Here is a 55783-nt window from a genome sequence, read left to right on the forward strand (position 1 = left end):
CCCCCCGCGGGGGGGGGGGGGGGGGGGGGGGCCCCCCCCCCCCGGGGGGGGGCGGGGCCGCCCCCCCCCCCCCCCCCCCCCCCGCGCCGGGGGGTCAGCCGCGCAGGAGGCGGGTGGCCTCCTCGCGCAGGTCGCGTCGCAGCTCCTTGGGCAGGGAGAAGGTGATGGACTCCTCGGCCGCCTTGACGATCTCCACGTCCTCGAAGCCGCGCCGGGAGAGCCATTCCAGGACGCCCTCGACCAGCACCTCGGGCACGGAGGCACCGGAGGTGACGCCGACCGTGGAGACGCCGTCCAGCCACGCCTCGTCGATCTCCTCGGCGAAGTCCACCAGGTGCGCGTCGCCCGCACCGGCGCCGAGGGCGACCTCGACCAGGCGGACGGAGTTGGAGGAGTTCCTGGAGCCGACGACGATCACCAGGTCGGCCTCGGCGCCCATCTGCTTGACGGCGATCTGGCGGTTCTGGGTGGCGTAGCAGATGTCGTCGCTCGGCGGGGAGACCAGGCCCGGGAACTTGGTCTTCAGGGCGTCGACGGTCTCCATCGTCTCGTCGACGGAGAGCGTGGTCTGGGACAGCCAGACGACCTTCTCGGGGTCGCGGACCTCGACCTTGGCGACGTCCTCGGGGCCGTCGACGAGGGTGATGTGCTCCGGGGCCTCGCCGGAGGTGCCGATGACCTCCTCGTGGCCCTCGTGGCCGATCAGGAGGATGTCGTAGTCCTCCTTGGCGAAGCGCACGGCCTCCTTGTGGACCTTGGTGACCAGCGGGCAGGTCGCGTCGATGGTGGCGAGCTTGCGCTCGGCGGCCTCGGCGTGCACGGTCGGCGCGACGCCGTGCGCGGAGAACATCACGATCGAGCCCTCGGGGACCTCGGCGGTCTCCTCGACGAAGATCGCGCCCTTCTTCTCCAGGGTCTGCACGACGTACTTGTTGTGGACGATCTCGTGGCGGACGTAGACGGGCGCCCCGTACTGCTCCAGGGCCTTCTCCACGGCGATCACGGCACGGTCGACGCCCGCGCAGTAGCCACGGGGAGCGGCGAGGAGGACGCGTCGGGCAGGCGGCACAGCAGTCATGCCCCCCATCGTAAGGCCGCCCAGAACAGGCACCCGGCCGCCCGCCGGCCGCACACTGGGCGTGACCCACCGCTGGGAGGACGCGATGAGGCGATCGCCGGGGGCCCGCAGCGGCCGCGGTCCCGGGCAGGGCGGGCTGCACCGGGAGCTCGGCTTCCGCGACCTGGTGGTCTACGGCCTGCTGTTCATCGCCCCGATGGCCCCGGTCGGGGTGTTCGGCACGCTGGACGCCAGGTCGGGCGGCGCGGTGGCGCTGGTCTACGCGGTGGCGACGGTGGCCATGGCGTTCACCGCTTCGAGCTACGCGCAAATGGTCCGGGTGGCGCCCCGGGCGGGCTCGGTCTTCACCTATGCCCGCAAGGGGCTGGGAGAGGCTCCGGGCTTCGTCGCGGGGTGGATGGCGATGCTGGACTACCTGCTGATCCCGGCGGTGGCCTATCTGTTCTCCGGGATCGCGATGGAGGCGCTGGTCCCGGAGGTGGACCGCTGGGTGTGGACCGCGCTCGCGGTGGTGGTGACCACGGCGCTGAACCTGTGGGGTGTGCGGGCGGCGGCCCGGGTGGGCTTCGCGGTGCTCGTGATGGAGATCGTGGTGCTGCTCGTCTTCGTGGTGGCCGCGGTCGCGGTGCTGGCGCGCGAGGGTGCGCGGCGGGACTGGCTGACACCGCTGACCGGGGACACGGGCTTCTCGACGGCGGCGGTGCTGGGCGCGGTGTCGGTGGCGGTGCTGTCGTACCTGGGCTTCGACGCCGTCGCCTCCTTCGCCGAGGAGGCCACGGGCGGCTCGCGCCGGGTGGCCCGGGCGGTGCTGTTCTGCCTCGGGGTGGCGGGTGTGCTGTTCGTGGTGCAGACGTACCTGGCGGCACTGCTGATGCCGGTGGCCTCGGCGGAGCTCCGTGCGGAGCCGGCGGGGCAGGGGACGGCGTTCTACGACGCCGTGGACGCCTCGGTCGGGACCTGGCTGCACGACCTGGTGGCGGTCAGCAAGGCGGTCGGCGCGGCCTTCGCGGCCCTGGCGGCGCAGGCGGCCGCCGGGCGGCTGCTGTTCGCGATGGCGAGGGAGCAGCGGCTGCCCCGGCCGCTGGCCCGGACGGACGCGGGGGTGCCGCGGGTGGCGCTGCTGGCGGCGGCGGCCGTGACGCTGGTGGCCGCGGTCGCGGCGGCCCAGCTGGACGACGGGCTGGAGCATCTGGTGTCGATCGTGGACGTCGGGGCGCTGTCCGCCTTCATCCTGCTGCACGCCAGCGTGGTGGGCTGGTTCGTGGTGCGGCGGATGGGGGGCCCGCCGCAGTGGGGGCGCCATCTGGTGGTGCCCGTCCTGGGGGTGGTGGTGCTGGGCGCGGTGGTGCTGGAGGCGGCGCGGTCGGCCCAGCTGGTGGGTCTGGTGTGGCTGGGGGCGGGGCTGGTGGTGCTGTCGCTGCAGTGGGGGCGGCGGGAGTGGTGAGGGCGGGCCCGCGGTGTCGTATCCGGCCGCTACGCTCGCGGTCATGGCTCTCAACACGTCCGCGGAGGCGCCCCTGCCGGTCGGCGAGGTGTCGCGGCTCATCGGCGGCTGGATCGACCGGCTCGGGTCCGTGTGGGTCGAGGGGCAGATCACCCAGCTGTCGCGCCGCCCCGGCGCCGGGGTCGTCTTCCTGACCCTGCGCGACCCGTCGTACGACATCTCCGTCGGCGTCACCTGCTACCGGAAGGTCTTCGACGCGGTGGCGGACGTGGTGTCGGAGGGGGCGCGGGTGGTGGTGCTCGCCAAGCCGGAGTGGTACGCGCCCCGCGGCCAGCTGTCGCTGCGGGCCGCGGAGATACGGCCGGTGGGCATCGGGGAACTGCTGGCCAGGCTGGAGCAGTTGAAGCGGTCCCTGGGGGCCGAGGGGCTGTTCGCCGCCGACCGCAAGCGGCCGCTCCCCTTCCTGCCCCACCGGGTGGGTCTGGTGTGCGGGCGGGCCTCGGCCGCGGAGCGGGACGTCCTGGAGAACGCCCGCCGCCGCTGGCCGCAGGTGCGCTTCGAGGTGCGCAACGTGGCGGTGCAGGGCGTGCACGCGGTTTCCCAGGTGGTCGGGGCGGTGAAGGAGTTGGACGCCCATCCGGAGGTGGACGTGATCATCGTGGCGCGCGGCGGCGGCAGCGTGGAGGATCTGCTGCCGTTCTCCGACGAGCAGCTGGTGCGCGCCGTGGCGGAGTGCACCACCCCGGTGGTGTCGGCGATCGGCCACGAGCCGGACGCACCGCTGCTGGACCTGGTCGCCGACGTGCGCGCCTCGACACCGACGGACGCCGCCAAGAAGACGGTTCCGGACGTGGGCGAGGAGCTCCGGCGGGTGGACCAGCTGCGGGAGCGGGCGCTGCGTTCGGTGCGGGGGCTGCTGGAGCGCGAGGAGCGCGGTCTGGCGCACACGCTGGCCCGCCCCTGCATGGAGCATCCGCAGCGGATGGTGGAGCAGCGCGAGGAGGAGGTGCGGGCGGTGCGGGCACGCGGCCGCCGGGTCCTGGGGCATCTGCTGGACCGCGCGGAGTCCGAGCTCGCGCACACCCGGGCCCGGGTGGTGTCGCTGTCGCCCGCGGCGACCATGGAGCGCGGCTACGCGGTGCTCCAGCGGGAGGACGGGGCGGTGGTGCGCTCACCCCACGGGGCTCCGGCCGGGGAGCGGCTGCGGGCCCGGGTCGCCGAGGGGGAGTTCGCCGTGCGCGTCGAGGACTGAGGGCAGGGGAGGCCGGGCGGGCGGACAGGACCGGCGTGGACAGGGCCGGCGTCGTGTGGACGGCGGCCGGAAGGCAGGAGGAGGACGGAGCGAGCATGGGCGGCAGGACGGAAGAGGCCGCGATCGGCTACGAGCAGGCACGGGACGAGCTGATCGAGGTGGTGCGCCGGCTGGAGGCGGGCGGGACCACGCTGGAGGAGTCGCTGGCGCTGTGGGAGCGCGGCGAGGAGCTGGCCAAGGTGTGCCGGCACTGGCTGGAGGGGGCCCGGGCCCGGCTGGACGCCGCGCTGGCGGAGGAGGAGGCGCAGGAGGGAGAGGTGTCCTCGTAGGACCGCACCGCGGACGGGGCGGCATGTGAGTGGAGTCACCACACATTTTAGTTGAAGGTTAATCTATTCGAGGTACGGTGAAGAGGTACTTGGCTGACCCATGAAAGGCCCCCCATGCCCCTCGTCCTCGACCCCGCCGCACAGGACCTGCTGTTCCGCGAGGCCCGTACCGCGAACAGCTTCACCGACGAGCCGGTGACCGACGAGCAGGTCCAGGCCATCTACGACCTGGTCAAGTACGGCCCCACCGCCTTCAACCAGACGCCCCTGCGCATCGTGCTCATCCGCAGCGACGAGGCCCGGGCCCGCCTGCTGCCGCACCTGGCCGAGGGCAACCGGGCGAAGACCGCGGCCGCGCCGCTGGTCGCCGTCCTGGCCGCGGACAACGAGTTCCACACCGAGCTGCCGACGCTCTTCCCGCACTTCCCGCAGGCCAAGGACGTCTTCTTCAGCGAGCGCCCGGTGCGCGAGGCGACGGCGACGGTCAACGCCGCGCTCCAGGCCGCGTACTTCATCGTCGGCGTGCGCGCCGCGGGGCTCGCGGCCGGCCCGATGACCGGCTACGACGCCGTCGGCATCCAGAAGGAGTTCCTGGACGGCGACCACACCCCGCTGATGGTCGTCAACATCGGCAGGCCCGGACCGGACGCCTGGTTCCCGCGCTCCCCTCGGCTGGACTACGGCAAGGTCGTCACCAGCGTCTGAGCCCCGCCCACGGCAGCCGAAGGCCGCCGCGCCCGGTTCCCCGGCCGCGGCGGCCTTCGCCTGTCCGCGGGGCGCCCCGCACGGGCCGGCGGGCACCGCACCGGAGCGCCCCGCGAACCGGGCGAGCAGCCGGACGGGCCCCGGCGACCGGGGGCGCGGCGGCTATCCCGCCGCCGGGGACGGGGAGGCCGGGGACGGGGACGGACCCCGCTCCGCCACCAGGGCCTCGGCCATCTCGACCAGGCGCCCGGTCGCGGCCGTGCCCATGACCACCGTCGTCACCTCGTCGGAGGCCAGCACCAGGGCGTCGTACTTCGGGCCCTCCCAGTACTGCCAGGTCTCGCCGTCGACCTGCTCGGTCCGCTCGGTCCTGCGTGCCTGACGGGTGACCTCGCGCACGTACTTCTCGTCCGGCCGGGCGGTGGACTGCTCCACGGCGACGTACTGGCGGTCCGGGTCGAGGAAGCCGAGGTGCCAGGCGTGGCCGTCGGCGCCGTCGAAGGTCACGCTCGTGGCGCGCCAGCCCTCACCCAGCCCGACGGGGGCCGCCACCGGGTACGGTGCCGCGCGCCGCGCCGTCAGCAGCTCCACACGGTAGTCCTGCTCCTGCACCGGGTCCGCGTTCTCGTCATGCGGGACCAGCGTGTAGATGCCCGCCACGACGATGCCGATCACCGCCATGGACTGGAACATCCCGCGGATCGTCTGTCTGCCTCGCATACCTGCCACGCCCCCCATGGTCGCATCCGGCATCCGTGCTCAAACGTGGCCCCCTCTGCTCAATTTGTCGATGTACCGATAGAGTCGCAGGACCCTCCCAATACGGCCGTCGCGTCGTACAGAAAGGTGCGCTCCCGATGACCGAGCATCATCTGCCGCCCCCGCTCGAGGTCTCCCCCGAGGCCCCGGACCGCAACCTCGCCCTGGAGCTGGTCCGGGTCACCGAGGCCGCCGCCATGGCCGCCGGCCGCTGGGTCGGCCGCGGCGAGAAGAACGGCGCCGACGGCGCGGCCGTGAAGGCCATGCGCACCCTCGTGTCCACCGTCTCGATGAACGGCGTGGTCGTCATCGGCGAAGGCGAGAAGGACGAGGCGCCGATGCTGTACAACGGCGAGCGCATCGGCGACGGCACCGGCGCCGAGTGCGACATCGCCGTGGACCCGATCGACGGCACCACGCTGACCGCCAAGGGCATGCCGAACGCCATCGCGGTGCTCGCGGCCGCCGACCGCGGCACCATGTTCGACCCCTCGGCCGTGTTCTACATGGACAAGCTGGCCACCGGCCCCGAGGCGGCCGACTACGTCGACATCAACGCCCCGGTGTCGGTGAACATCCGCCGGGTCGCCAAGGCCAAGAAGTCGACCCCCGAGGACGTCACCGTCGTCATCCTGGACCGCCCCCGCCACGAGGGGATCGTCAAGGAGATCCGGGAGACCGGCGCCCGGATCAAGTTCATCTCCGACGGGGACGTGGCCGGGTCGATCATGGCCGTGAGGGAGGGCACCGGCGTCGACCTGCTGCTCGGCATCGGCGGCACCCCCGAGGGCATCATCTCGGCCTGCGCCATCAAGTGCCTGGGCGGTGTGATCCAGGGCAAGCTGTGGCCCAAGGACGACGAGGAGCGGCAGCGGGCCGTCGACGCCGGCCACGACCTCGACCGGGTGCTGTCCACCAACGACCTGGTCAGCGGCGACAACGTGTTCTTCGTGGCCACCGGGATCACCGACGGCGAGTTGCTGCGGGGGGTCCGCTACCGGGCCGAGACGGCGACCACGCAGTCCCTGGTGATGCGGTCCAAGTCCGGCACGATCCGCCAGATCGACTCGACCCACCGCCTGTCGAAGCTCCGGGCGTACAGCGCGATCGACTTCGACCGCGCGCAGTAGCGGGCCCGGCCCGGCGTCGGCCGGAACGGCGGGAGGCGCCCTCGTGTCGAGGGCGCCTCCCGCGCCGGGTCGTGCGGCCGGGGTGCGCGTCTCCCCCTCGTACGCGGCTGCGCCGAACCGGCCGGGACCGGGAGGCCCGGGAGCGGTTCAGGCCGCGGAGGCCGGGTTCTTCAGCTCGACCTCGCGCCGGCGGCGGCGGGCGAGGACCACCCGGCGCTCGGCGGCGGTGAGCCCGCCCCAGACGCCGTAGGGCTCGGGCTGGAGCAGGGCGTGCTCCCGGCACTCGATCATCACCGGGCAGCGGGCGCAGACCCGCTTGGCCGCCTCCTCGCGGGCGAGCCTGGCGGCGGTCGGCTCCTTGGAGGGCGCGAAGAACAGCCCGGCTTCGTCGCGGCGGCACACCGCCTCCGCATGCCAGGGACCGGCCTCGTCGTCCCGGGCCGGGACGCGCTGACGCGGAACGGCGGCGACCTGCGGGGCCACCGGCAGTGAATGAGGCGGCAGTTGCAGCACGGTCTACTCCTGACGACGGATTCGCGAGCGAGAGACGATGCAGCAGTCCCTACCCGCTGTGCGTACGCCTATGCACTGAGTGGCCCGCGCAGCGGCGGCGCCCCGGGGCGCCCCGGCGCCGCGGCAGCGTGAACGCTGCGCTCGCACGCCCTCGTCAGCCGAGGCGTTTGCGCAGGCGGGCGTGGAGGTCGGCGACCCGGCGGCCACGCCTGGGCTTGGCCTCGACATTGCCGAAAACCGTGTACCCGTTGACGACCACGACCGGAGCCTCCGGGTCCGCCGCCTCCAGGGTGACCACCTCGAAGTTGCCGAACACGCCCGTGCCGCTGCCGCGCAGGGTGATGTTCTCCGGGACCCGGATCTCGACGCTGCCGAAGATCGAGGTCGCGTTGACGGTGGTCAGCCGCTGGCGGAAGAGCGCCTCGGTGAGGTCGATCTCGACGCTGCCGAAGAGCGAGAAGGCGTTGGTGCGGCGACCGACCCGCCAGCGGCCCTTGCGGACCGAGGCGGAGAAGACGGCGACGACGTTCTCCGCCGGGGCCCCGTCCGCCTCCTCGCCCCCGGGAGCGGCCGCATCGCGGGCCCGCGATGCGGGCAGGTCCCGCACCAGCGGCTCCAGTTCGCCCATGGTCTTGGCGCGGTAGACGGCGTCGATCCGCTCCGCGTGCTCCTCCGCGTCCAGCCTGCCCTCGGCCAGGGCCGCCCCGAGGACGTCCGCGGTCCGGTCCCGGTCGGCGTCGGAGGCGCGCAGGGCCGGCGCCGCGGCCTCGGCCCGGGCGGTGCCGGCCGGCTGCTGGGGGTGCTTCTCGAGGTCCACGGCCTCAGCGTAGCGAAACGCGATAGATCGCGACCAGTGCACCGGGGGGATGCACCCGGACGCGCGCAGGGCACCCACCGCGGCGCCAAGTGAGCCTTACCTCACAAGCCCGGCGCGGCGGGCGCGCCCTACCCTGGAGGGCGCTGCCAACGGAGGCACGCCGCTGTCTGTGAAGTGAGGAATGGGCGAAATGCCGGAGTTCGCGTATACGGATCTGCTCCCGCTGGGCGAGGACACCACGCCGTACCGGCTGGTGACCTCGGAGGGCGTCTCCACATTCGAGGCCGACGGGCGCACCTTCCTGAAGGTGGAGCCGGAGGCCCTGCGCACCCTCGCGGCCGAGGCGATCCACGACATCCAGCACTACCTCCGCCCCGCGCACCTCGCGCAGCTGCGGCGCATCGTCGACGACCCCGAGGCGTCCTCCAACGACAAGTTCGTCGCGCTGGACCTGCTGAAGAACGCCAACATCGCCGCCGCGGGCGTGCTGCCGATGTGCCAGGACACCGGCACCGCGATCGTCATGGGCAAGCGCGGCCAGAACGTGCTCACCGCCGGGGGCGACGAGGAGGCCCTCTCCCGGGGCATCCACGACGCCTACACCAGGCTGAACCTGCGCTACTCGCAGATGGCCCCCCTCACCATGTGGGAGGAGAGGAACACCGGCTCCAACCTGCCCGCGCAGATCGAGCTCTACGCCACCGACGGCGGCGCGTACAAGTTCCTCTTCATGGCCAAGGGCGGCGGCAGCGCCAACAAGTCCTTCCTCTACCAGGAGACCAAGGCCGTCCTCAACGAGGCGAGCATGATGCGCTTCCTGGAGGAGAAGATCCGCTCGCTCGGCACCGCGGCCTGCCCGCCCTACCACCTGGCGATCGTCGTCGGCGGCACCTCCGCCGAGTTCGCGCTCAAGACCGCGAAGTACGCCTCGGCGCACTACCTGGACGCACTGCCCGGCGAGGGCTCGGAACTCGGCCACGGCTTCCGCGACGAGGAGCTGGAGAAGAAGGTCTTCGAGCTCACCCAGAAGATCGGCATCGGCGCCCAGTTCGGCGGCAAGTACTTCTGCCACGACGTCCGCGTGGTGCGCCTGCCCCGCCACGGGGCCTCGCTGCCCGTGGCCCTCGCCGTCTCCTGCTCCGCCGACCGCCAGGCCGTCGCCAAGATCACCGCGGAGGGCGTCTTCCTGGAGCAGCTGGAGACGGACCCGGCGCGCTTCCTGCCGGACACCACGGACGAGCAGCTCGCCGAGGACGCCGACGTGGTGCGGATCGACCTCAACCGGCCGATGGACGAGATGCTCGCCGAGCTGACCAAGTACCCGGTCAAGACCCGGCTGTCGCTCACCGGCCCGCTCGTGGTGGCGCGCGACATCGCGCACGCCAAGATCAAGGAGCGGCTGGACGCGGGCGAGGAGATGCCGCAGTACCTCAAGGACCACCCGGTCTACTACGCGGGTCCGGCCAAGACGCCCGAGGGCTACGCCTCCGGCTCCTTCGGTCCGACCACCGCCGGGCGCATGGACTCCTACGTGGAGCAGTTCCAGGCGGCGGGCGGCTCGAAGATCATGCTCGCCAAGGGGAACCGCAGCCGGCAGGTCACGGACGCCTGCGGCGCGCACGGCGGCTTCTACCTGGGCTCGATCGGCGGCCCCGCGGCCCGCCTGGCGCAGGACTGCATCAAGAAGGTCGAGGTCCTGGAGTACGAGGAGCTCGGCATGGAGGCGGTCTGGAAGATCGAGGTCGAGGACTTCCCCGCCTTCGTCGTGGTCGACGACAAGGGCAACGACTTCTTCACCGAGCCCGCTCCGGCGCCCACCTTCACCTCCATCCCGGTGCGCGGGCCCGGCCTCGCCTGATCCTCCGCGTTCCGGCCGTCCGGGCCGGCCGTTCCCGAAGGGGAGCGGCCGGCCCGGACGTGTGCCGGGGGACCGGGCGGGGCCGGAGGCGGCAGTCGGCCGCACCGGCCCGGCCCGTGCGCCGGGAGCCCGGCGCACAGGCCCCGGCGTGCCGGAGCACCGGCGCACGGGCACGACGCCGGCTCCCGGCTCCCGGCTCCCGGCTCCCGGCTCAGGCGAAGCGCTGCCCGGCGGAGCCGTCGCAGGCCCGCAGGCGGAGTGCCTCGCCCGCCGCTCCGGCGGTGGCGCACAGGGACTGCGCGGAGGAGGGGCGCAGCGTGTCGCCGACGCGCGCGAAGCGCTGGTTGGCGCCGCCGTGGCAGTTCCACACGATCAGGGCCGTCCCCGCCCGGGCGTCGCCGCCCGGGACGTCCAGGCAGCGGTCCTGGCTGAGCTCGGTGTGCAGCGACCCGCGGTCGGGGTCGTACCACCAGCCCTGGTTGCGGCCGCCGTGGCAGTCCCAGCCGAGCACGCGGGTGCCGTTGCGGCTCACCGCGCCCTCCACGTCCAGGCACGGGCCGGAGGCCGCCTTCAGCGGCCGGTAGGCGTCGTCCCAGGCGAACGGGAACAGCTCCGGACGGCCCGAGGAGGCGACGTCGGCGCAGCCGGCCTCGCGCAGGCCCGACGCGTACAGCTGGGTGAGGCACGAGGCGAAGGCGGCGTGGCCGCGGGCGTTGGGGTGGAAGGACTGGCGGACGGAGTTGGAGTCCGGCGGGAAGTGGGACAGGTCGATGTACAGACCGCGGGCCCAGGCGTCCTGGTGGCAGACCTCGTGGCCGTGGAAGAGCCGGGAGTTGTCCAGGTAGACGGCTCCGGTGGCCCGGGCGACCTCGCGCATGCCGCGCTGGAAGGCGGGCACGGCGGTGTTGCGGCCCCACACGGTGTCGGAGTCGTAGCCCATCCCGCCGCAGATCAGCTTGCCGGGGAAGTCGGGGTTGTCGCGGAAGTCGGGGCCGATGGGGCTGGGGTAGCCCATGACCACGAGGCGGTAGTCGGCGTCCGCGTAGCCGGCCTCGCGCATCACCGTGCGCAGGTCCCGCACGGTCTGCGTGACCTTGGGCACGAGGGCGTCGACACGGGCCTGCCAGCCGGGCGCGTACGTCGGCGCGCAGGGCCCCTGGAGGAGGATGTAGCGGGTGACGCAGTCGGTCATGACCGGTCCGAAGCGGAGGTCGTCGTTGGCGCCGGCGACCAGGAGGACCATCTTGACGCGGGTGTTGCGGGCCTTGATCGCGAGGTTGTCGCTCTGCACGAGCTCGTCGGCGTACTGGGGGCTGCCGCCGATGCGGATGTTGCCGGTGTAGGCGCCCGAGCAGGAGACGTTGTAGGTGACGTCGGCCTCGATGCCGGTGCGGTGGATGGCGGCCTCGGGCGAGCGGTGGCACCAGTTGTCGGGGCCGTCGGTGCCGGGCTCGTAGCGGCCGACGCCCTCGCCGGAGATCTCGCTGTCGCCGAGGGAGACCAGGCCGGTCTTGCGCTCCTCGGGAGGGCGCTGGTCCGGGCTGCCGTAGAGCGCGGTGGCCTCGGCAGCCCGGACGGCCTCCAGTTCGGGCGGTAGGGGGACGGCCGCTGCCCCCGCCGGGGCGGGGGCAGGAGCGGGAGCGGGAGCTGCGGCGGCGCTCGTGGCACCGGCCGCGGTGGCGAGGACGGCGGTCGCCGCCACCGCTCTGAGGAGCATGCGAAGTCTTGGGCCTGAACGCGTCATTGCGCCTCCCCGGGTTGTGGTTACCCGGGGTATTTACTGGCGGGTAAGGCAGTTGGGAATACACAGAACAAGACAACTGCTCACCTTTTCGGCGGCAGGCGGAGAAAGGACAGTGCGATGAGCGGCAGCGAGGCGGACGGCTCCCGGGCCCGGGACGTGGAAGGCCCCCGGGCCGGGGAGGCGGCCGGGTTCCGGACGGAGCGCGACTCCATGGGCGAGGTCCGGGTGCCCGCCGGCGCCCGGTGGCGGGCCCAGACCCAGCGGGCGGTCGAGAACTTCCCCGTCTCCGGGCAGCGGCTGGAGCGGGCCCACATCGAGGCCCTGGCCCGGATCAAGGGCGCGGCCGCCCTGGTCAACGCCCGGCTGGGCGTGCTGGAGCAGGACGTCGCCGAGGCGATCGCCGACGCCGCGGCCGAGGTGGCGGAGGGCCGCTGGGACGGCCACTTCCCCGTCGACGTCTTCCAGACCGGCTCGGGCACCTCCTCGAACATGAACGCCAACGAGGTGCTGGCGTCGCTCGCGAGCGAGCGCCTGGGCCGGGACGTCCACGCCAACGACCAGGTGAACGCCTCGCAGTCCTCCAACGACGTCTTCCCCTCCTCCATCCACATCGCCGCGGCGGCCGCCGTGACCGGCGACCTCGTCCCGGCCCTGGAGCACCTGGCGGGCTCCCTGGAGCGCAAGGCGGCGGAGTTCGCCGCGGTGGTGAAGTCCGGCCGCACCCACCTGATGGACGCCACTCCCGTCACCCTCGGCCAGGAGTTCGGCGGCTACGCGGCCCAGGTCCGCTACGGCGTCGAGCGGCTGCGCTCCGCCCTGCCCCGCCTCGCCGAACTCCCGCTCGGCGGTACGGCGGTGGGCACCGGCATCAACACCCCGCCCGGCTTCGCGGCCGCGGTGATCGCCGAGGTCGCCCGGGCGACCGGGCTGCCGCTGACCGAGGCCCGGGACCACTTCGAGGCCCAGGGGGCGCGGGACGCCCTGGTGGAGACCTCCGGGCAGCTGCGCACCGTCGCCGTGTCGCTGACGAAGGTCTGCAACGACCTGCGCTGGATGGCCTCCGGGCCGCGCACGGGGCTCGCCGAGATCAACCTGCCCGACCTCCAGCCCGGCTCCTCGATCATGCCGGGCAAGGTCAACCCGGTGGTGCCGGAGGCCGTGCTGATGGTCGCCGCCCAGGTCACGGGCAACGACACCACCGTCGCGGTGGCCGGGGCCGCGGGCAACTTCGAACTCAACGTGATGCTGCCGGTGATCGCCAAGAACCTGCTGGAGTCGATCCGGCTCCTCGCCAACGCCTCCCGCCTGCTGGCGGACCGGACCGTGGACGGCATCACGGCCAACGCGGGCCGGGCGCGCGAGTACGCCGAGTCCTCGCCGTCCGTGGTGACCCCGCTCAACCGGTACCTCGGCTACGAGGAGGCGGCGAGGGTCGCCAAGAGGTCGCTCGCCGAGCGCAGGACGATCCGCGAGGTCGTCCTGGAGGGAGGCTACCTGGAGCGCGGGCTGCTGACCCTGGAGCAGCTGGACGAGGCCCTGGACGTGCTCCGCATGACCCACCCGTGAGGGGCCCCGCCGCGGGCGGCCGCGTCCGGCGGGGCACCGGCGCGCGTCCGCGGCGGCCCGACCCGCCCCTCGGCGGACGGCACCGCATCCGGGCCGGACCTTAGGATCTGCTCATGCCAGGGACGGAAGACATCGCACGCTGGGCGCCGGGGGACCACATCCTGTGGCGCTACTTCGGCCGCGCACCGCACCCCGGCGGCCGCGCGGTGCACATCTGCCGGCCGGTCACGGTCGTCCGGGACACCGAGGAGCTGCTCGCGGTCTGGATGGCTCCGGGCACACGCTGCGTCAAACCGGTCCTCGCGGACGGCACTCCGGTGCACCTGGAGCCGCTCGCCACCCGCTACACGGCCCCGCGCACCCTCACCACCGGCCGCTGGTCCGGTACGGGGGTGCTCAAGCTCGCCCGTCCGGGGGACCCCTGGTCGGTCTGGCTCTTCTGGGACGCGGGATGGCAGTTCAGGAGCTGGTACGTGAACCTGGAGGAGCCGCACACCCGTTGGCCGGGAGGCGTCGACTCCGAGGACCACTACCTCGACATCTCCGTCTACCCGGACCGCAGTTGGCTCTGGCGGGACGAGGACGAGTTCGAACAGGCCCAGCGGGCAGGGCTGATGGACGCGGCGACGGCGGAGCGGGTGCGTGCGGCGGGGCGGGCCGCGGTGGCCGCGATCACCGCCTGGGAGGCCCCGTTCTCCTCCGGTTGGCAGGACTGGCGGCCGGACCCCGGCTGGCCGCTGCCGGAGCTGCCCGCGGACTGGGACCGCTCCCCCGGGCGCACCCTGGCGTCCTGAGGGGAGCACTCCCGGGGTTGACGCGGACCGAACCTGGCCGAAAATTTGCGTTTCACCGTCACCGCGCCCCTTCTTTCCGCTCCGTGGCCGTTCCGGCAGCTCCTTGTCTGTCCGATTCCGGTCCGGAAACGCGCTCCCGGGTGCACGACCTCGTGAGACTCTTGATGCGCCCCCTCGGGGCAAACGTAGGATCGTCCTCCGCGGTGCAGCCGGCACCCGCGGCACGGGCGCCACAGGGGTTCCGAGGGAGTGTTCGGAGGAACACTGCACGTCAGCACCAGTCACCGAAGTCAGCATGCGTCGCACAGAGGGGGTCGAGCCGTGCCGGATGCGCGCCGTCCCGTGCCGGCCGGACCCGGAGCGGGTGCCGCGCCCCAGGGGGCGCACCCCGTCGCGACCGCAGCGCACCACCGGCCCGGACGGACGGAATCCCAGGCGTGACGGAGCATCCCACCTCCCATGACGGCCGGCAGCCGCTCGCTGCCCGGTCCCAGGAACGCACCCGGCCGCGGGCCGAGGGCGCCGCGTCCCCGCCCGCCGACCCGCCGCCGCGGCGGGCCCCGGCCGCCGGGCCACCGGCGCAGCCGCTGCCGCCCGCCCCGGCCGTGCCCGCGCCGCCGCACGCCCCCGAGGCCGCGTCGACCGACCTCGCGGGCACCGCACGCCGCGAGGGCGACCGGCTCCGCTTCGTCGGCGCCGCGACCCGGCGGATCGCCCGCGGCCTGGACCTGGACGAGATCGTCCTGGGCCTGTGCCGCGCGACGGTGCCGACCTTCTCGGACGCGATCCTCGTCTACCTCCGCGACCCGCTGCCCGTGGGCGACGAGCGGCCCGTCTCGCCCTTCGTGCTCCGCCTGCGCCGTACCGACCGGCTGCGCTCGACCGGCGAGGAGGGCGAGACCTCCGGCGGCCTGCTGCCGGCCGCCGACCGCCTCCTGGACCCGGCACCCGCCGCGGAGCTGTGCGAGGTGCGCTCCGGGGGAGCGCTGTCGGAGGTGCTGCGGGGCGTGCGGCCGGTGTTCGGCGACTCCGCGGCCGCCCGGGCCGCCCTGCCGGAGCTGCTCGGCGAGGGCCGCGGCGTACCGGGCGGCCACCGGGCCATCCTCGCCCCGCTCCGCGGCCGGCGCCGGGTCATCGGCGCCGCGGTGTTCCTGCGGCGCCCGGACCGTCCCGCCTTCGAGCCGAACGACCTGCTGGTCGCGGCCCAGCTCGCCACCCACACCGCCCTGGGCATCGACAAGGCGGTGCTCTACGGGCGGGAGGCGTACATCGCCGACGAGCTCCAGCGCACCATGCTCCCGGACTCCCTCCCGCAGCCCACCGGGGTGCGCCTGGCCTCCCGCTATCTGCCGGCCGCCGAGACCGCCCGGGTCGGCGGCGACTGGTACGACGCGATCCCGCTGCCCGGCAGCAGGGTGGCGCTGGTCGTCGGCGACGTGATGGGGCACTCCATGACCTCGGCCGCGATCATGGGCCAGTTGCGCACCACGGCGCAGACCCTGGCCGGGCTGGACCTGCCGCCGCAGGAGGTGCTGCACCACCTCGACGAGCAGGCGCAGCGCCTCGGCACCGACCGCATGGCCACCTGCCTGTACGCCGTCTACGACCCGGTCTCGCACCGGATCACCATCGCCAACGCGGGGCACCCGCCGCCGGTGCTGCTGCACCTGGGCGGGCGGGCGGAGGTGCTGCGCCTGCCGCCGGGCGCCCCGATCGGGGTCGGCGGCGTGGACTTCGAGGCGGTGGAGCTGGACGCCCCGGCGGGCGCGACGCTCCTGCTCTACACGGACGGGCTGGTGGAGTCCCGGCTGCGGGACGTGTGGACGGGCATCGAGCAGCTGCGGGAGCGGCTGGCCGCGACCGCCCAGCTGACCGGGCCGGACCACTCGCCCCCGCTGGAGGCCCTCTGCGACGACGTCCTCGACATGCTCGGCCCCGGGGACCGCGACGACGACATCGCGCTGCTGGCGGCCCGCTTCGACGGCATCGCCCCGAGCGATGTCGCCTACTGGTTCCTGGAGCCGGAGGACGCGGCACCGGGCCGCGCCCGGCGGCTGGCCCGCCGGGCGCTGGAGCGCTGGGGTCTGACCGAGCTGTCCGACTCGGTGGAGCTGCTGGTCAGCGAGGTGGTCACCAACGCCGTGCGCTATGCGGAGCGACCGGTGATGCTGCGCCTGCTGCGCACCGATGTGCTGCGCTGCGAGGTCGGGGACGACTCCCCCCAGCTTCCGCGGCAGCGCCGGGCCCGGGACACCGACGAGGGCGGCCGCGGTCTGTTCCTGGTCAACCGGATGGCCCGGCGGTGGGGTGCGACACGGCTGTCGACCGGCAAGGTGGTCTGGTTCGAGCTGCCCGCCCGCGGCTGACACCCCGGGACGGCACGGTCCACCGGAACGCGGTCCACCGGAACGCCGTCCGGGACCGGACCGGGACCGCTTCCGTACCGGGAAGAAGTCCGGATTGCGTCTATATGTTGCCGGAGGGGTGTCGTAGGCGTTGACTGGGGCACACGGCCGAAGCGACCACCTAGACCCCAGACCGACGGGAGGACGCTCGTGTCCGAGTCGACCCCCAGGGCCCCCTACACCACGAACAACGCCGGCATCCCGGTGGAGAGCGACGAGCACTCGCTGACCGTGGGGCCGGACGGCCCGATCCTGCTCCAGGACCACTACCTGATCGAGAAGATGGCCCAGTTCAACCGCGAACGGGTTCCCGAGCGGGTGGTCCACGCCAAGGGCTCCGGCGCCTACGGCTTCTTCGAAGTGACCAACGACGTGTCCCAGTTCACCAGGGCGGACCTCTTCCAGCCCGGCAGGCGCACCGAGATGCTGGCCCGGTTCTCCACCGTCGCCGGGGAGCAGGGCTCCCCCGACACCTGGCGCGACCCCCGCGGGTTCGCGCTGAAGTTCTACACCGAGCAGGGCAACTACGACCTGGTCGGCAACAACACCCCGATCTTCTTCGTCCGCGACACGATCAAGTTCCAGGACTTCATCCGGTCGCAGAAGCGCCACCCCGCCACGGGACTGCGCAGCAACGACATGCAGTGGGACTTCTGGACGCTCTCGCCGGAGTCGGCCCACCAGGTCACCTGGCTGATGGGCGACCGGGGCATCCCGAGGACCTACCGGCACATGAACGGCTACGGCTCGCACACCTACATGTGGGTCAACGGCGCCGGCGAGCGCTTCTGGGTGAAGTACCACTTCAAGACCGACCAGGGCATCGGCTTCCTGACCCAGGCCGAGGCGGACGAGCTCACGGGCGAGGACGCCGACCGGCACCGCCGCGACCTGTACGAGTCGATCGCCTCGGGCGACGCGCCCTCCTGGACGCTGAAGGTGCAGATCATGCCCTTCGAGGACGCGGCCGACTACCGCTTCAACCCCTTCGACCTGACGAAGGTGTGGCCGCACGGCGACTACCCCCTGATCGACGTCGGCCGGATGGTGCTGGACCGGAACCCGGAGGACTACTTCGTCCATATCGAGCAGGCGGCCTTCGAGCCGTCGAACATGGTGCCCGGTATCGGGCCCTCACCGGACAAGATGCTGCTCGGGCGGCTCTTCTCGTACCCGGACACGCACCGCTACCGGATCGGCCCGAACTACGCCCAGCTGCCGCCGAACCGGCCTCATGCGGCGGTCGGCTCGTACGCCAAGGACGGCCCGATGCGCTACGAGCCCGCGAAGACCTCGCGGCCGTACGCACCGAACTCCTACGGCGGTCCCGCGGCCGACGTCGGGCGCTTCGGCGACCCGGCCGGCTGGGCGACGGCGGGCGAGATGGTCCGCGAGGCGACCGTGAAGCACCGCGAGGACGACGACTTCGGCCAGGCGGGCACCATGGTCCGCGAGGTGCTGGACGACGCGGCGCGGGAGCGGCTGGCCTCCAACATCAGCGGCCATCTTCTCGACGGGGTCACCCGGCCCGTGCTGGAGCGCGCACTGCAGTACTGGCGCCAGGTGGACAAGGACCTCGGCGACACCGTCGCCGCGAAGGTGGACGGCGGCTGAGGGCCCGGGCACGGCGACGGCGGCGCCCCGCGGGCTGCGGGGCGCCGCCGTCGCGGTCGCGGGGAGTGGCGGGCCTCAGCCGCCGCCGTCGCTCCGGGGGCGCTCGGCGCCCTCCTCCGGCTCCACCGGCGGGGTGAACGTCGGCTCGCCCGTGGGGGTCGGGTCGGGGATCAGCGTCGGGGTGTCGGAGGGGGTCGGCGTGGGCTCCTGCGTCGGGGTGTCGGAGGGGGTCGGCGTGGGCTCCTCCGTCGGGGTGTCGGAGGGCGTCGGCGTGGGCTCCGGCTCCTCGGACTCCGTCTGCGAGGGCCCCGGGTCGGGCCGGGGCCGTGCGGGCTCCGCCACGTCGAGGTCGAAACGGGCGTCGGAGCCGCCGCCGAGGGCGTCCAGGGTGTAGGCGGCCCAGATCCGGGCCGGGAAGCCACCGCCGTTGGCCCGCCCGGAGTCCGCGGTGCCGGTGAGGCTCTTCTGCCCGCCGCCGTCCGCGGTGGACTCGCCGAACAGGGCGACCACGGTGGTCAGTTCGGGGGTGTAGCCGGCGAACCAGGCCGAGCGGTTCTTCTCGGAGGTGCCGGTCTTCCCGGCCGCCTGGTACGCCGGGGACGCGGCCGCGACGCCGGAGCCGGACCGGACCACGCCGGTGAGGCCGGCGGTGACGGTGTCGGCGGTCTCGCGGCTGATCACCTGGCGGCCGGCCGCCTCGGGCATCTCGATGGTGCGGTCGTTGTGCTCGGCCCTGGCCACGATGGAGGGGGTGACCTTCTTCCCGTGGTTGTCCAGGGTCGCGTAGACACCGGCCATGTCCCAGGTGGAGGCGTACATGGTGCCCAGCGAGATGGCCGGGACCTCGGGGAAGTTGAGGTCCTGCATACCGAGGTCGAGGGCCGTCTTCTTCACCCGGTCCAGGCCGACGTCGACGGCCATCTGCGCGAAGGAGGAGTTGATCGACCGTTCGAGCGAGGTCTGGACGCTGACCGGCCCGTAGCTGCGCCCGAGGTCGTTCTGCGGGTCGAAGGGGACGTCGCTGCCGACCACGGGGCGGCGGCTGGTGCCGTCGTAGACCGTGTTCAGGCCGATGGGCCGGCCGTCCTGGGTCTCGGAGCCGTTCTCCAGGGCGGAGGCGAAGACCACGGGCTTGAAGGTGGAGGCCGGCTGGTAGTCGCGGCGGGTGGCGTTGGAGAGCCAGTGCTGCGTGGCGTCCACGCCGCCGTAGAGGGCGACGACCTTGCCGGTCTTCGGGTCGACGGAGGTGGCGCCCGCCTGCACGGTGGCGTCGACCTCGCTCCCCTCGCGGTCGAGCTTGGACTCCAGCTGCTCCTCGACCGCCTTCTCCAGGGCCTTCTGGCGCTTGGAGTCGATGTTGAGGGTGATCGTCCAGCCGCCGGCGTCGAGGTCCTCCTCGTCGAGGCCCTCCCGCGCCAGTTCCTTCTTGGCGGCGTCGACCAGGTAGCCGGTCTGCCCCTCCATACCGGGTGCGGGCCGCGGGTCCTCGGGCACCGGGAAGGTCAGCCCGGCCCGCTTGCCCGCGTCCAGCCAGCCCTCCTCGACCATGTTGTCGAGGACGTACTCCCAGCGCGCCTCGACCAGCTTCTTGCCCTTGCCGGAGGCGGCGGTCCAGTCGTACTGGCTGGGCGCCTGGAGCAGGGCGGCGAGGTAGGCCCCCTGGGCGACGTCCAGCCGGTCGGCGTCCACCCGGTAGTAGGCCTGGGCGGCCGCCTGGATGCCGTAGGCGTTGCGCCCGTAGTAGCTGGTGTTGATGTAGCCGGCGAGGATCTCCGACTTGGTCTTCTCCTGGTCCACCTTGAGCGAGATCACCAGCTCCTTGAGCTTGCGGGTGACCGTCTGGTCCTGGTCCAGGTAGTAGTTCTTGACGTACTGCTGGGTGATCGTCGACCCGCCCTGCTTGCCCTGGCCGGTGAGCGTGTTCTTGAGGCCGCGGAGCGTGCCCTTGACGTCCACGCCGGAGTCCTCGAAGAAGCTCTTGTTCTCCGCGGCGACGAAGGTGTACTGCACGTCGCGGGGGATCTCCTCCAGGCCGACGATCTCGCGGTTGACCTCGCCCGTGCGGGCCAGCACCGTGCCGTCGCTGTACTTGTAGATGTTGGACTGCATCTCGGCCTCGGCGTTGGCGGCCGGGACCGGGACCATCAGGTAGACGACGAGGAACGCGCCCATCCCCAGCAGGCACAGGGCGAAGAACGTCCCCACCAGCTTCCGCCAGGTGAAGAGCCGGCGTATCCCGGATGCCCCCGTCCGGCGCGCATCGCGCTGCCCCGGGGCCTGTTGCCCGTCCGCTCGGCCCATCGCTTCGCAGCCCCGCTCTCTTGTCGTCGCATCCGTGGTCGGCGGCCGCCCCCCACCGGTGTCGGGCGGTCCGGAATCAGCTCAGAAAGGTAACACCGGCGAGTGCGACAAAGGCGCCGCGATCCGCTCTTTTCATGACGTGACAATCAGCACCTCTCCCGAGGGAACCGACTCACCACGGGGCCGAAGGGTTGCCACCCGGGATTATGTGCTATCACTTTGCTAGAGGTCCCGGGGCGCCGGGACGCGCCGCGCACACGACGACAGGACGGGGAGAGGCCATGGCGGGAACAGGGATCGGCACGGGCAGGGACGGCGCCGCGGAGGAGGCCGCGCGGGCGGTCGTCCACCCGGACGGACTGCCGGAGGGACCGGCCGAGGGACCGGCCGAGGAGCCCCGGAGCGGGCCCCGGATGCCCGCCCCGCGGGTGCGGGAGTTCCCCGCCCACAGCATCGGGGGCGGACTCGCCCTGCTGCTCGGGCTGCTGGGGCTCGCGGTCGGCGCGCTGCTGGTGTTCTCCGCGATCCCCGTGGAGTCCGCGGGCGGCAAGGCGGCGCTGATCGTCACCGGCCTCCTGGTCGGCCTTGCGGCCCTGCTCGCGATGGCCGGGCTCAACATGGTCGCCCCCGGCGAGGCCCGCGTGGTCCAGCTCTTCGGCCGCTACCGGGGCACCATCCGCACCGACGGGCTGCGCTGGGTCAACCCGCTCACCTCGCGCGCCAAGATCTCCACCCGGGTGCGCAACCACGAGACCGCGGTGCTGAAGGTCAACGACGCCTACGGCAACCCGATCGAGCTGGCGGCCGTGGTGGTGTGGAAGGTCGACGACACCGCGCAGGCCGTGTTCGAGGTCGACGACTTCCTGGAGTTCGTCTCCACCCAGACCGAGGCGGCCGTGCGCCACATCGCCATCGAGTACCCCTACGACGCCCACGAGGAGGACGGCCTCTCCCTGCGCGGCAACGCCGAGGAGATCACCGAGAAGCTGGCGGTCGAACTGCGGGCGCGGGTGGAGGCGGCCGGTGTCGCCATCATCGAGTCCCGCTTCACTCACCTCGCCTACGCCCCCGAGATCGCCTCCGCGATGCTCCAGCGCCAGCAGGCGGGTGCCGTGGTCGCCGCCCGGCGCCAGATCGTCGACGGTGCGGTGGGCATGGTGGAGGCGGCCCTCAACAAGCTCACCGAGCAGGACATCGTGGAGCTGGATCCCGAGCGCAAGGCGGCCATGGTCTCCAACCTGCTGGTCGTCCTGTGCGGCGACCGCGCCGCACAGCCGGTCGTCAACACGGGCACCCTGTACCAGTGACCCCGCCTCCCCCGCCCCCGCCCGGAGGGCGCAAGCAGATCCTGCTCCGCCTCGACCCCGCGGTCCACGAGGCCCTGGCCCGCTGGGCCGGCGAGGAGCTGCGCAGCGCCAACGCCCAGATCGAGTACCTGCTGCGGCGGGCCCTGGCGGAGGCCGGGAGGCTGCCGGGGAACGTCGCCCCGCAGGCCCGCCGCGGGCGGCCGCCGCGCAACCCGGCCCCCGGGGACGGCGGCCCGGGGGCCTGAGGCGGCGGGTGCCGACCGGAGCGGCCGGCCCGCTCAGTCCGCGACCCGCACGGGCAGGGAGCCCAGGGCCTCCCGGAGCGCCTGCGCGAACTCGGCGAACTCGCCCCCGCGAGCGGCCCCCGTGCGCATCGCGAGGGCGATCCGGCGGGACGGCGCGGGCGCGGCGAACCACCCGGTCCGCAGGTCGCCGCGCCCCGCCTCGACGGCCACCGCCGTCCGGGGCAGCAGGGTCACGCCCATGCCCCCGGCGACCAGCTGGACCAGGGTGGCCAGCCCGGCGGCCGTGGTGGTGACGGGCGCCCCCTCGGTCCGGCCCGCCTCCCGGCAGACGTCCAGGGCCTGGTCGCGCAGGCAGTGCCCCTCGTCCAGAAGGAGCAGGGGGAGTTCCCGCAGCGCCTCCCGGGGGATGCCCTCGCGCCCGCCGAGCGGATGCCCGGTCGGCGTCACCAGGACGAAGTCCTCGTCGAACAGGGGCAGTTCCGTCACCCCCGGCACACCGAGCGGAACGGCGAGCAGCAGCAGGTCCAGACGGCCGGCGGTGAGCCCGTCGAGCAGCGAGGAGGTCTGCTCCTCGTGGACCTGGAGGTCCAGCTCGGGGTAGCGCCTGCGCACCAGGCGCAGCACCGTGGGCAGCAGGTACGGCGCGACGGTGGGGATCACGCCGAGCCGCAGCACGCCGGTGAACGGCGCACGCACGGCCTCCGCCTCCTCCATCAGCTCGCCGACCGCGTCGAGCACCGCCTTGGCCCGCACCGCCAGCCGCTCCCCGGCCGGGGAGAGCAGCACCTTGCGGGTGGTGCGCTCCAGCAGCTGCACACCCAGCCCCTCCTCCAGGGCCGAGACCGCACCGGAGAGCGCGGGCTGGCTCATCCCGATCGCCGCCGCGGCGTCGCGGAAGTGGAGGTACTCGGCCACCGCCGCGAAGGCCCGCAGTTGCGCGAGGCTCGGCTGTTTGCCCCGATTCGCCACCACCACTGATAACCACCTCCGATCGCGATGACCGAGTCTAGCTATTTCCGTGATCAATGCACCCTGTGCCACCATCAAGACCTGTCCAACCCCCATGGAAGACCTCAAAAGGGACCTTCCTGTATGCAAGGAGAGCGCGTGCTCACTGTCGGTGACCAGTTCCCCACGTTCGAGCTGACCGCCTGCGTCTCGCTGGAGAGCGGCAAGGAGTTCGAGACGATCACCCACAAGTCCTACGAGGGCAAGTGGAAGGTCGTCTTCGCGTGGCCGAAGGACTTCACCTTCGTCTGCCCGACCGAGATCGCCGCCTTCGGCAAGCTGAACGAGGAGTTCGCCGACCGCGACGCCCAGGTTCTCGGCTTCTCCGGCGACTCCGAGTTCGTCCACCACGCCTGGCGCAAGGACCACGACGACCTGCGCGACCTGCCCTTCCCCATGATGGCGGACTCCAGGCACGAGCTGATGCGCGACCTCGGCATCGAGGGCGAGGACGGCTTCGCGCAGCGCGCCGTCTTCATCGTCGACCCGAACAACGAGATCCAGTTCACCATGGTGACGGCCGGCTCCGTGGGCCGTAACCCCAAGGAGGTCCTGCGGGTCCTGGACGCGCTCCAGACCGACGAGCTGTGCCCCTGCAACTGGACCAAGGGCGAGACCACCCTGGACCCGGTCGCCCTCCTGGCCGGTGAGTGACGATGGCCCTCGCCGAGCTGAAGTCCGCCCTGCCGGACTACGCGAAGGACCTGCGCCTCAACCTCGGATCCGTCATCGGCAACAGCGAGCTGCCGCAGCAGCAGCTGTGGGGCACCGTGCTGGCCTGCGCCATCGCCGCGCGCTCGCCGCGGGTGCTGCGTGAGCTGGAGCCCGAGGCCAAGGCCAACCTGAAGCCGGAGGCGTACACCGCCGCCAAGTCCGCCGCCGCGGTCATGGCGATGAACAACGTCTTCTACCGGACCCGGCACCTGCTGTCGGACCCGGAGTACGGCACCCTGCGCGCGGGCCTGCGGATGAACGTCATCGGCAACCCGGGCGTGGAGAAGGTCGACTTCGAGCTGTGGTCGCTCGCCGTCTCGGCGGTCAACGGCTGCGGCCAGTGCCTCGACTCGCACGAGCAGGTGCTGCGCAAGGCCGGAGTGGACCGGGAGACCGTCCAGGAGGCCTTCAAGATCGCCGCGGTGATCCAGGCCGTGGCCACCACGCTGGACGCCGAGGCGGTCATCGCCGAGTAGGCGCGCCGCCCCCGGGACGACGGGCCCCGCCGGATCGGACGATCCGGCGGGGCCCGCGCGTTTCCCGGCGGCGCCCCGGACCGGTCAGCCGTCCGCCTTCAGCCGGCCGAGCAGGGCGCGCATGTCCTCGACCAGGACATCCTCCAGCCCGGAGACGTCCAGCGAGGACTCGCCCGTGCGGTAGTCGACGTTGCCGGAGAGGACGAGGCGGACCTCCGCCTGGCCGTCCAGCACGTCCAGGGTGATGTCCGAGTCCCCCCGCACCACGAAGGCCCGCTCGCCCGGGCCGTCGAGCTCGCGCACCTCCGTACCCGGTTCCCACATCTCGTGCCGGGCGCGGACCGTCGCCTCGAACTCCGGTTCGGGGTCCAGGCCCTTGTGGAGGATGTAGGAGACGTACAGGGTGGGCATCGAGCCGAGTTCGTTCCCCTCCGCGTCCACGGGGACCTCGTAGCCGGCGGGGCGCAGGGACCGGATGCAGCTGGCCTCGTCCCGCGCCACGTGGCTGAAGGACTCCGACTGCCCGCGGTCCTCGAAGGATCCGACGGCCTCGCGGATGCCCGCGAGCCCGGTCCGCTCGCACAGGTCCTCCACCGCCCCGTAGGCGCCGGGGCCGAGGGCCAGGCTCTGGTAGGCGGTGAGCCCCGCGGCCCACAGCGCGGAGGCCGCGAGGGCGCCGCCGAACGCCCACCACCAGGCCGGACGCCGCCGGACGCCGCCCGGCGCCCGGGCGCCCCCGGTGACCGTGTCACCGGGGTCCTCATCCGGGGGGCGTCCCGGGCCGACGGCACCGGGCCGGTCGCCGGGGCGCTCGAAGGGCTCGCCCACGAGTTCGGGCTCCGAGATCATGACTGCTCCTCCCCGTCGGAGCGGCGCTGCGCGCTCGGTGGCAGGACGGGCGCGGTGGCGAGCGCCGTCGCGCCGTGGGGCGGCGGGGCGAGCCTGGCCTCCTGCTCCTTGCTGTAGGCGCGCAGATAGCCGACGACGGTGTTGGTGACCGCGACGAGCGGCACCGCCACGACCGCCCCGCCGATGCCCGCGGTCAGCCCGCCGGCCGCCACCGCCAGCACCACCGCCAGCGGATGCACCCGTACGGCCCGTCCGAGGATGAACGGCTGCAGCACATGGCCCTCGATCTGCTGCACGGCGAGGACGACCACCAGCACCATCAGGGCCGTGAACACGCCCTGGGTCACCAGCGCCACGACCACCGCGAGCGCCCCGGAGATCACCGCGCCGACGAGCGGGATGAAGGCGAACAGGAAGATGAACACGGCCAGGGGCACCGCCATCGGCACGTCGAGGAACCAGATCCCGAGGCCGATGAAGATGGCGTCGATGAGCGCCACCAGCACGGTGCCGCGGACGTAGGCGGTCAGGGTGCGCCACGCCCGGGGCCCGGCCCCCGCCACTCCGTGCCGCGCCTGCTCGGGGACCAGCTTGAGGGTCCACTCCCAGATGCGCCTGCCGTCGTAGAGCAGGAAGAGCGTGGAGAACATCGCCAGCAGTATCCCGGTGAGCACCTCGACCATCACGGTCACGCCCTGCAGGCCCGCGGAGGTGATCTCCTCGGTGTTGGTGCCGATGGTGTCGCTCAGGTTCTCGGCGATGTCGTTGATCTGGCTCTCGGTCACATGGAAGGGGCTGTCCAGCAGCCAGCGCTTCAGTTCGTCGATGCCGTCGCGGACGCGGGCCGAGAGCGTGTCCAGGTTCTCCATGACCTGCCACACCACGAACCAGCCGACGAGGCCCATGATGACGAAGCCGAGGATCGCGGTGACGGCGGTGGCCAGGCCCCGCGGCAGCCCCGTACGGCGCAGCCGGGCCACGGTCGGCTGGAGCATCGCCGTGACGAGCAGCGCGGCGACGAAGGCCAGCACCACGAGCTGGACCGCGCTGATGACCCGCATCAGCACCCAGAGGGTGCCCGCGAGGACGAGCAGCCGCCAGCCGGCCTCGGCGGCGACGCGGATGCCCCAGGGGATCGCGGCGACGGGGTCGGGGCGGGCCGCGACCACGGGCGCGTAGGACGGCGGGGCGGGCACGCTCCCCCGGGCCTCCACCCGGGCGTCGGGCACCGGGGGCAGCTCGTCCTCGGCGACGGCCTCCCTGCGGCGCTCGTCCAGCCGCTCACCCACCCGGGTGAGGCTCGCGCCCACGCGTCCGAGCCACCCTGGAACCTTCGACATGTTGCTCCCTCTTGTCCCCACCGCTCTCCCCCGCGCCCCGAAGGGCGGGGTGGTGCCCCCGCCGGGGAGTGACGGACCCCGACGGTACACGCACGGAGCCCCCCGCCGAAGGACGGCGAGGGGCTCGCGAAGGTTGAGCGGCGGTACGGGCCCGAAGGGCCTGGTCCCCCGTCAGACAGGGGTCCGCCAGGGGCGGACCCTGCCCGGGGAGGCTCCTAGTACCAGTTGTTGGCCTGCCAGAAGGACCAGGCGCCGCACGGGCTGCCGTAGCGGCCGTCCATGTAGCTGAGGCCCCACTTGATCTGGGTGGCCGGGTTGGTCTGCCAGTCGGCGCCGGCCGAGGACATCTTGGAGCCCGGCAGGGCCTGCACCAGGCCGTAGGCGCCCGAGGAGGGGTTCTGGGCCCGGTAGTTCCAGCTGGACTCGTGGCTCACGATGTTGCTGAAGCACTGGAACTGGTCGGCGGGGACCATCTGGCGGGCCATGGCCTGGACCTCGGCGACCGTGTAGGAGGCCTGGGCGGCGAAGCTGGTCGCGGAGCGGACCTCGTCGCGGCTGGCGCGCTCCTCGGCCTCCTCGCGCTCGCGCTCGGCCTTCTCCTCCGCGGCGGCCTCGGCGGCCGCCTCGTCGGCGGCGGCCTTCTTCGCCTTGGCGGTCTTGGCGGCCTGGAGGCGGGCGGCCTCCTCGGCGGACTTCTTCGCGGTGGCGTCGGCGGCGGCGGCCTGGGCGTCGGCCTGCTGCGTCAGGGACGAGACCTGCACCTGGGCCTGCTGGCCCATGGGGATGTCCGCCAGGAGCGTCGCGTCCGCCGCGGTCGCCTCGAAGTCGTCCGAGGGCGCGGTGCTGCCTGACGCGACGCCGACGACGGCGCCGACGGTGGTGACCGCGGTCGCCGAGGCGACTGCGAATCCCCGGACCGAGATCCGGCTCACACGGTTTCCTTCCAGCAACGCCCGCATCGGTGACCTCGCGAGCGCGATCGTGCCCCTGACGCTGGCCTCCACCTGAACGGGTCACGGAGGCGCGGGCCCGGTGGGCGGCTCCGCTTCCGGAGTCGCCGCGTTGTGCTCGCGGGCGGCATGCGACGACATGTCTTGAGTTGTCTGTTCTTCGTGCACCACGGATGGTGCGGTTGGGTCGCATGCGGGGCCTGACGGAAGCAAGACTCTGCCGGAAGCCGATGACGCAAGGCAATTCCCCGTTGCGTGGGAAAGGTCACACCCCGTTTGGGTCAGGGCTTTTGACGGAAAGGGCGCGCAGCACGGCGCCGCCCGGCTAAGCTTTCGCGCTTTGCCGGACGGCGCCAACTCCTTCAGCCCTTTTGTCCGATAAGCCCATTCATGACTGCCGGACGCCGGGGGACATCAGCGGTCAGACACGCCCGTCCTCCAGCATTTCGGTCACCAGGGCGGCGATCTGGGAGCGCTCCGAGCGCGTCAGTGTGACGTGCGCGAAGAGCGGATGCCCCTTCAGCTTCTCGACCACGGCGACCACTCCGTCGTACCGCCCCACCCGGAGGTTGTCCCGCTGCGCGACATCGTGGGTCAGCACGACGCGCGAGTTCGCCCCCACCCGCGACAGGACCGTCAGCAGGACGTTCCGCTCCAGCGACTGCGCCTCGTCGACGATGACGAAGGCGTCGTGCAGGGAGCGGCCCCGGATGTGCGTCAGCGGGAGCACCTCCAGCATGCCGCGGCCCAGCACCTCCTCGATGATCTCGCGCCCGGCCACGGCGGACAGCGTGTCGAACACCGCCTGCGCCCAGGGGCTCATCTTCTCGGCCTCGGTGCCGGGCAGGTAGCCCAGGTCCTGGCCGCCCACCGCGTAGAGCGGGCGGAAGACCATCACCTTCTGGTGCTGACGGCGCTCCAGCACGGCCTCCAGCCCCGCGCACAGCGCGAGGGCCGACTTGCCGGTGCCGGCGCGGCCGCCGAGGGAGACGATGCCGATCTCCTGGTCGAGCAGCAGGTCGAGCGCGATGCGCTGCTCGGCGCTGCGGCCGTGGATGCCGAACGCCTCCCGGTCCCCGCGGACCAGGCGCACCGTCCCCTCCGGAGTGACCCGCCCCAGCGCCTTGCCCCGCTCCGAGGCCAGGACGAGCCCGGTGTGCACGGGCAGGTCGGCCGCCTCGGGCACGTACAGGGTCTCCTCCGCGAACAGCAGGTCGACCTGCTCACCGGAGAGCGGCATTTCGGACATACCGGTCCAGCCGGTGTCCGTGATCGCGAGCTCGGCCCGGTACTCCTCCGCGAGCAGCCCCACCGACGACGCCTTGATGCGCAGCGGCAGGTCCTTGGAGACGACGGTGACGTCGTACCCCTCGGCCTGGAGGTTGCGCGCGACGGCGAGGATCCGGGAGTCGTTGTCGCCGAGCCGGAAGCCGGCCGGGAGCACCCCGGGATCGGAGTGGTTCAGCTCGACGCGGAGCGTGCCGCCGAGATCGCCGATCGGGAGCGGTGCGTCGAGGCGGCCGTACCGGACGCGGAAGTCGTCGAGCAGGCGCAGCGCCTGCCGGGCGAAGTATCCGAGTTCCGGATGGTGCCTCTTGGCCTCCAGTTCCGTGATCACCACGATCGGCAGCACCACCTCGTGCTCGTCGAAGCGGCTCATGGCGTGCGGATCGGCCAGCAGGACGCTGGTGTCGAGAACGTAGGTGCGCCTGTCGGGCAGGCGGCGCTTAGTACTGTTCACCACGGAAGGACGTACCCCCTCGGACGAGGTCGGGGTGCGACGGCGGGCGACCGCGTCGCGGACCATGGGTCCAGCCGCCGGAGCGGAGGACGGGCCGGGTGCGGGCCCGGTGCACGGGCCGGACACCGGCCCCTCCCGCGGGCCGCACGGGCCCGGTGGTCCGTGCGGTGCGCGCACCGGCCGCGAGGGCCGGGGCAGTCCTCGGTGTGCAAAGGGCCTCCCGGGTGAGCGGTGTCGGCCGCTCACTGAGATACGACGTCCGTGGATCGGACGTCGACCTGGAAGTGGTATTCCCTCGAACAACTGCGGCCATGCCATGACACGTGTCGTCGCCCGGGTGAACACCGGATGACACCCCTTCGGGGCGGACCGGCGGCACCGCCCGCGCCGCCGCGCCCCGTCCCGCGCCCTTGCGGGGCCGGGGCGCCGGACCGGCCAGGTGGCGGGCGGTCGGGCGGGCGGCGGCACGGCGCGGGTGACGTCCCGCCGGGGCGGCGGGCCCGGCGCGACGCGGCCGGGCTCCGGGCCGCGGGCCCGGGCGGCGCATCCGGGGCGCCGCGGGGCACGTCCCCGGCGCGGGGGCGGGACGCCGGGGGCGGGGGCACCGGGCGGGGGCACCGGGTGGGGGCCGCCGGTCAGGCGGCTAGGCGGTCAGGCGGTCAGCCGCCGTAGCGGCGGTGGCGTGCCGCGTAGTCCCGCAGGGCCCGCAGGAAGTCGACCTTCCGGAACGCGGGCCAGAAGACCTCGCAGAAGTAGTACTCGGAGTGGGCGCTCTGCCAGAGCATGAAGCCGGACAGCCGCTGCTCGCCGCTGGTGCGGATCACCAGGTCGGGGTCGGGCTGGCCGCGGGTGTAGAGGTGCTCGGAGATCAGGTCGATGTCGACGGTCTCGGCGAGTTCCTCGAAGCTGGTGCCCTTCGCCGCGTGGTCCAGCAGCAGGGACCTGACGGCGTCGGCGATCTCCTGGCGCCCGCCGTACCCGACCGCGACGTTGACGAGTATCCCGTCGATGCCCGAGGTGGCCTCCTCGGCCTCCTTCAGGACGGACTGCGTCTCGGCGGGCAGCAGGTCGAGGGTGCCCACGTGGTGCACGCGCCAGCGGCCGTCCGCCGCGAGGTTGCGGACCGTGTTCTCGATGATGCGCAGGAGCGGGGTGAGCTCCTCCGCGGGACGGTCGAAGTTGTCCGTGGACAGCAGCCACAGGGTGACGACCTCGACGTCGGTCTCGTCGCACCAGCCGAGCAACTCGGAGATCTTGTCCGCGCCCGCCTGGTGGCCCTGGGCCGCGGTGCCGCCCGAGGCCTTGGCCCAGCGCCGGTTGCCGTCGAGGATCACGCCGATGTGCTTGGGCACCTGGGCGTGGTCGAGGCGGCCCTCCACCCGGCGTGCGTAGAGCCCGTACACCAGGTCGCGCAGGTTCACTGTGGTTACACCCCTCGATACGGCAGTCCCCGAAGGCGCCACAGTACTGCGGCGGGGCCACGGCGGCCCAACCCGGTGTGTCACAAGTCCGTGATAGGGAGAGAAGCGTGACTCTCTCCCTGCACCACCTGCCCGCCGAGGACCGGTACGACGCCATGGAGTACCGGCGTGCCGGGCGCTCCGGGCTGAAGCTCCCCGCGATCTCGCTCGGCCTGTGGCACAACTTCGGCGACGACCGGTCCCTCGACTCCCAGCGGGCGATCCTGCGCCGGGCCTTCGACCTGGGCGTGACCCACTTCGACCTCGCGAACAACTACGGCCCTCCGCCCGGCTCGGCCGAGCGGAACTTCGGCACGATCCTCTCCCAGGACTTCGCCGCGTACCGCGACGAGCTGGTCGTGTCGACCAAGGCCGGCTACCTGATGCACCCGGGACCCTACGGCGAGTGGGGCTCCCGGAAGTACCTGCTGTCCTCCCTGGACGCCTCGCTGAAGCGGACGGGCCTCGACTACGTCGACATCTTCTACTCGCACCGCTTCGACAAGGACACCCCGCTCGAGGAGACCATGGGGGCGCTGGCCTCCGCGGTCCACCAGGGCAAGGCCCTCTACGTGGGCGTCTCCTCCTACACCGCGGAGCAGACCGCCGAGGCGGCGCGGCTGCTGAGGGAGATGGGGGTGCCCGCCCTCATCCACCAGCCGTCCTACTCGATGATCAACCGCTGGATCGAGGACGACGCGCTGCTCGACACGCTGGAGGGGGCCGGGATGGGCTGCATCTCCTTCGTCCCGCTCGCCCAGGGGCTGCTCACGGGCAAGTACCTCAAGGGGATCCCGGAGGGCTCGCGCGCGGCCCAGGGGAAGTCCCTCGACCCGGACCTGCTGTCGGAGGAGGTGCTGCGTCGGCTGCACGGGCTGAACGGCATCGCCTCCCGCCGCGGGCAGACCCTGGCGCAGCTGGCGCTCACCTGGGTGCTGCGCGACCCGCGGATGACCTCTGCGCTGATCGGCGCCTCCCATGTGCGGCAGCTGGAGGAGAACGTGGCCGCCCTTTCGGGGCCGCCGCTGACGGACGCGGAGCTCTCGGAGATCGACGCCTTCGCCGTGGACACCGCCGGGACCAACATCTGGGCCGCCCGGGGCTGAGTTCCGCCCCGGGTCCGCCCCCGGGGGAGCGGAGACACGAAAACGGGCCGGTCCGTGGGGGGGATACGGACCGGCCCGAGGGGGGGTTTCCACCATAACCCTTCGTAAGGGCGGATGGGTGGCCCGCCATGCCACAACCGCGCGTCGAACAGGCGGCGGGGACGTCACGGATCCCGCCCGGAACGGGAACAACCGGGTCAGCGGCCCGCCGGGCCCTCGGAGTCGTACCTCCTAACGGGTGATGCACCGTCATGTGTCCCTCTTTGACGAACACGTGACGTAACGTCAGCCGTCCGGGGATCGCCCGTCCCCCCGCGCCGGACACCCCGGGGACCGCAGGGCCCCCGGCGGTGGGAGAATCCCGGTGACCTGCCGGACGATCGAAAGGCACCCGGTGCCCACTCTCCCCACACGGCATCTCCTCCCCGCGGCGGCCGCCCTGCTCCTCGCCACGGCGACCGGCTGCGGAGCCGGATCCGGCGACCGGGCGGACGGCGGGGCCGCGAACGGCTCGGCAGCCTCTCGGATCGAGGCGGTGAACCAGGCCATGCGGGAGACCTCGTTCACGGCCACGGGGACCACGACGGCCTTCGAGGGAGCAACGCAGCAGACCTGGTGGGACCCCGAGCAGGGCTTCCGGATGCGCATCAGCGGCTCCGCGCCGGAGCACAACGGCGAGATGTACTGCAAGGACGGCACCAGCTACACCAGCGCCCCGCTCTTCGCCGCGATGCTCGCCCAGAAGGGCCAGCGGATCTCCGTCCCCGAACGGCTCGAGGACACCTTCGTGGCCACCGAGACGGGCGACTGCACGGCCTACTTCGCCATCGCGCCCTCGGGCGAGTACGCGCCCGGCAAGGACACCGTGATCGACGGCACCGACGCCCTGGCGATCGAGGTGACGGCGGGCGGGGCCTCGGACACCTACTTCGTGAGCGGCGGCGCACCGGACCGCCTGCTCCGGCAGGAGGCCACCCGCGACGGGAGCACCAGCACCACCGAGTACAGCGGCTACGGCGAGGCGGTGACCGTCACGGTGCCGTCCGACGAGCAGTCCCTGACCATGGACGAGTTCCGCGGCGAGGTGCTGCCCGGCTGACACCCGGCCGCCCCGCGGAGCCGGGGGCACCGCGGGGGCCGCCGGACCGGGCGCCCGGGGTGTGCGGGGCGGGGCCGTGGCGTCACGGCACCGTGAGCGCTCCCGCCAGCAGGCCCAGGAACGCCCCGGCGAGCATGAAGGGGCCGAAGGGGATACCGGTCCGGCGGTCCGCGCGCCGCAGCGCGAGGAGCCCGAGGCCGTAGAGCGCACCGAGCAGGAACCCCGCGAAGGCACCGGCGAGGAGCACGGCCCAGCCGTACCACCCGAGCGCCGCGCCGAGCGGCAGCGCGAGCTTCACGTCCCCGAACCCCAGGCCCCCGGGGTTGAGCAGGAAGAGGAGGAAGTAGACGGTACCGAGGCCCGCCCCGCCCAGGAGCGCCCCGGACCAGGAGCCGCCCGCGCCCGGGAGGAGCGCGGCCAGGCCGAGCAGCACGGTCACGGCCGCCGCCAGCGGCAGCGTCAGCCGGTCGGGAAGGCGGTGGACCGCCCCGTCGACGACCGCCAGCAGCACACCCACCGGGATGCACAGCAGCCAGACCGCGAGTTCGGGGCGCGCCCCGGTGGCCAGCGCGGCCAGCAGACAGGCCGCCGCCGTGACGAGCGGCGCGAGGAGCGAGGGCCCGTACACCGCCCCCGCACCACCGGGGTCGCCCGCATCGCCGACCGGTACCGCGCCGTGGCCCGGGCCCCCGGGGGCGTCCGCCGCCGCGGACGCATCCGTGCGGAGGGGGCGGGCCGGGGCACCGGAGGCGCAGGGCACGCAGCGGGCCGGGCCGAGCCAGCCGCCCGCGGGTCCGGTGAGCGGATGCCCGGCGGGGCAGGTGTCGCGCCAGGGCTCCTCCGGCCGCACCGACAGCCGGTACGCGGCCCGGGGGACGAGCGTTCCGGCGGCGGCCCCCCAGAGCACGGAGGCCAGGGCGGCGGCGGGTGTCAGCAGATCCACGCCCCGACCCTAGAGGGTGGCGCGCGGGCCCGCCGTGCGCTCCGCACGGCCCGTTCCGCGGGCGCCGCCCGAGCGCTCCCGGCGCGGCGGAGCCCCGTCGGGCCCGGGACCGGGCCGCGGCCTCCCGCCGGGGCGGGGGGCGCGCTACCGTCGCCGTATGCGGAGGTGGCACGACGGCATCGGCGAACTGCTGGTCGAGGGGCGGGAGGAGGCACCGGTCGCCCTGCGCATCGCGGCGTCCTCCCGCACACGCGCCCGCGGTCTGCTCGGCCGGGACGGGATCGACGGCGCGATGCTGCTGACGCCCTGCAACTCCGTGCACACCTTCCGGATGCGCTTCCCGATCGACGTCGCCTACCTGGACCGCGGCTTGCGGGTGCTGGCCGTGCACACCCTGCGCCCGGGGCGGCTGGGCATGGTCCGGGTGCGGGCGCGCCACGTCCTGGAGGCCGAGGCGGGATCGATGGCCGGCTGGGGCGTGGTGCCGGGGGTCCGGGTGTCCGTCGTGGCCACGGGTGCGGACGGAGGCAGGCCGTAGGACCACAACCAGCGTGCGGGACACGCCTGTTGGCGGTCCGCCGGTTGCCCGCCCTCGCCCGGCAGGGCCGCTGGAACCGGTGCTACCTTGCGTCCGGACCGGACCGGACGGCGGCAGCAGGAGCCGAGGACCACGGGGGCGTGCATGGAGTGGGGGACGCTGGTCGCGACGCTGGGCGGAGCGGTGATCGCCATCGCGGGCACGGTGCTGGCGGACCGGCTGCGCACCCGCCAGGAGGCCGACCAGGGCCTCGGGGCACGGCGCCGCGAGCTCTACACGGAGTTCATCACGGCGGCGGGAACCGCCCACACGGAGCTCCGGCGCCTCGCCCAGGAGCGCGCCCCGGGGGCGGAGGAGGTGGGGGCGGAGGAGGCGAGCCGCACCGCGCTCAGCGCGGCGGGGATCTACGAGGTGCGGGAGCGGCTGTACCTCGACGCCTCCGCGCGCGTCGCGGGGGCGGGGCAGGCGATGTTCGAGAAGCTGCGCGCGCTCAGGGCGGTCGTGGGCGCGGGGGCTCCGCTGGACTCGGCCGCGTTCCACGAGGCCTACCACCCGTACCTGGAGGCGGTCTGGTCCTACCGGGCCGTGGTCCGGGAGGAGTTGGAAGGACGCCCGCTCACGCCGGAGGACTTCGGCTGGGGCTCCTGGGACGGGCGCGAACGCTGCGGCCGGTGCCGGCAGGGTGCGGGGCGCGCGGCGGTGGGCGGCTGAGCGCTCCGGGACGCGCCCCGGGCGGGGGCCCGGTCCCGCAGCAGGCACTGCGGGACCCGTGGTGCGGCCGGACGCCCGGGCGGTGGGCGGCTCTCAGCCGCCGGAGCCGTCGCCGCGGGGGAAGGAGATCTCCACCCGCCGGTTCTTCCTGCGGCCCTCCTCGCTGCTGTTGTCGGCGATCGGGAACAGTTCGCCGTAGCCCCGGATCTCGTAGCGGATCTCCGAGGAGTCCAGTTCCCGAGCGAGGACCTGGTGCACGGCGTCGGCCCGCTTCTTCGACAGCACGTCGCCGTGGGCCGCCGAGCCGAGGTCGTCGGTGAAGCCGAAGACACGGACCTGCGTGGAGCCCTGCCGGGCGATCTCGGCCGCGACCGAGGCGATCCGCGCCTGTGCCGCTCCCGAGAGCTCGGCGCTGTCCTTGCCGAACAGGACCTCGGCCTGGAGGGCGAACTTCAGGCTCTCGTTGGTCTCCTCGCGGCGCTCCTCGCCGCCCTCCGTCTCGACGATGGAGACGATGGGCAGCACCCTCGCCGGAGCGAGGGTGGCACCGTCCCGGAGCCTGAGCCCCGGGGAGCGGCCGTCGATCTCGGGCGGGCGCCCGGTGGGCTCGGTACCGGGCGGGACGCTCGGTCCGTCGTCGGCGAGGGCGCCGGCCGCCGTGGAGAACTGCGCCCCGGAGAACAGCAGCACGACGGCGACCGCGACGGCGACCGCCCTGCGGGGGCGGCGGGTGGCGGCGGGCATCACGAGAGCTCGATCGTGGCGACGGGCATTTCCGGCACGAGGATGTCCACCTCGGTGGTGGTGGCGGGAGGGGCGGGGAACTGGGCGAAGAACGTCACCGTCTCTCCCGCGTCCAGCCGGTCGATGCCGGTCGTGGTCAGCGGATATCCGTCGGTGTCCCGCAGGACGTAGTAGCGCTTCTTCTCGTTCTTGTCCACGAGCGTGATGCCTGCGAGCGAGCGACCTGTCGCCCGGACCTGCTTCTCCTGGCCGCTCCATACGACCCGCGGCGCAAGCCCCTTGGGGCTCGTGTTCGTGATGGCACCGGTGACCGTCAGGAACCCGCCCTCGTCCCGGGCCGCGGAATGGACCAGGAACTGGAAGCCGTTGCTGCCGTTGATGGTGGCCAGGGTCCGGCTGGTGTCGGGGACGGTCGCCCCGTCCTCGCCCGGCGTCCCGCCCTTCCCCTCACCCGTCGCCGCGGAGGTGGACGCTGCCGGGCCCTTGTCGGGCGTGTCGGTACCTCCGGTTCCGCAGGCTGTCGTCGCCAGCGCGAGGGTCAATGCCCCGACGACCGCCGCCCCGGGGCGTCGGGACCTGCTTCTCTTCCACATACTCATCAGCGTTCTTCCTTTGCGGTCGTTCTCAGTCAGTCCTCAGCGAGCCGAACCCTGAAGAGGTCGGTCATCTCCGGAAGGTCGAGGCGCTCCGGATCGATGACCCAGTCCTCCGCGTCGCACCGCAGCGCTCCGGGCGACGAGGGCTCCTCGGGCTCCTCTGCGTCGTCGTCGGCGGGCGGGCCGTCGCTCTCGTCCGGCAGAGGCTCCTCGCCGGCGGGGGGCTCCTCGCCCTCGGCGGGCTCGAACGTGCACCGGGACTCCACGACGGCGGTGGCCACAGCCGTCGCACGGGCGTTCTCCGTGCCGGGAAGAATGGAATCGCCCATGCCGTCCTGCGTGACCACGTCGACGGTGAAGCCCCATCGCCCGTCCGTGATCCATCGGCACGCCCCGACGTCAGCGCCGTTGCGGGCCGCGAAGTAGCCCGCCGCCGAGCAGCCGTCGTCCGCTCCCGGGAACCCACCGTTGAAGACGTCGTCGAGGAAGACGGGATCGAGCAGCCCGGCCAGCAGGTCGTCCCGGAGCCCGTCACGGGACTCCTGAGCAGCGCCCAGCGCCGCCGCGTCGGCAGCCGACTGGGCCTCGTTGTGCGTGGCGCCCGCCTGGCCGACCGCGAAGAAGGCGAGCGCCAGAAAGAGCAGGCCCGCCACCATCGTGAGATACACGGGGGCGGCCTGCCCGGTGTCGCGGGAGGCGCCTGCCGTCAGCCGGCGTTGAGGATCTCGCTCACCTTGTCGGTCAGCCCCTGCGCGATGTCGTCCGCCACGCCCGTCCCCACGATCGCCACGATGATCAGCGCCACCAGCACGATCACCCCGACGTACTCCACCGCGCCCTGGCCCCGGTCCGAGCGGTGCCGGAGCGACCGGGCGGCCGTGTCGGCCCAGGAGCCGATGTGGACCTTGACGCGGGCGGCGGCCTTCAGCGTGTTGTCCGACATGGTGGTCCCCTCGGTCGTCGGCCGCGGAACGGCCGGGTGCACTGTCGACAAGGGGAGGGTACGGCGGAACGCCGCCCCGCCGCATGGGTCTTGGGGCCCAATCGCGGCACCCGCACCCGCACCCCGCCTGCCACCCGCCCAAGGCGGTGCCGGGACCCGGTCGCTCAGCCATGGTCGCGGTCCCCTCGTCCCGGGCGCGGACGTCCGTGCCACAGGGCGATGGCCTCGCCCCTGCTGCCCGCGTCCAGCTTGGCGAAGATGTGGTTGATGTGGTTCTTCACCGTCTTGTGGCTGATGAAGCAGGCAGCGGCGATCTGCTGGTTGGTCATGCCCGAGGCGATCAGCTCCATGACTTCCACCTCCCGCTGGCTCAGTCCGATCGGCAGGGCCCCCGGCACCCCGGCCCCCTTGCATGAATGTCCCACATCCGCTTGCGTTTGCGAAGCTGTTCGGAGAGGTTGCCCTCCCGGGCGTAACCGATGTTCACCCTTTCGCTGCGGCGAGTTGGGCAAACCGGACCACTCGTACGGATGACAACCATGTGCGATCGCAGACGAATGAACCTGTCCCGCGCCTGCCCTGCAGGACGAAGCCGTCAGGCCGTCCGGACCCCGCAGCAGCAGCGGGCTCCCGTTCCGTTCGGGCACCGCGGCCAGGGCGCCGCGGGCCGAGGGGGTGAACGCGCCCCGGCCGCCCGGCACGGCCCGCACGGCGGCGAGGAGTTCGTCCGCGGTGAACTCACCGTGGACGAGATAGCCTCCCGCGCCGCGCAGCACGGCCTCCCGGACGACCTCGTCCTCCGCGCTGTAGGTCGTCATCACCACGGCGGCCAGGCCCACCAGGCGGGGCAGGACCGCGAGTCCGTCCACCCCGGGCATGCGGACGTCGAGCAGGACCACGTCCGGCCGGTGGCGGAGAGTGCCCTCGTACGCCTGGCGGCCGTCGGCGGCCTCGGCCACCACCTCGATGCCACCGCCGCCCCGGAGCAGCGCGGCGAGCCCCGCCCGGACGACCGGGTTGTCGTCGGCGACCAGCACGCGCAGCAGCGGGGTCTCCGGCGGGTGGCCACCGGGGGCTCCGCCGTGCGGAACGGCAGGGTCCGGGGTGGGGGCCGAGGCCCGCGGCGGCGCGGCCCCGGAGGGCTCGGAAGGACGGGTGAACGCGTGCGGCATGGTGCGGCCTCCTCTCTCAGGGACGGGTGCGGGAGCGGGTGCGGGGCGGACGGCGGCGGCCTCCCGGGGAGCCGGCGCCGACGGCCTCGGCACCGGGAGGCGCGGCGGGGCCGGTGCCGGGAGGCGGGACGGCCTCGGCGCCGGGAGGCGCGGCAGGGCCGGCGCCCGGGTGCGCGGCGGCGCCGAGGGGCGCCGGGTCGGCCGGGTCGGCCGGGAGAGCCGGGTCGGCCGGGAGGGACCGGACGCCCGCCGCCTCCGCCTCGGCCGGGTCCGGGCGGGCGGGGCGCAGCAGGTGCAGCGGGAGGTCGACCCGCACCTCGGTGCCTGCGGCGCGGGTGTCCCGTCCGATGCGGATACGGGCCCCGAGCGCCGCGGCGCGCTCGACCATGCCCAGGAGTCCGAAGTGCCCCGAGTGCGCGAGCCCGTCGAGCGTGGTGCCGGGAGGCAGGCCGCACCCGTCGTCGTGGACGCTGACGCGCAGCAGGCCGCCGACGACCCCCGCGGCGACCTCGACCCCGTCGGCCCCGGAGTGCCGGCGGGCGTTCTCGACGGCCTCGTCGGCGATGGCGAGGAGCTGCCGGGCGAGCGGGGCCGGGATCCGCGGGAGGGGTCCGGTGCCGAGGTCGCGGTAGGCGACGCGCGGCCCCGGCCCCCCGCCCGGTTCGGCCGCCCGGCGGCGGAGTTCGGCGGCGAGGTCGGTGCCCGCCTCGCGGTCCGGGCCCCGGCGGAGGTCGCTGAGCAGCTCCCGGGACTCGGCCGCGGCCCGCCGGGCGGCCCGGGCCACGAGTTCGGCCTGGTGCCGGAGGGCGGGCGGGTCGCCGCGGTCGACTCCGGCCGCCAGCCCCTCGGCGGCGAGGGCGACGCCGTGCAGCGTCTTGGCGACCGAGTCGTGCATCTCGCGGGCGAGCCGGGCCCGTTCGCCCTCCACCGCCTCGTGGGCCGCTATCCGGGCCCGGGCCTCGCCAAGGGCGTGGGTGGCGGTGCCGAGGTCGAGGATCAGCTTGCGCAGGGTGCTGCCGACGGCCCCGGCGATGACGCACAGCCCCGGCAGCAGCAGGGCGTTGCCGCCCGCGTCCACGGTGTGGTTCACCGCGTAGGCCCCGGCGACCAGCAGGGACTCCAGGACCGCGAAGGCCGCCGCGCCCCGCCAGCCGTAGACGAGTCCGGCGAGGAGCGGGGTGCACAGGGTGACGTAGCCGAGCGTCGACTCGGGGGAGGCGGTGACCAGCAGCAGGGCGCCGAAGAGGGCGTCGGCGGCCAGCAGCGAGGGGTGCCGCAGCAGGACGGGGCCGAAGCGCTCCCAGTCGCGCAGCAGGACGTAGGAGAGCATGAAGGTGACCAGCACCGCCACGCTGACCAGCCAGGTGGCGGGGCCGCGGGCGGTGTTGGCGAGGGCGAACGGGGCGGCGAGCGCGATCATGGCCAGCCGGAAGCCGAAGGTCTTGCGGCACAGCGCCTGGAGCGCGTTGACCTGCAGGGCGGGGGCCGACGGCCGGGGCGGGGAGCCCGGGGCGGGCGGCACCGGAGGGAACGGGGCAGGGGCGGCCGGGTCGGGGGTCACGGGGGATCACCTCCCGTTCGGGGTCGGTGCGGAGGGGCGCGGGCCGGGAGAGGGGGAGCGGGGCCGGCCGGGGCGGGGCGAGGGCGGGGCTCCGCGGCGGGAGGCGGCCGGTCAGCCGCCGAGCAGGGTGCCGAAGTCCACTCCCGAGCCGTAGTAGAAGCTGAGCACGATCAGGATCATGGTGGCGGGCAGCATCACCATGGTGACCACCAGCGTGGTCTTGGGCACCGCCTTGGCGGCCGCGCGGCGGGCGTTCTGGGCGTCCGCACGGCGCATGTCGTTGGCGATCTGGATGAGCGTGTCCACGATGGGGGCGCCGAGTTCCTCGCCCTGCTGCAGGGCGGTGACGAACATGGAGACCTGTTCGGAGTCGTTGCGGCGGCGCAGTTGCTCGAAGGCCTCGCGGCGGCTGACGCCCATGTCCATCTGCCGCAGGGTGATGCGCAGTTCGTCGGACCAGGGGCCGGTGTACCTGTCCGCGACGCGCTCCAGGGCCTGGCGGAACCCCAGGCCCGCGGAGACCACCACGGCGAGGACGTCCAGGAAGTCGGGGAGCGTCCGCTCGATGTCGGCCCGGCGCCTGCGGACGGACGCCCGCAGCAGGACGTCGGTCCAGAACAGGCCGTACAGCAGGGCCAGGAGCGCCACCAGGGGCTGGCCGCGCAGCAGGGTCGCCAGGGCCGCCAGGACGCCGAGGAGGCCGTACACGGCGCGGCGGGCGGCGTAGCGGTCGACGGTCAGGCCCCGGGGGTTGCCGGCCCTGTCCAGGCGGCGGCGCAGGGCGTCCACCCGGCGGGGCCCCATCCACCGCAGGACGGCGGGGGCGAAGCGGATCCCCAGGCGGTCGATGCCGGAGCCGACGGCCGTGGTGCGCGTGGCGCCCACTTCGAGGGCGAGTGCGAGGTCCCCGGGGAGCCGGGCGTCGGCCCGGTACATGCGGATGCCGTGGAAGACGCCGTAGACGGCGAGGGCCGCGACGGTGGCGAGCAGCAGTCCCATGTGCGCCCCCTCAAACCTGGATCCGGGACAGCCGGCGGATCAGGAAGAACCCGACGGCGTACATGCCGAAGGCGAGGAGGACGCCCGCCTGGCCGACGACGGAGCCGGTCATCTTGTCCAGGGCGCCCTCGGTCATGCCGTTGATCATCAGCAGGAAGCCGAGCCCGAGGAGGGGCACGGCGACGGCGGTGACCTTGATCTGGGAGAGCGTGGTGGAGACCTCGCGCCGGGTCTCCTTGCGCTCCTCCAGGGTCTCGGTGAGGTTGCGCAGGGAGCTGACGATCTGGCCGCCCGCGCGGTTGGACAGCACCAGTGTGGTGACCAGGACGACGAGCTCGCGGGAGGGGAGCCGGTCGGCGAGTTCGCCGAGCGCGTCGTCCAGGCTGTGCCCGACGGCCAGGCGGTCGGCGACCCGGCCCAGTTCGGAGCCCGCGGGGTCGTCGAGCTCCTCGGCGGCCATGGCCAGGGCGGTGCGCATGGCGAGTCCGGCCTGGGTGGCGTTGGCGAGGACGCGGGTGAGCTCCGGCAGCTGCCCGATGAAGGCCTCCGTGCGCTTCTGGCGCTGCCAGGTGAGGAAGGCGTTGGCGGCCCAGAGCCCGGCGAGCGCCGCCAGGACGCCGAAGAAGGGGGCGAAGACCGCGCCGACGACGAGGTAGACGGCGAGCAGGCCCGCCGCGGTGTAGACGGTGTACTCGCCGGGGGTGAGGGCGAGGCCGGTGGCGGCGAGCCGGCGTTCGATGCGGCGGCCGGGGCGGGTGGTCCGCAGGCGGCGGTCCAGGGCGTCGAAGCGCCGGCGGCGCACGCCGTGGTGGTGCTCCGGGGACTGGGCCATCCGCTCCACGAGGGCCTGCCGGTGCGCCCGGCCCGTGGCGTAGCTGCGGACTCCGGCCACGCCGAGCACGCAGGCGAGCAGCGTGACGCCGATCGTCAGCTGGGGGAGGTGGGCCATGTCGGGTGGACCTTCGTGTCGGGGGCGGGGTCGCGGGGCGGGCGGGGCTCAGGCGGCCGGTCTGCGCATCAGCAGCTGGGTGTCCGAGTCCGCCACCCCGAAGACCGGCGGCGGTGCCTCGCCCTTCATGTGGAGCCGCTCGGCGACCCGTCGCGGCAGCGGGTGGTAGGAGAACTCCCCGTGCACCCGGCCGTCCGGGGCCGGGGGCCGGGCCTGGAAGCGGCAGACGGACACGATGCGGTAGTCCTGCCGCCCGTGGGAGTCCACGACGGCGATCTCGGTGACACGCCGTGAGCCGTCGGCGTGGCGGGTGAGCTGGACGATGACGTCCACGGCGCTGTTGATCTGGTCCTTGATGGCGACGAAGGGGATCTCGACCTCGGACATCGACCCGAGGGTCTGCAGGCGCAGCAGGGCGTCCTCGGCGCTGTTGGCGTGGACGGTGGCCAGGGAGCCGTCGTGGCCGGTGGACATGGCCTGGAGCATGTCCAGGGTCTCGCCGCCGCGGACCTCGCCGACCACGATCCGGTCGGGGCGCATCCGCAGGCTGTTGCGCACCAGGTCCCGGATGGTGACCCGGCCCTGGCCCTCGACGTTGGGCGGGCGGCTCTCCAGGGTGATCACATGCGCCTGCTGGAGCCGGAGTTCGGCGGAGTCCTCGATGGTGACGATCCGCTCGCCCTCGGGGATCATCCCGGAGAGGGCGTTGAGCAGGGTCGTCTTCCCGGTGCCGGTGGCCCCGGAGACGATGATGTTGAACTTGGCCCGCACCAGTCCGGCGAGCAGCAGGGTCATCTGCTCGTCGAGGGAGCCGAGTTCGATCATCTCCGCCAGGGTGAAGGCCCGCGGGAAGCGGCGGATGGTCAGGATCGGGCCGGTGAGGGAGAGGGGCGGGATGATGACGTTGACGCGCTCGCCGGACGGCAGCCGGGCGTCGACCATCGGGTTCGCCTCGTCGACCCGCCGGTTGACGGTGGAGACGATGCGCTCGATGGTCTGCATCAGCTGCTCGGTGGAGGAGAAGCGCATCGGCAGCTGCTCCAGCCTGCCGCGCCGCTCGACGAAGACCTGCTCGGGCCCGTTCACCATGATCTCGCTGATGGAGGCGTCCTCCAGGAGGGGTTCGAGGATGCCCAGCCCGAGGGCCTCGTCGACGACCCGCCGGATCAGCTGGGAGCGCTCGGCGGTGGACAGGACCGGGCCCTCGCGGCTGATGATGTGGCCGAGGACGCGTTCCAGCCGTGCCCTGCGCTCGGCCGCGGCGAGGGCGGACATCTCCGCGAGGTCGATCTCCTCCAGCAGTTTCGCGCGGTAGACGCCGACGAGGTGGCCGCCCTCCCCCTGGCCGCCGGACGGCTGGGGGCCCTTGATGCGCGCCCGCAGGCTCATCTCCTCAACTCCCTCGCTGTGCTGTGCTGTTGCGTCGTCGGCGGCGTGCGGCCACGGTGGCGGCCGTCAGTCGCGGGGCATGGTGGTGGTGCGCTGGGCGGTGCCGAAGTCGAGGAGGGGCAGCAGCGCGGGCACCCGGACCCGCGCCGTGACCGACACCTCCTCCTCGCCGTAGGAGGCGGCGAACTCGCCGTCGAGCCAGCCGCTCAGCGCCCGCCGGCCCGCGGCCTCGGGGCCGATGTCGACGCCCTCGTAGGCGGCGGCGCGGGCGGCGGCGCGCGAGGCGGTCCCGGCCTGCTGGGCCGCGTAGGCGACCAGGCCCAGCTGGATCGCCGCCAGGGCGGTGAACAGCAGGACCGTGATCACGCCGACGTACTCCAGGGCCGCCTGGCCCCGCTCGTCCCGCCTGGTGCGGCGGCGCTCGGGGCGCTCGGGCTGCTCGGGGCCGCATGGTGGGCGCATCTCAGCTCTCCCTCACCGCTGCGGCCTCGCCGGGCGCGTCGATTCCCAGGGAGAGGCCCGGGAACAGGACGGGGATCCTGACGTCGACGGTGGCCTTCACCAGGTCCCCCTCGCTCCAGCAGCCGATCTCGGCCGACCAGGCGCCGGGCAGGTCCTGCCGCCCGGCGCGCTCGCAGGCGCCCGCGCGGTCGCCCTCCGCGACGGCCCCGGCGCGCACGGCCTCGTCCGCGGCGTGGCCCGCCAGGGAGAAGGAGTAGCCGACGAGGGCGGCCTGCCAGAGCAGGACGATCGTGGCGAGCACCACGGGCACCATGCCGGTGAACTCGATGGCCGCCTGCCCCCGGTCGTCGCCGAGGCGGAACCGGGCAGGACCGGCGGCCCTCCCCTGCTGCGGACCGCCGGCGCGCCCGTGCGGCCCGGCGCGGGCGGCCGGGCGCGGGCGGCGCCCCGCGGGGCGCGCCGAGGGTCCTGCCGTGCGCGGGACGCGGCCCGCCGTGCGTGTACGTCCCATGGCTCCCCGTGCCCCCTCGCCCCCCGCGGTCCCGGCGGCGGCCGGTACGCCGCGCGCCCTCGTCCCGTTCCCCACGTGCCGCCCCCGTCACCGGCCGCGCTGCCGCCGGGGGCCGGCGGGCCCCCGGTCGCCGCGCTGCCGTCCCCGCCTGCCGGGTACGTCCGGAGTCTCCACCATGCCCACTTCGGCCGCCAGTGCCCACAGGGCCTGCTTGACGGCGGACTTGGCGTCGAGGTCCTGCATCCGCCCGGCGTCGACCGCGGCCGCCAGCTCCTTGAAGGCCGCCGGGACGACGGACCGGGCGGTGCGGGTGCGGGTGATCTTCTCGACGAGCTGGGGCTGGATCTCGGTGGAGCGGGTGTGGCGGTTGACGACGGTGACCGTCTCCTCGGCCTTGCGGATCTGGAGCCGGTCCCACAGGCGGACCGTCCGCTTGGCCGCACGCACGGCCACCACGTCGGGGGTGGTCAGCAGCAGCGCGGTGTCGGCGGTCTCCACGGCGACCGCGTTGGCGTTGGTCATATGGGTGCCGCAGTCCACGACGACCACCTCGTAGCGGTGGCGCAGGGCGCCGAGGATCTGCCGGACCGCACGGTCGGTGACCTCCTCGCCGCGCTCGCCGTCGGCGGGCGCCAGGAGCAGTCCGAGGCCGGTCTCGTGGACGAAGACGACGTCCTGCAGGACCCGCGGCGAGATGTCCTGGATCCCGGCCAGGTCCACGACCGACCGGCGGAACTGGACGTCGAGGTAGGAGGCGACGTCACCGGCCTGGAGGTCGAGGTCGACCAGGGCGACGGTCCGCCCGGAGGCCCGTGCGGCGAGGGCGAGCTGGACGGCGGCGACCGTGGTGCCGACCCCGCCCTTGGCGCCCGCCACGGCGACGACCGTGCCCCCCGGCCCCGTGGGCGCGTCCGCGCCCCGGCCCAGGTGGCGGCGGACGCCCGACGCCCAGGCGGCGGCGGCCTGGACCCGCTGGGCCAGCTCCTCGTAGGAGAGCGGCAGGCCGATCAGCCCGCGGGCCCCGGAGTCCATGGCGGCGGAGTACAGTCCGGTGCCGGTGTCCGCCGTGACGAGGACGACCCCCACGGCGGGGAAGCGCAGGGCGACCTCCCGGATGAGCTCCAGCGCGGGCACCGGGCCGATGTGCTCGTGGACGAGGACGACCTCGGGAAGCTCGTCGAGGGATTCCGAGGCGAGGCGCGCGAGGGTGTCGATCAGCGCGGTCGAGTCGCCGGCGGGCGGCGAGGGCTCGCTGTCGGGCAGTTGGCCGAGCAGGCCGGCGAGCGAGCGGGCGGCGTCGGCGTCGCCGACCGCGGGGAGGATGCGTGTGGTCATGGCCGCCTCACCGGTCCCGGTCCTCGTCGAGGGTGTAGGTGCCCTCGCCGGGGCGCAGGTCCGTGGGGCTGCCCTGGGCGACCAGCGCGAGGCGGACGTGGACCGCGAAGGACTCGGCGAAGGCGACGCGCTGGGCGTCCTGGGTGTCCAGGGCGAAGGTGATGGGCACCGCCTGGGTGACGGTCCGGCCGCGGTCGCCGGCCTTCGGGTCCAGGGGGGTCAGCCGGCCGACGTCGATGACCTTGGCGTTGGCCACGATGATCCGGGACTCCGGGACGGAGCCGCGGCCCCGGGACTCCTCGTCGAAGGTGGCGAAGATGTTGACGCGGGCCCCGGGCGTGATCTTGCCCGCGACGCCGGTGGCCGCGTCGATCATGATGGCGATCTCCTGCTCGCCGTCCTCCAGCGCGGGCCGGAGGACCATCATGTCCCGCTGGAGCAGGGAGCCCTTGAGCAGCCGGGTGACGGCCGTCCTGCCCTCGACCGCGGCCAGGTCGGTCACCGCGCTGTCGGAGAGCCACCGCCGGGGCATGCTGACCTCCTCGAACTGCCCGGCGCTGAGTTCGGTGTACGGGGCGATGTCGGCCTTCACCCGGTAGGCGGTGACCTCGGGTCCGACCTTGGCGTTCACGTCGCTGACCACCGACAGCACGCCCGCGAACGCCCCGAGGGCGCAGAGTACGGACAGGAGCATGAGGACGACGCCGCGGCGCTGCCGTGAGTTCATGGGCGGGGCAACCTCGTGGGAGACGTGGGCTGGCTGGGTTCGGTCGGGTGGTCGGGTGGTGCCGGTCGCCTCCGCCCTCCCGGGAGGGCCGGACCCGCGCACGCCCGCGGCGCGGCCGGTGCGCGGCTACGGGCCGAGGCTGCTCGGGGTCCCCTGCCGCAGGGGGACCGGGGCGCGGTCGCGGGGCTCCCGGGGGCCGATGGGGGCGGCGCAGAACCCGCAGTGGTCGCCGATGAGTTCGAGGCCGCACCAGCGGCAGACCTCCCTGCGGACCGAGGCCACCAGCTGGTGGACCACGCCGAGGTCGGGCAGGTGCGCGGCGAACTCCACGAGCCGCCCGGTCCCCCACCACCCGGGGGACGCGGCGGGCAGGGGGGCCTCCTGGACGTCCTGCACCCGCCAGGCCGCCGCGAGGTGGTCGGTGACCCAGTCCGCCGCCAGCTGCCCCCGGGCGAAGAGCAGCCGGGTGGCGTACTCGGGTCCTTCGAGTTCGCCCGCGCCCGCCTTGACGAGCTGCGCCCGGGGGTGGGCGGCGACGGCGAACCGGGAGCCGGGGACCCAGGAGCGGGCGTGCGCCTTCAGGCCCACGGGCACGCGGTCCAGGTGGGCCACGCTGCCGAGCAGCGCCCCGGCGTGCAGGTAGTGGGAGAGCAGCCGGGCGGCGGAGGCCAGTACCCCCGGGCCGACATCGCACAGCGACAGCTGGCGCAGCTGGCGCACCAGCAGGGAGAGGGCGAGCGGCGGGAGCGGGGAGGCGAGCAGGGCGATGCGGTCGCTCTCCAGCAGGGCGCGGACCGCGTGGATTCGTCTGCGGTGGGCGGTGGGGAGCGAGGCCGGGTACAGGGCGACCACGTAGCCGGACTGCTCCACGAGGACCTGCATGTCGGCGACGGCCGCCTCCAGCGTCTGGTCGTCGGGGTGCTGGAGCAGGGCCGCGGTGGGCGTGTGGTGGTCGGTGGCGGGCAGCACGAGGTCGGCGCTGGTGACGGCTATGGAGGTCGGCACGCTGATCCCCCGTTCAGCTTCGGCGGCGGCCTGCGGCGGATGGCCGCGGCGCCTGCTGGCTCCGTGTTCCTCGCCGCCTCACCTTATCCACCTCCCACGACGCAGAGAACGGCTTTCGGCACGCAGCGTCGCAGGGGTGGACGGGCGGGGCGGACAAACCCTCAGAAACGGTGCGGGCAAACGGGGTTGGGGTGCCGGTCGACTCCCTCCGGCCGCGCGGCGGGCGACGGGCGGCGGCCCCTGCGCCCGCGCCGGACCCGTCGCGCGGGAGGTCTTGACAAGCCAATTGGTCTGGACCAGCTTGTACCTCCACGGTGGCCGCCGTACGCCCCCGGTCTCCACGACGCCGCGGAGACCGGTCCCTCCCCGACTTCCCCCACCGGAGGACGCAAGTGGACCGCAGCACACCCATCCGCAGATGGCTGGGCGCCGGTATGGCGCTCGCCGTCGGAACCGGGCTCTGCCTCCTCGGCACGGCCGGAACGGCCCAGGCCGCCGACGTGAACGTCGTCAAGAACGCCGGATTCGAGTCCGGGCTCGCCAACTGGTCCTGCTCCGCGGGCAGCGGTGCGGCCGTGTCCTCCCCCGTGCGCACCGGGGCGGGCGCCCTGAAGGCCTCGCCCGCCGGGCTGGACAACGCCCGCTGCACCCAGACCCTGGCGGTCAGGCCGAACTCCACCTACGCGGTGAGCGCCTGGGTGCAGGGCAGCTACGTGTACCTGGGCGCGAGCGGCACCGGCACCCAGGACGTGTCCACCTGGACGCCGGGCGCCACCGGCTGGAGCAGGCTCGCCACCTCCTTCACCACCGGGGCGAGCACCACCTCGGTCACCCTCTACACCCACGGCTGGTACGGCACCCCGGCCTACTTCGTGGACGACGTGAGCGTCCTCGGGCCGGACGGGGGCGGCGGCACGGACCCCGACCCGGTCGTCCCGCCGCCGCCCGCGACGCCCTCCCTCGGCGCCGTGACCACCACCTCGGTGGGCCTGAACTGGGGCGCGGTCTCCGGCGCCACCGGCTACAACGTCTACCGCGACGGGACGAAGGTCCAGTCGGTGGCCGCCACCTCGGCCACGGTCGGCGGGCTGTCCCCCGACACCGCGTACCAGTTCCAGGTGACGGCCACCAACACGGCCGGGGAGTCGGCGAAGTCCCCCGCCGTGACCGGCCGCACCGCCAAGGACGGCGGCGGTCCCGGCAACCCGTCGGTGCCCCGCCACGCGCTGACCGGCTACTGGCAGAACTTCGACAACGGGGCCACCGTCCAGAAGCTGAGGGACGTGCAGGCGCAGTACGACATCATCGCCGTGTCCTTCGCCGACTCGACGGCGGTGCCGGGTGAGATCGTCTTCAACCTCGACCCGGCGGTCGGCTACGCCTCCGTCGCGGACTTCAAGGCGGACATCGCCGCCAAGAAGGCCGCCGGGAAGTCGGTGATCATCTCCGTCGGCGGCGAGAAGGGCAACGTCACCGTCAACAGCGACGCCTCCGCCACGGCGTTCGCGAACAGCGCCTGGGCGCTGATGCAGGAGTACGGCTTCAGCGGGGTGGACATCGACCTGGAGCACGGCATCAGCTCCACCTACCTGACCAAGGCGCTGCGGCAGCTGTCGGCCAAGGCGGGCCCGTCGATGGTGCTCACGATGGCCCCGCAGACCATCGACATGCAGAACACCGGAACCGAGTACTTCAAGCTGGCCCTCAACGTGAAGGACATCCTCACGGTGGTCAACATGCAGTACTACAACAGCGGCTCCATGCTGGGCTGCGACGGCAGGGTCTACTCGCAGGGCTCGGTGGACTTCCTCACCGCGCTGGCCTGCATCCAGCTGGAGGGCGGCCTCGACGCCTCCCAGGTGGGCCTCGGCGTGCCGGCCTCCACCCGCGGCGCGGGCAGCGGCTATGTGCCGCCGTCGGTCGTGAACAACGCCCTCGACTGCCTGGCCCGCGGCACCAACTGCGGTTCCTTCAAGCCGTCGAGGACCTACCCCTCGCTGCGCGGCGCGATGACCTGGTCGACCAACTGGGACGCGACCGCGGGCAGCGCCTGGTCCAACGCGGTCGGCCCGCACGTCCACAACCTGCCGTAACCATGCCACCGGCCGGGCCCGTGCCACCGCTCCCCCGGTGGTACGGGCCCGGCCGCGCCCTCACCAGGGCAGCTCGCGCACCTGCTGGACGCACAGCACGACGAACAGCAGTCCGGCGGCCGCGAGCATCGTGTTGGACAGCGGCCCGTTGCGCCATTCGGGCGGTGTGCGGCGGGAGTTGAGCAGCCACAGCAGGGTGGTGGCCAGGAAGGGCATGAAGAACGCCCCCAGGACCCCGTAGGCCACGACGAGCCCGAACGGCCGGTCGAGGAAGAGCAGCAGCATCGGCGGGAAGGTCAGCCACAGCAGATAGGCGCGGAAGGCCGTCGTCCGCTCGGGCGCCCCGGCGCCCTCCGCGTCCCCCGCGCCGCCCCCGGCCGCCGCCGCGCCGCCCGCCGGGCCGTGGGCGCGCCCGCGGCGCAGCCGGGTGGCGAAGTCGGCGAACAGCAGGCTGACCCCGTGCCAGACGCCGATCAGCGAGGAGAACGAGGCCGCGAAGAAGCCGACCAGGAACAGCGTGGCGGTCGCGGAGCCGTAGCGGTCCGCGAGGACCTCGCCCAGGTCCACCAGCCCGCGGTCGCCGCCCTCCAGGGCGATCCGGGAGGAGTGCAGCAGCTCCGCGCCGATGATCAGCATGGCGACGACGAAGATCCCGGTGGTGAGGTAGGCGACCCGGTTGTCGAGGCGCATGACCCCCATCCAGCCGGGTCCGCTCCACCCCTTGGCGTTGACCCAGTACCCGTAGGCGGCCATCGTGATCGTCCCGCCGACGCCGCCGACCAGGCCCAGGCTGTAGAGCAGCGAGCCGTCCGGCAGCACCGGGGCGAGTCCGGCGAGCACCGCGCCCAGGTCCGGCGCGACGCGGACGGCGACGTAGACCACGACCACGAACATCACGCCGACCAGGACCGCCATCGCCTTCTCGACGACCGGGTAGCGGCCCCACCACACGAACACCAGCCCGACCAGGCCGGTGACGACGGCCCAGGTGCGCAGCCCCGGCCCGTCGGGGAAGAGGGCCGCCAGCGGCAGGGCGCTGGAGGACATGGCGGTCGCCCCGTAGACGAAGCCCCAGACCACGACGTAGACGCCGAAGTAGCCGGTGGTCCAGCGGCCGAGGGAGCGCCAGCCCTCGAAGAGGGTGCGCCCGGTGGCGAGGTGCCAGCGGCCGACCGCCTCCGCCAGTGAGATCTTCACCAGGCAGCCGATGACGGCCGCCCACAGGAGGGTGTAGCCGTAGCGGCTTCCGGCGACCAGGGTGGCGACCAGGTCCCCGGCGCCGACGCCGGTGGCGGCGACGACGATCCCGGGGCCGATGAGCCGCCAACTCGCCCTGCGGGGCGGCGCCGGGGAACCGCTCGCGCCCTCCTCGGTGATGCCTGCCATGGATGCATCCGCCTTCCCGCTCGTCCCACCAGGTGAGCCGTCACGTAAGCGGGGGCGCGGGTCGTCGCGCAAGAGGGCCTCGGGTGGTCCGATGGGCGGACCGCCGCACGGGGGCCCGGAGGGACCGGGAATGACCGGGATGCGTATTGACCGGAGCATGCCATGACTCGACGATGTCCCCGCACGCACCGCGGCGGGCGCCGATCCCCGCGCACCGCCGTACCGCAGCGACCCCCACACCCCCAGGAGCCAGCCCATGAGACTCCCTCCCCTCGGCAGGCGGTCGGCCGCGCTCGCGGCCGTCGTCGCCCTCGCCGTGGCGGCGCCCCTCGCGGCGACCGCCTCCGCCGCACCCGATCGCTCCGCGCGGATCCCGGCCGCCCCCTCCGACGAGGCGGAGCGGACCCGCCAGTACCTCGTCCACGGGCCCTCCACCCCCGCCGACCGCAGCGCCGTCGCCGCGACCGGCGCCGCGGTCGACGAGGTCTCCGACCACACCCTGGTGGTGAGCGCGACCCCCTCCGAGGCGCGCCGCCTGCGCGGCCTCGGGCACCGGCTCACCCTGCTGCCCGCGCCCCCCGCGCACCGCAGCACGGCCGAGGTGCGGCCCGCCGACTTCCCCCCGTCGGACGCGCGCTACCACACGTACGCGGAGATGTCCGCGGAGATCGACCAACGGGTCGCCGAGCACCCGGACATCATGAGCAAGCAGGTCATCGGCAGGAGCTACCAGGGCCGGGACATCGTCGCCGTGAAGATCAGCGACAACGTCGCGGTGGACGAGGACGAGCCGGAGGTGCTGTTCACCCACCACCAGCACGCCCGCGAGCATCTGACCGTCGAGATGGCGCTCTACCTGCTGCGGGAGTTCGGCGAGGACTACGGCAGCGACCCGCGGGTGACCGCGGCCGTGGACGGCCGGGAGATCTGGATCGTGCCCGACCTCAACCCGGACGGCGGCGAGTACGACATCGCCACCGGCTCGTACCGGAGCTGGCGCAAGAACCGCCAGCCCAACAGCGGCTCCTCGGCCGTCGGCACCGACCTCAACCGCAACTGGGCCTTCCAGTGGGCCTGCTGCGGCGGCTCCTCCGGCTACCCGGGCTCGGACACCTACCGCGGGCGGTCCGCCGAGTCCGCGCCCGAGGTGAAGGTCGTCGCGGACTTCGTGCGCAGCCGGGTGGTCGGCGGCAGGCAGCAGATCCGGACGGCCATCGACTTCCACACCTACAGCGAGCTGGTGCTCTGGCCCTTCGGCTACACCTACTCCGACACCGCGCCCGGTATGACCCGGGACGACCGGGACGCCTTCGCCGCGGTGGGCCGGAAGATGGCCGCCAGCAACGGCTACACCGCGGAGCAGGCGAGCGACCTGTACATCACCGACGGGTCGATCGACGACTGGCTGTGGGGCAGCCAGCGGATCTTCGGCTACACCTTCGAGATGTACCCGCGCGGCTTCGGCGGGGGCGGCTTCTACCCGCCCGACGAGGTGATCGAGCGGGAGACCTCGCGCAACCGGGACGCCGTGCTCCAACTGCTGGAGAACTCGGACTGCATGTACCGCTCCATCGGCAAGGAGTCGCAGTACTGCACGGACTGACGGCCCCGTCCGCGGAGCCGCCCCGCGCCCCGCGCCGCGGTCCCGGCGTCCTCCAGTGCCCCGTCGGGCGACGTTCGCCCCGTCGCGACGCCCGTTGCGGCACTAGCCGAGGACCGCCATCGCGTCGATCTCGACCAGCAGCCCCTCGGGGAGGCCGACGTAGACCGTGGTGCGGGCCGCGGGCGGCACCGCGAGCTCCGCGAAGTAGGCGTCGTAGATCTCGTTCATCTCGGCGAAGTGGGCCGTGTCGGTGAGGTAGACGCGGATCATCACCGCGTCCTCCCAGCCGGACCCGGCCTCCCTGAGGACGGCTTCGACGTTGGCGAGGGTCTGCTCCATCTGCGCCCGCAGGGTCGGGCCCGCGGGCCGCGGCGCGGCGCCGTCCCGGGTCGGCAGGAAGCCCACCTGACCGGCGACCTGGAGGATGCCGCCCTTGCGCACCCCGTGCGAGAACCGTGCGGGCGGTGCCGTGTGGGTGGCGGGCGTGTAGGCGGTCTTCTCGGTCACCTGGGTGCGTCCTTCCGGGAGGCGGATCCCTGACGGGGCGTGTGTCCTGCGTACTCGCGGCTGACGGCCTCCGCCGTGCGCCGCACCAGCGGGAGGAGGGCGAGCAGCTCGTCGGCGGTGACGACGACGTTCGGGGCGGAGAGCGACATCGCGGCGGCGACCCGCCCGTCCGCGCCGCGCACCGGGGCCGCGACGCAGTTGATGGACTCCTCGTGCCCGCCGAGGTCGGTGGCCCAGCCCTGGGCGCGCACGGTGGCGAGCTCCCGGAGGAAGGACTCCGCGTCCGGTGTCGAACGGGCGGTGTAGCGCGGGTAGTCGAGGCGTGCGGCCGTCGCGCGCCGCTCCTCCTCGGGCAGGTCGGCGAGGAGCAGCTTGGCCACCGCCGCCACGGTGGTGGCGACGGGTCTGCCGATGCGGGAGTACATCCGCACCGGGTAGCGGCTCTCCACCTTGTCGATGTAGATGACCTCGTCCTCCTCCCGGACGGCGAGATGGACGGTGTGCCCGGTGCGCTCGTTGAGCGCGAGGAGGTGGGGGTGGGCGATCCCGCGGACGTCCAGGCTCTCCACGGCCTCCTGGGCGAGGGCGATCAGCCGGGCCCCCAGCCGGTAGCGCTGGTCGGGCTGGCGGTAGACGAGGCCGTGCTCGTGGAGGGTGCGCAGCAGCCGCAGGGCGGTGGACTTGTGGACGCCGAGGCACTCCGCCACCCGGCCGAGGTCGGCGGGCCCCCGGGCGAGCAGCGGCAGGATCCCGAGCGCGCGGTCGACGGTCTGGCTCATGGCGTAGGCACCTCCTGGTCCCGGCCCGTCCAGCCCGGGCCGAGGTGCAGTCTCCCCCAGGCGGTGTCGTCGAGGGCGGTGAGCCGTTCGGTCTGCTGCCGGCCGGGCGGGGCGGCGAGGTCCCCGGGGACGGTGAGGGCCGCGGCGGCGAAGAGGTGGCCGCGGCGCAGCCGGTCGCGCAGCGGCAGGGAGCCGAGGGTGCCGGAGAGGAAGCCCGCGGCGAAGGCGTCCCCCGCGCCGACGGCCGCGACGACCTCGACGCGGGGCGCCCGGGTCTCGACGCGGTCCCCGTCCCCGGTGAAGGCGACGGCGCCCGCGGCACCGCGCTTGACCACCACCAGCCGCGCCTCGGGCAGCGCGGCGCGGACCGCGTCGGGGGTGTCCAGGCCCCAGGCGGCGCGGGCCTCGTCCTCGCCCACGAAGACGAGGTCGGCGCCGCGGGCGAGCCGGAGCAGGACCTCGGGCCCGTCGGCGCCCCGCCACAGGGCGGGCCGGTGGTTGACGTCGAAGGAGACGGTGCCCCGTCCGGGACTGCGTGCGAGGAGCCGGTGCATCAGGTCCCGGCAGCCGGCGGAGAGGGCCGCGGTGATGCCGGAGACGTGCAGGATCCGGCCGGAGGCCAGGGCGGCGCGGGGGACGGTCCGGTGGGACAGGGCCGAGGCGGCCGAGCCGGAGCGGTAGTAGAGGACCTCGTGGTCCGCGTCCGCCCGGTCGGCCGCGGTGCGCAGGTACACACCCGTGGGCCGGTCCGGGTCCCGCACGACGGCCGAGGTGTCGACCCCGCGGGCGGCGACGGCGGCCACCAGGTGGTCGCCGAAGCCGTCCGCGCCGACCCGTGAGACCCACCGGGCGCGGTGCCCGGCGGCGGCGAGGGCGCAGGCCACGTTGGACTCGGCGCCGCCGATGCCGCGGACGAACACGTCGGCGTCGGCGAGGCGTCCGCCCCGGGCGGGCAGCAGCGCGACCATGGACTCGCCCAGGCAGACGACGTCCACCGGGGCGCTCGCGGTCGGGCTCGCGGTCATGGCGCGCTCCTCGCTGGTCCTGGCCGGCCGGTCCGGGCCGGGCGGGCGGCCCCGGGAGGCGGGGGCCGTGCGCCCCGGCGACCGGACACCATTGACCCGGCATCCGACCGGATGTTAGACACCACAGAGCGTCATGTGCAACGCATGTTGCAGATGACGCAACGACAGTGGAGGAGGTCCCATGGCAGCCGACAGCGCCGTCGCCGGTCTCGCGGACGAGCCGGCAGACCACCGCTTCAAGGGGCTCCCGCCGGACGCGGGGGAGCTGACGGTCGGCGCCCTCGCCGCCCAGCGCCGCAACCTGTTCACCGGCGGGTTCACCACCCCCGTCCTGGCCCTCTCCGCGGAGGCGCTGGAGCACAACCTGGCCCTCCTGGAGACCTACGCCGAGGAGCACGGCCTCGCCTTCGCCCCGCACGGCAAGACCTCCATGGCCCCCCAGCTGTTCGCCCGTCAGCTGGAGCGCGGCGCCTGGGGGATCACCGCGGCCGTCCCCCACCAGGTGCGGGTGTACCGGGCCTACGGGGTCCGCCGGATCTTCCTGGCCAACGAGGTGGTGGACGCCGCAGCGCTCGCCTGGATCGCCGGGGAGCTGGACCGCGACCCGGAGCTGCGCCTGATCTGCTACGTGGACTCGGTGCGCGGCGTGGCGCTGATGGACGAGGCGCTCGCCGGGGCCACGCGCCCGCTGGAGGTCGTGGTGGAACTCGGCGCGGGCGAGGGCGCCCGCACGGGCGTCCGCACCGCGGCCGAGGCACGCGCCGTCGCCGAGGCGGCGGCGGCCGCCCGGTCTCTGCGCCTGGTCGGGGTGGCGGGCTACGAGGGGGAGGTGCCCCGCGCGGACGGCGGGCGGGTGCGCGCCTGGCTGCGCGCCCTGGTGGCGCTCGCCGCCGAGCTGGACGCCGCGGGCCTGCTCTCCGACACCGGCGAGATCGTGGTCAGCGCGGGCGGCAGCGCCTGGTTCGACGCGGTGGCCGAGGTGTTCGCGGAGCTCCCCCCGCTCTCCTCGCCGGTGCTGAAACTGCTCCGCTCGGGCGCCTACGTCTCCCACGACGACGGGCACTACCGCCGTCTGACCCCCTTCAACCGGGTCTCCGGGGAGGGTGCCCTGCAGCCCGCCTTCCGGCTGTGGGCGCAGGTCCTGTCGCGGCCCACGGCGGACCAGGCGTTCGTCAACGCGGGCAAGCGCGACGCCGCGTAC

52 protein-coding genes (1 of these 52 cut by a window edge) are annotated in these 55783 nt (G+C 73.8%); 21 read left to right on the forward strand and 31 right to left on the reverse strand.

From position 1 onward, the window contains the following. Window positions 1-94: 94 nt before the first annotated feature. A complete protein-coding gene (locus tag ACGF15_RS24440; protein ID WP_345612650.1) occupies window positions 95-1087 on the reverse strand; it encodes a 4-hydroxy-3-methylbut-2-enyl diphosphate reductase in 993 nt (330 codons plus the stop codon). Window positions 1088-1163: 76 nt separating this feature from the next. Between ACGF15_RS24440 and ACGF15_RS24445 the strand changes: the two genes are divergently transcribed. The 4 genes from ACGF15_RS24445 to ACGF15_RS24460 all read left to right on the forward strand — a co-directional run bounded on the left by ACGF15_RS24445 (window position 1164) and on the right by ACGF15_RS24460 (window position 4808). After that, on the forward strand, window positions 1164-2522 hold the full coding sequence (locus ACGF15_RS24445) for an APC family permease (protein ID WP_345612648.1): 1359 nt from the start codon (window positions 1164-1166) through the stop codon (window positions 2520-2522). 43 nt (window positions 2523-2565) lie between these two features. Beyond that, entirely contained in the window at window positions 2566-3774 is a 1209-nt protein-coding gene (gene xseA / locus ACGF15_RS24450; RefSeq protein ID WP_392801952.1) for an exodeoxyribonuclease VII large subunit, read from the forward strand. A 95-nt stretch (window positions 3775-3869) separates the two neighbouring features. Continuing rightward, window positions 3870-4103, forward strand: a complete 234-nt coding sequence (locus ACGF15_RS24455) for an exodeoxyribonuclease VII small subunit (RefSeq protein ID WP_345612644.1) — start codon at window positions 3870-3872, stop codon at window positions 4101-4103. 114 nt (window positions 4104-4217) lie between these two features. Next, window positions 4218-4808, forward strand: a complete 591-nt coding sequence (locus ACGF15_RS24460; RefSeq protein WP_392801956.1) for a malonic semialdehyde reductase — start codon at window positions 4218-4220, stop codon at window positions 4806-4808. Between the two features lie 162 nt (window positions 4809-4970). On the opposite strand, the gene ACGF15_RS24465 is transcribed toward ACGF15_RS24460, so the two are convergent. Next, window positions 4971-5528, reverse strand: coding sequence for a DUF4245 domain-containing protein (locus ACGF15_RS24465; RefSeq protein WP_392802194.1), 558 nt, complete (start codon window positions 5526-5528; stop codon window positions 4971-4973). 137 nt (window positions 5529-5665) lie between these two features. Between ACGF15_RS24465 and glpX the strand changes: the two genes are divergently transcribed. Next, window positions 5666-6697, forward strand: a complete 1032-nt coding sequence (gene glpX / locus ACGF15_RS24470) for a class II fructose-bisphosphatase (protein ID WP_345612640.1) — start codon at window positions 5666-5668, stop codon at window positions 6695-6697. Between the two features lie 147 nt (window positions 6698-6844). Here glpX and ACGF15_RS24475 read toward each other — a convergent pair whose 3' ends face one another. Continuing rightward, window positions 6845-7207 carry a WhiB family transcriptional regulator gene (locus ACGF15_RS24475; protein ID WP_376428942.1) on the reverse strand — a complete coding sequence of 121 codons (363 nt, stop codon included), beginning with the start codon at window positions 7205-7207 and terminating at the stop codon, window positions 6845-6847. 157 nt (window positions 7208-7364) lie between these two features. Continuing rightward, window positions 7365-8027, reverse strand: a complete 663-nt coding sequence (locus ACGF15_RS24480; protein ID WP_345612636.1) for a DUF1707 domain-containing protein — start codon at window positions 8025-8027, stop codon at window positions 7365-7367. 181 nt (window positions 8028-8208) lie between these two features. Between ACGF15_RS24480 and ACGF15_RS24485 the strand changes: the two genes are divergently transcribed. Continuing rightward, window positions 8209-9885 (forward strand): fumarate hydratase, encoded by a 1677-nt coding sequence (locus ACGF15_RS24485; protein ID WP_360642976.1) that lies wholly within the window; start codon window positions 8209-8211, stop codon window positions 9883-9885. A gap of 211 nt (window positions 9886-10096) precedes the next feature. Here the strand turns inward: ACGF15_RS24485 and ACGF15_RS24490 are convergent, their stop codons facing one another. After that, entirely contained in the window at window positions 10097-11629 is a 1533-nt protein-coding gene (locus tag ACGF15_RS24490) for a ricin-type beta-trefoil lectin domain protein (protein ID WP_392801962.1), read from the reverse strand. A gap of 117 nt (window positions 11630-11746) precedes the next feature. Here ACGF15_RS24490 and ACGF15_RS24495 point away from each other — a divergent pair, with 117 nt between their 5' ends. The 4 genes from ACGF15_RS24495 (at window position 11747) to ACGF15_RS24510 (ending at window position 18008) form a co-directional block, all read left to right on the forward strand. Continuing rightward, window positions 11747-13195 (forward strand): class II fumarate hydratase, encoded by a 1449-nt coding sequence (locus ACGF15_RS24495; protein ID WP_345612630.1) that lies wholly within the window; start codon window positions 11747-11749, stop codon window positions 13193-13195. Window positions 13196-13308: 113 nt separating this feature from the next. Beyond that, window positions 13309-13989 carry a DUF402 domain-containing protein gene (locus ACGF15_RS24500; RefSeq protein WP_392801966.1) on the forward strand — a complete coding sequence of 227 codons (681 nt, stop codon included), beginning with the start codon at window positions 13309-13311 and terminating at the stop codon, window positions 13987-13989. Window positions 13990-14426: 437 nt separating this feature from the next. Further along, complete coding sequence (locus tag ACGF15_RS24505; RefSeq protein ID WP_362607543.1) at window positions 14427-16355, forward strand: SpoIIE family protein phosphatase; 1929 nt, start codon at window positions 14427-14429, stop codon at window positions 16353-16355. A gap of 189 nt (window positions 16356-16544) precedes the next feature. Continuing rightward, complete coding sequence (locus ACGF15_RS24510) at window positions 16545-18008, forward strand: catalase (protein WP_392801969.1); 1464 nt, start codon at window positions 16545-16547, stop codon at window positions 18006-18008. A 75-nt stretch (window positions 18009-18083) separates the two neighbouring features. Here the strand turns inward: ACGF15_RS24510 and ACGF15_RS24515 are convergent, their stop codons facing one another. Beyond that, complete coding sequence (locus ACGF15_RS24515) at window positions 18084-20309, reverse strand: transglycosylase domain-containing protein (protein WP_392801972.1); 2226 nt, start codon at window positions 20307-20309, stop codon at window positions 18084-18086. A gap of 413 nt (window positions 20310-20722) precedes the next feature. On the opposite strand from ACGF15_RS24515, the gene ACGF15_RS24520 reads away from it, so the two are divergent. Together ACGF15_RS24520 and ACGF15_RS24525 are read left to right on the forward strand one after the other, a co-directional pair. After that, window positions 20723-21616 carry an SPFH domain-containing protein gene (locus ACGF15_RS24520; protein ID WP_345613245.1) on the forward strand — a complete coding sequence of 298 codons (894 nt, stop codon included), beginning with the start codon at window positions 20723-20725 and terminating at the stop codon, window positions 21614-21616. Continuing rightward, window positions 21613-21861, forward strand: coding sequence for a hypothetical protein (locus tag ACGF15_RS24525; RefSeq protein ID WP_345612620.1), 249 nt, complete (start codon window positions 21613-21615; stop codon window positions 21859-21861). Before ACGF15_RS24520 ends, ACGF15_RS24525 begins: the two co-directional genes overlap by 4 nt. 33 nt (window positions 21862-21894) lie before the next feature. Here the strand turns inward: ACGF15_RS24525 and ACGF15_RS24530 are convergent, their stop codons facing one another. Continuing rightward, a complete protein-coding gene (locus ACGF15_RS24530; protein WP_345612618.1) occupies window positions 21895-22836 on the reverse strand; it encodes a hydrogen peroxide-inducible genes activator in 942 nt (313 codons plus the stop codon). Window positions 22837-22968: 132 nt separating this feature from the next. Here ACGF15_RS24530 and ACGF15_RS24535 point away from each other — a divergent pair, with 132 nt between their 5' ends. Continuing rightward, the gene (locus tag ACGF15_RS24535; RefSeq protein ID WP_256524774.1) at window positions 22969-23523 is read left to right on the forward strand and encodes a peroxiredoxin; all 555 of its coding nucleotides are present in this window, start codon (window positions 22969-22971) and stop codon (window positions 23521-23523) included. A 2-nt stretch (window positions 23524-23525) separates the two neighbouring features. Then, window positions 23526-24059, forward strand: coding sequence for an alkyl hydroperoxide reductase (locus ACGF15_RS24540; protein ID WP_345612615.1), 534 nt, complete (start codon window positions 23526-23528; stop codon window positions 24057-24059). 84 nt (window positions 24060-24143) lie between these two features. On the opposite strand, the gene ACGF15_RS24545 is transcribed toward ACGF15_RS24540, so the two are convergent. From ACGF15_RS24545 to ACGF15_RS24565, 5 genes are all read right to left on the reverse strand, one after another. Next, on the reverse strand, window positions 24144-24908 hold the full coding sequence (locus tag ACGF15_RS24545) for a hypothetical protein (protein ID WP_392801977.1): 765 nt from the start codon (window positions 24906-24908) through the stop codon (window positions 24144-24146). Continuing rightward, window positions 24905-26248 (reverse strand): AI-2E family transporter, encoded by a 1344-nt coding sequence (locus tag ACGF15_RS24550; RefSeq protein WP_345612611.1) that lies wholly within the window; start codon window positions 26246-26248, stop codon window positions 24905-24907. Before ACGF15_RS24550 ends, ACGF15_RS24545 begins: the two co-directional genes overlap by 4 nt. 215 nt (window positions 26249-26463) lie before the next feature. Continuing rightward, entirely contained in the window at window positions 26464-27180 is a 717-nt protein-coding gene (locus ACGF15_RS24555; RefSeq protein ID WP_345612609.1) for a transglycosylase SLT domain-containing protein, read from the reverse strand. 439 nt (window positions 27181-27619) lie between these two features. After that, window positions 27620-28942: a PhoH family protein gene (locus ACGF15_RS24560; RefSeq protein ID WP_392801981.1), complete on the reverse strand. Its 1323-nt coding sequence runs from the start codon at window positions 28940-28942 to the stop codon at window positions 27620-27622. Window positions 28943-29598: 656 nt separating this feature from the next. Then, the gene (locus tag ACGF15_RS24565) at window positions 29599-30360 is read right to left on the reverse strand and encodes an isoprenyl transferase (RefSeq protein WP_345612605.1); all 762 of its coding nucleotides are present in this window, start codon (window positions 30358-30360) and stop codon (window positions 29599-29601) included. 107 nt (window positions 30361-30467) lie between these two features. On the opposite strand from ACGF15_RS24565, the gene mgrA reads away from it, so the two are divergent. After that, entirely contained in the window at window positions 30468-31505 is a 1038-nt protein-coding gene (gene mgrA, locus ACGF15_RS24570; RefSeq protein WP_345612603.1) for an L-glyceraldehyde 3-phosphate reductase, read from the forward strand. Window positions 31506-31899: 394 nt separating this feature from the next. Then, a complete protein-coding gene (locus ACGF15_RS24575; RefSeq protein WP_392801984.1) occupies window positions 31900-32604 on the forward strand; it encodes a hypothetical protein in 705 nt (234 codons plus the stop codon). Between the two features lie 82 nt (window positions 32605-32686). On the opposite strand, the gene ACGF15_RS24580 is transcribed toward ACGF15_RS24575, so the two are convergent. Further along, window positions 32687-33547 (reverse strand): A24 family peptidase, encoded by an 861-nt coding sequence (locus ACGF15_RS24580; RefSeq protein ID WP_362607528.1) that lies wholly within the window; start codon window positions 33545-33547, stop codon window positions 32687-32689. Window positions 33548-33704: 157 nt separating this feature from the next. Here ACGF15_RS24580 and ACGF15_RS24585 point away from each other — a divergent pair, with 157 nt between their 5' ends. Together ACGF15_RS24585 and ACGF15_RS24590 are read left to right on the forward strand one after the other, a co-directional pair. After that, complete coding sequence (locus ACGF15_RS24585; RefSeq protein ID WP_392801986.1) at window positions 33705-34085, forward strand: DUF192 domain-containing protein; 381 nt, start codon at window positions 33705-33707, stop codon at window positions 34083-34085. A 144-nt stretch (window positions 34086-34229) separates the two neighbouring features. Then, entirely contained in the window at window positions 34230-34796 is a 567-nt protein-coding gene (locus tag ACGF15_RS24590; protein ID WP_392801989.1) for a CchlQ, read from the forward strand. 93 nt (window positions 34797-34889) lie between these two features. Here the strand turns inward: ACGF15_RS24590 and ACGF15_RS24595 are convergent, their stop codons facing one another. The 14 genes from ACGF15_RS24595 to ACGF15_RS24660 all read right to left on the reverse strand — a co-directional run bounded on the left by ACGF15_RS24595 (window position 34890) and on the right by ACGF15_RS24660 (window position 47189). Next, window positions 34890-35540, reverse strand: a complete 651-nt coding sequence (locus ACGF15_RS24595; protein ID WP_392801992.1) for an OmpA family protein — start codon at window positions 35538-35540, stop codon at window positions 34890-34892. After that, window positions 35540-36139 carry a hypothetical protein gene (locus ACGF15_RS24600; protein WP_362607521.1) on the reverse strand — a complete coding sequence of 200 codons (600 nt, stop codon included), beginning with the start codon at window positions 36137-36139 and terminating at the stop codon, window positions 35540-35542. Before ACGF15_RS24600 ends, ACGF15_RS24595 begins: the two co-directional genes overlap by 1 nt. Before the next feature lie 29 nt (window positions 36140-36168). Then, window positions 36169-36846: a pilus assembly protein TadG-related protein gene (locus ACGF15_RS24605; RefSeq protein WP_392802198.1), complete on the reverse strand. Its 678-nt coding sequence runs from the start codon at window positions 36844-36846 to the stop codon at window positions 36169-36171. Next, window positions 36843-37079: a hypothetical protein gene (locus ACGF15_RS24610; protein WP_256524843.1), complete on the reverse strand. Its 237-nt coding sequence runs from the start codon at window positions 37077-37079 to the stop codon at window positions 36843-36845. The genes ACGF15_RS24605 and ACGF15_RS24610 overlap by 4 nt, the downstream gene beginning before the upstream one ends. A 164-nt stretch (window positions 37080-37243) precedes the next feature. After that, complete coding sequence (locus tag ACGF15_RS24615; protein WP_392801995.1) at window positions 37244-38251, reverse strand: LuxR C-terminal-related transcriptional regulator; 1008 nt, start codon at window positions 38249-38251, stop codon at window positions 37244-37246. Window positions 38252-38267: 16 nt separating this feature from the next. Continuing rightward, window positions 38268-39812 (reverse strand): sensor histidine kinase, encoded by a 1545-nt coding sequence (locus ACGF15_RS24620; RefSeq protein ID WP_392801998.1) that lies wholly within the window; start codon window positions 39810-39812, stop codon window positions 38268-38270. Window positions 39813-39923: 111 nt separating this feature from the next. Beyond that, window positions 39924-40811, reverse strand: a complete 888-nt coding sequence (locus ACGF15_RS24625) for a DUF5936 domain-containing protein (RefSeq protein WP_345612586.1) — start codon at window positions 40809-40811, stop codon at window positions 39924-39926. Window positions 40812-40821: 10 nt separating this feature from the next. Then, window positions 40822-41760 (reverse strand): type II secretion system F family protein, encoded by a 939-nt coding sequence (locus ACGF15_RS24630; protein WP_362607516.1) that lies wholly within the window; start codon window positions 41758-41760, stop codon window positions 40822-40824. Window positions 41761-41808: 48 nt separating this feature from the next. Then, window positions 41809-43149 (reverse strand): CpaF family protein, encoded by a 1341-nt coding sequence (locus tag ACGF15_RS24635; RefSeq protein WP_345612582.1) that lies wholly within the window; start codon window positions 43147-43149, stop codon window positions 41809-41811. A 66-nt stretch (window positions 43150-43215) separates the two neighbouring features. Then, entirely contained in the window at window positions 43216-43611 is a 396-nt protein-coding gene (locus tag ACGF15_RS24640; RefSeq protein WP_392802003.1) for a TadE/TadG family type IV pilus assembly protein, read from the reverse strand. Between the two features lies 1 nt (window position 43612). Then, window positions 43613-44122, reverse strand: a complete 510-nt coding sequence (locus ACGF15_RS24645) for a TadE family protein (protein WP_345612578.1) — start codon at window positions 44120-44122, stop codon at window positions 43613-43615. Between the two features lie 87 nt (window positions 44123-44209). Then, window positions 44210-45457 (reverse strand): P-loop NTPase, encoded by a 1248-nt coding sequence (locus tag ACGF15_RS24650; protein ID WP_362607510.1) that lies wholly within the window; start codon window positions 45455-45457, stop codon window positions 44210-44212. A 7-nt stretch (window positions 45458-45464) separates the two neighbouring features. After that, window positions 45465-46184, reverse strand: coding sequence for a Flp pilus assembly protein CpaB (cpaB, locus tag ACGF15_RS24655; RefSeq protein WP_256524794.1), 720 nt, complete (start codon window positions 46182-46184; stop codon window positions 45465-45467). A 126-nt stretch (window positions 46185-46310) separates the two neighbouring features. Further along, window positions 46311-47189, reverse strand: coding sequence for a hypothetical protein (locus tag ACGF15_RS24660; RefSeq protein ID WP_345612573.1), 879 nt, complete (start codon window positions 47187-47189; stop codon window positions 46311-46313). A 392-nt stretch (window positions 47190-47581) separates the two neighbouring features. Between ACGF15_RS24660 and ACGF15_RS24665 the strand changes: the two genes are divergently transcribed. Next, window positions 47582-49282 (forward strand): chitinase, encoded by a 1701-nt coding sequence (locus tag ACGF15_RS24665; RefSeq protein WP_392802008.1) that lies wholly within the window; start codon window positions 47582-47584, stop codon window positions 49280-49282. A gap of 60 nt (window positions 49283-49342) precedes the next feature. Here the strand turns inward: ACGF15_RS24665 and ACGF15_RS24670 are convergent, their stop codons facing one another. Further along, entirely contained in the window at window positions 49343-50668 is a 1326-nt protein-coding gene (locus ACGF15_RS24670) for an Nramp family divalent metal transporter (RefSeq protein ID WP_392802011.1), read from the reverse strand. Between the two features lie 256 nt (window positions 50669-50924). Here ACGF15_RS24670 and ACGF15_RS24675 point away from each other — a divergent pair, with 256 nt between their 5' ends. Beyond that, entirely contained in the window at window positions 50925-52271 is a 1347-nt protein-coding gene (locus ACGF15_RS24675; RefSeq protein ID WP_345612569.1) for a M14 family metallopeptidase, read from the forward strand. Window positions 52272-52373: 102 nt separating this feature from the next. On the opposite strand, the gene ACGF15_RS24680 is transcribed toward ACGF15_RS24675, so the two are convergent. From ACGF15_RS24680 to ACGF15_RS24690, 3 genes are read right to left on the reverse strand one after another with little or no spacing between them, the layout of a single operon-like run. Beyond that, complete coding sequence (locus ACGF15_RS24680; protein ID WP_392802015.1) at window positions 52374-52778, reverse strand: RidA family protein; 405 nt, start codon at window positions 52776-52778, stop codon at window positions 52374-52376. Then, window positions 52775-53557 (reverse strand): IclR family transcriptional regulator, encoded by a 783-nt coding sequence (locus ACGF15_RS24685; protein ID WP_345612565.1) that lies wholly within the window; start codon window positions 53555-53557, stop codon window positions 52775-52777. The genes ACGF15_RS24680 and ACGF15_RS24685 overlap by 4 nt, the downstream gene beginning before the upstream one ends. Then, window positions 53554-54582: a sugar kinase gene (locus tag ACGF15_RS24690; RefSeq protein WP_345612563.1), complete on the reverse strand. Its 1029-nt coding sequence runs from the start codon at window positions 54580-54582 to the stop codon at window positions 53554-53556. The genes ACGF15_RS24685 and ACGF15_RS24690 overlap by 4 nt, the downstream gene beginning before the upstream one ends. A 181-nt stretch (window positions 54583-54763) precedes the next feature. On the opposite strand from ACGF15_RS24690, the gene ACGF15_RS24695 reads away from it, so the two are divergent. After that, window positions 54764-55783: the 5' portion of an alanine racemase gene (locus tag ACGF15_RS24695; RefSeq protein WP_345612561.1), read on the forward strand. 255 nt of this gene lie beyond the right edge of the window; 1020 of the gene's 1275 nt are visible here — the first part of the coding sequence; the start codon lies at window positions 54764-54766; the stop codon falls past the right edge of the window.

The sequence above is a fragment of the Streptomyces sp. NPDC048001 genome (genome assembly GCF_043203115.1).
Lineage (GTDB): Bacteria > Actinomycetota > Actinomycetes > Streptomycetales > Streptomycetaceae > Streptomyces > Streptomyces sanyensis.

Excerpts from the sequence above, each read along its gene's own strand:
- ACGF15_RS24440 (WP_345612650.1), bottom strand. The coding sequence starts at position 1,087 with ATGGGGGGCATGACTGCTGTGCCGCCTGCCCGACGCGTCCTCCTCGCC.
- ACGF15_RS24445 (WP_345612648.1), top strand. The coding sequence starts at position 1,164 with ATGAGGCGATCGCCGGGGGCCCGCAGCGGCCGCGGTCCCGGGCAGGGC.
- xseA (WP_392801952.1), top strand. The coding sequence starts at position 2,566 with ATGGCTCTCAACACGTCCGCGGAGGCGCCCCTGCCGGTCGGCGAGGTG.
- ACGF15_RS24455 (WP_345612644.1), top strand. The coding sequence starts at position 3,870 with ATGGGCGGCAGGACGGAAGAGGCCGCGATCGGCTACGAGCAGGCACGG.
- ACGF15_RS24460 (WP_392801956.1), top strand. The coding sequence starts at position 4,218 with ATGCCCCTCGTCCTCGACCCCGCCGCACAGGACCTGCTGTTCCGCGAG.
- ACGF15_RS24465 (WP_392802194.1), bottom strand. The coding sequence starts at position 5,528 with ATGCGAGGCAGACAGACGATCCGCGGGATGTTCCAGTCCATGGCGGTG.
- glpX (WP_345612640.1), top strand. The coding sequence starts at position 5,666 with ATGACCGAGCATCATCTGCCGCCCCCGCTCGAGGTCTCCCCCGAGGCC.
- ACGF15_RS24485 (WP_360642976.1), top strand. The coding sequence starts at position 8,209 with ATGGGCGAAATGCCGGAGTTCGCGTATACGGATCTGCTCCCGCTGGGC.
- ACGF15_RS24490 (WP_392801962.1), bottom strand. The coding sequence starts at position 11,629 with ATGACGCGTTCAGGCCCAAGACTTCGCATGCTCCTCAGAGCGGTGGCG.
- ACGF15_RS24495 (WP_345612630.1), top strand. The coding sequence starts at position 11,747 with ATGAGCGGCAGCGAGGCGGACGGCTCCCGGGCCCGGGACGTGGAAGGC.
- ACGF15_RS24500 (WP_392801966.1), top strand. The coding sequence starts at position 13,309 with ATGCCAGGGACGGAAGACATCGCACGCTGGGCGCCGGGGGACCACATC.
- ACGF15_RS24515 (WP_392801972.1), bottom strand. The coding sequence starts at position 20,309 with ATGGGCCGAGCGGACGGGCAACAGGCCCCGGGGCAGCGCGATGCGCGC.
- ACGF15_RS24520 (WP_345613245.1), top strand. The coding sequence starts at position 20,723 with ATGCCCGCCCCGCGGGTGCGGGAGTTCCCCGCCCACAGCATCGGGGGC.
- ACGF15_RS24540 (WP_345612615.1), top strand. The coding sequence starts at position 23,526 with ATGGCCCTCGCCGAGCTGAAGTCCGCCCTGCCGGACTACGCGAAGGAC.
- ACGF15_RS24545 (WP_392801977.1), bottom strand. The coding sequence starts at position 24,908 with ATGATCTCGGAGCCCGAACTCGTGGGCGAGCCCTTCGAGCGCCCCGGC.
- ACGF15_RS24550 (WP_345612611.1), bottom strand. The coding sequence starts at position 26,248 with ATGTCGAAGGTTCCAGGGTGGCTCGGACGCGTGGGCGCGAGCCTCACC.
- ACGF15_RS24585 (WP_392801986.1), top strand. The coding sequence starts at position 33,705 with ATGCGGAGGTGGCACGACGGCATCGGCGAACTGCTGGTCGAGGGGCGG.
- ACGF15_RS24590 (WP_392801989.1), top strand. The coding sequence starts at position 34,230 with ATGGAGTGGGGGACGCTGGTCGCGACGCTGGGCGGAGCGGTGATCGCC.
- ACGF15_RS24595 (WP_392801992.1), bottom strand. The coding sequence starts at position 35,540 with ATGCCCGCCGCCACCCGCCGCCCCCGCAGGGCGGTCGCCGTCGCGGTC.
- ACGF15_RS24600 (WP_362607521.1), bottom strand. The coding sequence starts at position 36,139 with ATGAGTATGTGGAAGAGAAGCAGGTCCCGACGCCCCGGGGCGGCGGTC.
- ACGF15_RS24610 (WP_256524843.1), bottom strand. The coding sequence starts at position 37,079 with ATGTCGGACAACACGCTGAAGGCCGCCGCCCGCGTCAAGGTCCACATC.
- ACGF15_RS24615 (WP_392801995.1), bottom strand. The coding sequence starts at position 38,251 with ATGCCGCACGCGTTCACCCGTCCTTCCGAGCCCTCCGGGGCCGCGCCG.
- ACGF15_RS24625 (WP_345612586.1), bottom strand. The coding sequence starts at position 40,811 with ATGGGACTGCTGCTCGCCACCGTCGCGGCCCTCGCCGTCTACGGCGTC.
- ACGF15_RS24630 (WP_362607516.1), bottom strand. The coding sequence starts at position 41,760 with ATGGCCCACCTCCCCCAGCTGACGATCGGCGTCACGCTGCTCGCCTGC.
- ACGF15_RS24635 (WP_345612582.1), bottom strand. The coding sequence starts at position 43,149 with ATGAGCCTGCGGGCGCGCATCAAGGGCCCCCAGCCGTCCGGCGGCCAG.
- ACGF15_RS24640 (WP_392802003.1), bottom strand. The coding sequence starts at position 43,611 with ATGCGCCCACCATGCGGCCCCGAGCAGCCCGAGCGCCCCGAGCGCCGC.
- ACGF15_RS24645 (WP_345612578.1), bottom strand. The coding sequence starts at position 44,122 with ATGGGACGTACACGCACGGCGGGCCGCGTCCCGCGCACGGCAGGACCC.
- ACGF15_RS24650 (WP_362607510.1), bottom strand. The coding sequence starts at position 45,457 with ATGACCACACGCATCCTCCCCGCGGTCGGCGACGCCGACGCCGCCCGC.
- cpaB (WP_256524794.1), bottom strand. The coding sequence starts at position 46,184 with ATGAACTCACGGCAGCGCCGCGGCGTCGTCCTCATGCTCCTGTCCGTA.
- ACGF15_RS24670 (WP_392802011.1), bottom strand. The coding sequence starts at position 50,668 with ATGGCAGGCATCACCGAGGAGGGCGCGAGCGGTTCCCCGGCGCCGCCC.
- ACGF15_RS24675 (WP_345612569.1), top strand. The coding sequence starts at position 50,925 with ATGAGACTCCCTCCCCTCGGCAGGCGGTCGGCCGCGCTCGCGGCCGTC.
- ACGF15_RS24685 (WP_345612565.1), bottom strand. The coding sequence starts at position 53,557 with ATGAGCCAGACCGTCGACCGCGCGCTCGGGATCCTGCCGCTGCTCGCC.
- ACGF15_RS24690 (WP_345612563.1), bottom strand. The coding sequence starts at position 54,582 with ATGACCGCGAGCCCGACCGCGAGCGCCCCGGTGGACGTCGTCTGCCTG.